Annotated in this window: 40 protein-coding genes and 1 other RNA gene (1 of these 41 running past the window's edge); 12 read left to right on the top strand and 29 right to left on the bottom strand. The window is 42.8% G+C overall.

Going from position 1 to position 57,671, the window contains the following annotated elements:
• A protein-coding gene (locus IH597_10660; protein MBE0662916.1) for a hypothetical protein crosses the window boundary here: on the bottom strand, positions 1-886 show its 5' portion. The gene continues 53 nt to the left of window position 1, outside the view; 886 of the gene's 939 nt are visible here — the first part of the coding sequence; it begins with the start codon at positions 884-886; its stop codon lies beyond the left edge, outside the window.
• Positions 887-1,091: 205 nt separating this feature from the next.
• Between IH597_10660 and IH597_10655 the strand changes: the two genes are divergently transcribed.
• Positions 1,092-1,787 carry a response regulator transcription factor gene (locus IH597_10655; protein ID MBE0662915.1) on the top strand — a complete coding sequence of 232 codons (696 nt, stop codon included), beginning with the start codon at positions 1,092-1,094 and terminating at the stop codon, positions 1,785-1,787.
• Between the two features lie 4 nt (positions 1,788-1,791).
• Here IH597_10655 and aroE read toward each other — a convergent pair whose 3' ends face one another.
• From aroE to IH597_10640, 3 genes are read right to left on the bottom strand one after another with little or no spacing between them, the layout of a single operon-like run.
• Positions 1,792-2,541, bottom strand: a complete 750-nt coding sequence (aroE, locus tag IH597_10650) for a shikimate dehydrogenase (protein MBE0662914.1) — start codon at positions 2,539-2,541, stop codon at positions 1,792-1,794.
• An 11-nt stretch (positions 2,542-2,552) separates the two neighbouring features.
• Positions 2,553-3,482 carry a DUF368 domain-containing protein gene (locus IH597_10645; GenBank protein ID MBE0662913.1) on the bottom strand — a complete coding sequence of 310 codons (930 nt, stop codon included), beginning with the start codon at positions 3,480-3,482 and terminating at the stop codon, positions 2,553-2,555.
• A 4-nt stretch (positions 3,483-3,486) separates the two neighbouring features.
• Positions 3,487-4,923: a tetratricopeptide repeat protein gene (locus IH597_10640; protein ID MBE0662912.1), complete on the bottom strand. Its 1,437-nt coding sequence runs from the start codon at positions 4,921-4,923 to the stop codon at positions 3,487-3,489.
• Positions 4,924-5,297: 374 nt separating this feature from the next.
• Between IH597_10640 and IH597_10635 the strand changes: the two genes are divergently transcribed.
• The 9 genes from IH597_10635 to IH597_10595 all read left to right on the top strand — a co-directional run bounded on the left by IH597_10635 (position 5,298) and on the right by IH597_10595 (position 15,426).
• The gene (locus IH597_10635) at positions 5,298-6,479 is read left to right on the top strand and encodes a DUF362 domain-containing protein (GenBank protein MBE0662911.1); all 1,182 of its coding nucleotides are present in this window, start codon (positions 5,298-5,300) and stop codon (positions 6,477-6,479) included.
• 116 nt (positions 6,480-6,595) lie between these two features.
• Positions 6,596-7,444, top strand: coding sequence for a hypothetical protein (locus IH597_10630; protein MBE0662910.1), 849 nt, complete (start codon positions 6,596-6,598; stop codon positions 7,442-7,444).
• A 197-nt stretch (positions 7,445-7,641) separates the two neighbouring features.
• Positions 7,642-8,733, top strand: a complete 1,092-nt coding sequence (locus IH597_10625; protein ID MBE0662909.1) for a DUF2027 domain-containing protein — start codon at positions 7,642-7,644, stop codon at positions 8,731-8,733.
• 182 nt (positions 8,734-8,915) lie between these two features.
• Positions 8,916-10,187, top strand: coding sequence for a DUF2130 domain-containing protein (locus IH597_10620; protein MBE0662908.1), 1,272 nt, complete (start codon positions 8,916-8,918; stop codon positions 10,185-10,187).
• 178 nt (positions 10,188-10,365) lie between these two features.
• The gene (locus IH597_10615; protein MBE0662907.1) at positions 10,366-11,286 is read left to right on the top strand and encodes an ATP-binding cassette domain-containing protein; all 921 of its coding nucleotides are present in this window, start codon (positions 10,366-10,368) and stop codon (positions 11,284-11,286) included.
• Positions 11,287-11,288: 2 nt separating this feature from the next.
• Positions 11,289-12,473, top strand: coding sequence for an ABC transporter permease (locus IH597_10610; protein ID MBE0662906.1), 1,185 nt, complete (start codon positions 11,289-11,291; stop codon positions 12,471-12,473).
• A gap of 310 nt (positions 12,474-12,783) precedes the next feature.
• The gene (locus IH597_10605) at positions 12,784-13,509 is read left to right on the top strand and encodes an SH3-like domain-containing protein (GenBank protein MBE0662905.1); all 726 of its coding nucleotides are present in this window, start codon (positions 12,784-12,786) and stop codon (positions 13,507-13,509) included.
• A gap of 136 nt (positions 13,510-13,645) precedes the next feature.
• A complete protein-coding gene (locus IH597_10600) occupies positions 13,646-14,026 on the top strand; it encodes a VOC family protein (GenBank protein MBE0662904.1) in 381 nt (126 codons plus the stop codon).
• 176 nt (positions 14,027-14,202) lie between these two features.
• On the top strand, positions 14,203-15,426 hold the full coding sequence (locus IH597_10595) for a serpin family protein (GenBank protein MBE0662903.1): 1,224 nt from the start codon (positions 14,203-14,205) through the stop codon (positions 15,424-15,426).
• Positions 15,427-15,748: 322 nt separating this feature from the next.
• Here the strand turns inward: IH597_10595 and IH597_10590 are convergent, their stop codons facing one another.
• Positions 15,749-16,279, bottom strand: a complete 531-nt coding sequence (locus IH597_10590; protein MBE0662902.1) for a hypothetical protein — start codon at positions 16,277-16,279, stop codon at positions 15,749-15,751.
• A gap of 71 nt (positions 16,280-16,350) precedes the next feature.
• Here IH597_10590 and rnpB point away from each other — a divergent pair.
• Positions 16,351-16,771: RNase P RNA component class A (gene rnpB / locus IH597_10585), an RNA gene on the top strand.
• Between the two features lie 68 nt (positions 16,772-16,839).
• Here rnpB and IH597_10580 read toward each other — a convergent pair.
• The 24 genes from IH597_10580 to IH597_10465 all read right to left on the bottom strand — a co-directional run bounded on the left by IH597_10580 (position 16,840) and on the right by IH597_10465 (position 56,748).
• On the bottom strand, positions 16,840-17,379 hold the full coding sequence (locus IH597_10580; protein MBE0662901.1) for a Spy/CpxP family protein refolding chaperone: 540 nt from the start codon (positions 17,377-17,379) through the stop codon (positions 16,840-16,842).
• Positions 17,380-17,417: 38 nt separating this feature from the next.
• Entirely contained in the window at positions 17,418-17,972 is a 555-nt protein-coding gene (locus IH597_10575; GenBank protein MBE0662900.1) for a periplasmic heavy metal sensor, read from the bottom strand.
• A gap of 2 nt (positions 17,973-17,974) precedes the next feature.
• Positions 17,975-18,436 carry a hypothetical protein gene (locus IH597_10570; protein MBE0662899.1) on the bottom strand — a complete coding sequence of 154 codons (462 nt, stop codon included), beginning with the start codon at positions 18,434-18,436 and terminating at the stop codon, positions 17,975-17,977.
• Positions 18,437-18,485: 49 nt separating this feature from the next.
• A complete protein-coding gene (locus tag IH597_10565; protein MBE0662898.1) occupies positions 18,486-19,040 on the bottom strand; it encodes an RNA polymerase sigma factor in 555 nt (184 codons plus the stop codon).
• A gap of 180 nt (positions 19,041-19,220) precedes the next feature.
• Positions 19,221-21,917, bottom strand: a complete 2,697-nt coding sequence (locus IH597_10560) for a hypothetical protein (protein ID MBE0662897.1) — start codon at positions 21,915-21,917, stop codon at positions 19,221-19,223.
• A 92-nt stretch (positions 21,918-22,009) separates the two neighbouring features.
• A complete protein-coding gene (locus IH597_10555) occupies positions 22,010-23,824 on the bottom strand; it encodes a T9SS type A sorting domain-containing protein (GenBank protein ID MBE0662896.1) in 1,815 nt (604 codons plus the stop codon).
• A 71-nt stretch (positions 23,825-23,895) separates the two neighbouring features.
• Positions 23,896-24,828, bottom strand: a complete 933-nt coding sequence (locus IH597_10550; GenBank protein MBE0662895.1) for a glycosyl hydrolase — start codon at positions 24,826-24,828, stop codon at positions 23,896-23,898.
• The gene (locus IH597_10545) at positions 24,800-25,735 is read right to left on the bottom strand and encodes a glycosyl hydrolase (protein MBE0662894.1); all 936 of its coding nucleotides are present in this window, start codon (positions 25,733-25,735) and stop codon (positions 24,800-24,802) included. The genes IH597_10550 and IH597_10545 overlap by 29 nt, the downstream gene beginning before the upstream one ends.
• A 35-nt stretch (positions 25,736-25,770) precedes the next feature.
• A complete protein-coding gene (locus tag IH597_10540; GenBank protein ID MBE0662893.1) occupies positions 25,771-27,201 on the bottom strand; it encodes an MFS transporter in 1,431 nt (476 codons plus the stop codon).
• A 34-nt stretch (positions 27,202-27,235) separates the two neighbouring features.
• Positions 27,236-28,738, bottom strand: coding sequence for a glycoside hydrolase family 30 protein (locus IH597_10535; GenBank protein MBE0662892.1), 1,503 nt, complete (start codon positions 28,736-28,738; stop codon positions 27,236-27,238).
• 6 nt (positions 28,739-28,744) lie between these two features.
• Entirely contained in the window at positions 28,745-29,971 is a 1,227-nt protein-coding gene (locus tag IH597_10530; GenBank protein MBE0662891.1) for a glycosyl hydrolase family 17, read from the bottom strand.
• 124 nt (positions 29,972-30,095) lie between these two features.
• Complete coding sequence (locus IH597_10525) at positions 30,096-30,929, bottom strand: glycoside hydrolase family 16 protein (protein MBE0662890.1); 834 nt, start codon at positions 30,927-30,929, stop codon at positions 30,096-30,098.
• Between the two features lie 38 nt (positions 30,930-30,967).
• Positions 30,968-32,830 (bottom strand): glycosyl hydrolase family 16, encoded by a 1,863-nt coding sequence (locus IH597_10520; protein ID MBE0662889.1) that lies wholly within the window; start codon positions 32,828-32,830, stop codon positions 30,968-30,970.
• Positions 32,831-32,844: 14 nt separating this feature from the next.
• Positions 32,845-35,979: a glycosidase gene (locus IH597_10515; protein MBE0662888.1), complete on the bottom strand. Its 3,135-nt coding sequence runs from the start codon at positions 35,977-35,979 to the stop codon at positions 32,845-32,847.
• A 292-nt stretch (positions 35,980-36,271) separates the two neighbouring features.
• Positions 36,272-37,624 (bottom strand): MFS transporter, encoded by a 1,353-nt coding sequence (locus IH597_10510; GenBank protein MBE0662887.1) that lies wholly within the window; start codon positions 37,622-37,624, stop codon positions 36,272-36,274.
• 69 nt (positions 37,625-37,693) lie between these two features.
• Positions 37,694-41,149 (bottom strand): hypothetical protein, encoded by a 3,456-nt coding sequence (locus IH597_10505; protein ID MBE0662886.1) that lies wholly within the window; start codon positions 41,147-41,149, stop codon positions 37,694-37,696.
• A gap of 270 nt (positions 41,150-41,419) precedes the next feature.
• Positions 41,420-42,736, bottom strand: coding sequence for a DUF4434 domain-containing protein (locus IH597_10500; GenBank protein MBE0662885.1), 1,317 nt, complete (start codon positions 42,734-42,736; stop codon positions 41,420-41,422).
• 54 nt (positions 42,737-42,790) lie between these two features.
• The gene (locus IH597_10495) at positions 42,791-44,353 is read right to left on the bottom strand and encodes a sugar porter family MFS transporter (GenBank protein MBE0662884.1); all 1,563 of its coding nucleotides are present in this window, start codon (positions 44,351-44,353) and stop codon (positions 42,791-42,793) included.
• 132 nt (positions 44,354-44,485) lie between these two features.
• Positions 44,486-45,814 carry a family 16 glycosylhydrolase gene (locus tag IH597_10490; GenBank protein ID MBE0662883.1) on the bottom strand — a complete coding sequence of 443 codons (1,329 nt, stop codon included), beginning with the start codon at positions 45,812-45,814 and terminating at the stop codon, positions 44,486-44,488.
• A gap of 169 nt (positions 45,815-45,983) precedes the next feature.
• Entirely contained in the window at positions 45,984-46,919 is a 936-nt protein-coding gene (locus tag IH597_10485; GenBank protein ID MBE0662882.1) for a hypothetical protein, read from the bottom strand.
• A gap of 13 nt (positions 46,920-46,932) precedes the next feature.
• Positions 46,933-49,014 carry a hypothetical protein gene (locus IH597_10480; GenBank protein MBE0662881.1) on the bottom strand — a complete coding sequence of 694 codons (2,082 nt, stop codon included), beginning with the start codon at positions 49,012-49,014 and terminating at the stop codon, positions 46,933-46,935.
• 19 nt (positions 49,015-49,033) lie between these two features.
• The gene (locus tag IH597_10475; protein ID MBE0662880.1) at positions 49,034-50,515 is read right to left on the bottom strand and encodes a RagB/SusD family nutrient uptake outer membrane protein; all 1,482 of its coding nucleotides are present in this window, start codon (positions 50,513-50,515) and stop codon (positions 49,034-49,036) included.
• A gap of 10 nt (positions 50,516-50,525) precedes the next feature.
• On the bottom strand, positions 50,526-53,567 hold the full coding sequence (locus tag IH597_10470; GenBank protein ID MBE0662879.1) for a TonB-dependent receptor: 3,042 nt from the start codon (positions 53,565-53,567) through the stop codon (positions 50,526-50,528).
• 286 nt (positions 53,568-53,853) lie between these two features.
• On the bottom strand, positions 53,854-56,748 hold the full coding sequence (locus IH597_10465) for a hypothetical protein (protein MBE0662878.1): 2,895 nt from the start codon (positions 56,746-56,748) through the stop codon (positions 53,854-53,856).
• Positions 56,749-57,058: 310 nt separating this feature from the next.
• Between IH597_10465 and IH597_10460 the strand changes: the two genes are divergently transcribed.
• Positions 57,059-57,671: MotA/TolQ/ExbB proton channel family protein (locus IH597_10460; GenBank protein MBE0662877.1), on the top strand; the 613-nt coding region annotated here is incomplete at its 3' end.

The raw sequence follows: 57,671 nt of genomic DNA, 5'->3' as shown, positions 1-57,671 counted from the left end.
GTTTTGGGTCATCATCATTTGTTAACTTCAAACTAACCTGCAGATGAAGATTATAGATATTCAACTCGGTTTCCTTGGATTTGATCATGCCTATTTTTAAAATGTCGGAATTAATGATGCCTTCTCTTCGCGACGAATCCCTGCCAAAAATCTTGTCATCACTCGTTTCAAGAAGACTCTTATCATAATCATCAAGACTGAACTCATGGATATTGGCAATATCATCTATTGTCATTACCTGGAGGTTTTCCATTCCCTCGATATTTGTGGTGAACCACATATGCGTGTACTGGTCAATGAGGCAGCGGTTTAGGCTGTCTTTGGCAAGTATCCGGGCATTGTTGATGATGGCGCGGCCAAAAAAGTTATCGGCGTATTTATAAATTTTATCGTAGGTGATGGCATAGCGGATGCTAATTCCACCAATGATTTTTCTTAATCGCGGAAAAAAATGAAACGCATTATAAACCCTTAGTACCACGGCGAAATTGCAGGCAAACAGGAGGGCGTGCATGGGATTATCGAAAATGATGAAACCACCATCGCCCGTGCTGATGAAATTCTGCTCAATAATATCACGGGAATATTTTTGAAATATGAACGGATGATGTTCAAGACAAAGCTCAATGGTGGTGTGCAGCATTTTCTTGAAAAGGAAAGGAATCAGGGTTTGTTCGAACTCTCCGTAAGAGCTGTATTGATAGATATCAATGCCCAACACTGATTTGTTGGTAATTTTCCTGACTTCAACATACTCTTTCAGGTGCTTGTAGAGTTCGCATTCCTGGGGTATAATATTGGTTTTTTCAAAGATGACCCGTTGGTCATATTTATGTAAAATGCTTCTGATTTCGTTGTGATCCAGAACTTTGATAGGTTTTGACATGTCAATTATTCAGCTATTGTTTAACGCTGCAAAGGTAGGATTTCCTTTGACTCTCTGAAATTGTAACCCACTAGTGCTTTTTAGCTATCGGCTTCGAACCGTATTAATGTCTTTACCGAACCGGAAATGACTACAATTATTTAATATTCGCTTTACAGGCACTTAATAATGAGCAGTTATTTTTGGCGACAAAATAATTACCCAAATGGAAAACAATAATTATTCTATTTTACTGGTTGATGACGAACCTGATATTGTTGAATTTTTAGGCTATAACCTGCGCCGCGATGGATTTACGGTTCATACATGCAACAATGGTAAGGATGCCATAGATTCAGCCATTGAGCATTTGCCTCATTTAATCATACTCGACATTATGATGCCTGGCATTGATGGAATTGAAGCCTGTCGTGCGATCCGATCCGTTGACTCGTTGAAACATACCATCATCACTTTTCTCACCGCCCGTGGAGAGGATTATAAACAAATTGAAGGTTTTGATGCAGGCGCCGATGATTATATCAGGAAGCCCATAAGTCCCAGGGTGCTTGTTGCAAGGATTAAAGCCTTGCTGAAGCGCTTTGAGCAGAGCCAAAAATCAGATAAACGCCTCATCATTCATTTGAATGATTTGATGATGGACAGGGAGCGTTTTGTGGTTGAAAAAACCGGCAAAAACATCAGCATGTCGCGCAAAGAGTTTGATTTGCTTTTTATGCTTACATCCCGCCCCGATAAGGTTTTTACCCGAGATGAAATTTTTGAGCAGGTTTGGGGCAACGATGTGATTGTTGGCGAGCGCACTATTGATGTACACATTCACAAGATCCGCGAGAAAATTGGTATTGATGCGATCCGAACCATCAAAGGTGTTGGCTATTGTTATACGCTTGCTTCCTAATGCTTTACCGGCACCAGATTTCCCAGGCTTTTTCGGCCTGCACTTGCAACATTTCAAAGCCGTTTTTAGTGATAGCGCCTTGTTTCAATCCTTCCTTCAGGAAAATAGTTTCTTCCGGATTGTAAACCATATCAAACAAGAGGTGGTGCGAACTCAGGAAATGATAGGGCAGTGGCGGGAAAGTGTCAGCATCAGGCGCCATTCCCATTGGTGTTGCATTGACGATTATCGTATATTTTTCAAAAAGATCTTCGCTGAGTTCATGATAACCAAGCTGATGGTTTAGTTCCGGGTTTCTGGAAACCATGACAAAATCAATTCCCAGCTTCTCAAAAACCCATGCCGCAGCTTTGGCTGCTCCGCCGGTTCCCAAAATCATTGCCGAACGATGGTGTGGCCTGAGCAGCGGTGCAATGGATTGCTCAAACCCATGCACATCGGTATTGTAGCCTAGCAATATTGTTTGGTTTACTTTATGTTCAATCCTGATAGTGTTTACAGCATTGATCTCTCTCGCCACCGGATCAAGGCTGTCAAGCAATGTGATTATGGAAGTTTTGTGTGGTATAGTCACATTCAGTCCGGCGAGGTTTGGATAAGTTTTCAGCAAGCCGACGATGGCTACGGCTTTTTCAATCGGGAATACCTGGTAGCTGGCATCAGTTATGTTTTCACTTTCAAACTTATTTTCAAAGTATTTTTTTGACCACGAATGCCCCAGCGGGTAGCCGATAAGTCCAAACAAGCGGTTCACAAATACAGAGATTAGTTTGATTTTTTCCGGGCAGCCAGTTCAATCAGCCAAATGCTGGCAATCCCGGCAATGATAAGCAAAATGGCAATAAACACTTCTGTTGAAAAACTCTCAGGAAGTACCGGCTGATATCTAGCTATCACCGGTTCGTTGTCTTTTAACAGCACTTCACCCATTGGGTTCATTGCCATTATTTTTTCTTTCCATGGCCAGATAATTATGAGCGAACCAAGTATAAAACCAGTCAGCAATGCAATGGTTTGGTTCCGGAACTTGCGGAAAACCCATGAAAGTAAATGCGAGAACCCAATGAGCCCAACCACCATGCCAATGGCAACAGGAAACAGAATATCTATTCGGACTTCGTTGATGGCTTCGATGAAAATAAGGTGGTAATTTCCCATCAAAATCAGTACAAATGAACCTGAAAGGCCGGGAAGTACCATGCTACAAATACCAGCAACACCGCAAAGGATCAGGTAAAAGAAATTCTCATTGCCCACTGCCGGGTTCAGGAATGAAATTCCAATGGCAATAACAGCGCCAGCGATAAAACTTATTACCACGGCGGTATTCCATTTTTCAATAGTTTGCCCTACGAAATACACTGAAGCCAAGATCAGACCGAAAAAGTATGACCAGATATACACGGGATATTTTGTAAAAAGGAAATCGAATATGCGCGCCAGGCTTATCAGGGCTAACAGAATGCCAAGTCCGAGCGCAAGCAGAAAATAAAGATCAGTATGCTGTACAAATTGTTTGATTTTACCACTAAAAAGGAGCTTTACAGCCGTGATATTAAAAGACTTGATGGCATTGATCAGGCGTTCAAAGATGCCGGTAATCAGTGCGATTGTTCCTCCTGAAACGCCGGGTATCACATTGGCTGCACCCATACCAATGCCTTTCAGGAAAATGGTTACATACTCTCTCATCAGGGATTTATTGCTGGCGTTTGCGTTGTTTTTTCACAACCAGTGACTTCATAGCTTCAATCATGTTCAATACCTCGGGGATTTCAAGCATTGCCGGTGCATACCTGTCAATTTCTGAGCGCATTTCATAATCCAGCAGCAACGCTTTTTCCAGTGTACGAATAGATTCTTTAATCCATCCGCCATTGAAGCGGTAAGCAGCCAGGCGGTACATAAGTAGAGTATCTTTTGGATAGGCCCTGATCGCTTTATTGAGAACTGCCAGGGCGCTGTCAATATCTTTATTTACTGCAAGCAGTTCCGCATAATCGAGCCACGCATCCGAATTGTTATAATCGCTATGGATCACCTTTTCAAACGCGGCAACAGCATCGGCATAGCGGTTGGCTTTGGAGAACAATTCTGCCAGCACATACAGGAATTCCATGTTGTCTTTTTCCAGTGCAACGGCTTTCTCCACGCTACGGATGGCGTTTTGAACCTGGCCCAGTTCATCATAGGCAATACCCATTTCCAGCCAGGCATCCGGAAGGTTCGGATCAACTTCAAGGGCTTTCATATAGCTGTCAATGGCTTCGGGAAAACGTGAAAGTTTCTGATAGCATTCGCCCAGGTAATAATAGGTGGTAGCTTCCGGATCTTCAAATATAAATGTTTGCCTGTAAGCTTCAATGGCTTCACGGTACATGCCCATGTTGGCGTAGGAATTGGCCTTGTTGAAATAAGCCGAGGCAAAACTTTCGTCAATTGCGATCACAAAATCATAGGCTTCAATGGCTTTTTCGTAAAGCTCAAGAGAGTTGTAGGTAAGCCCAAGGTTAAACCAGGTTGTTACAGAGTAAGGGTTTTTATCGAGAAAGCTGTTAAAAAACACTACAGCATCATCATATTTGTTTGAGAACTCATAGCAAAACGATATTTCGTAGATTGCTGCTTCGTTTTCGGGATTAATATGCAGGGCTTTTTTAAGGTAGTCAATGGCCTTGTCATAATGTCCCTGGTTTTCGAACTCAAAGGCGATGTTCATGCACACTTCTCCTGGATCATCTGCTTCTTCCAGTGCTTTATCGAACTCCTCTATGGCTTTACCAAACATCTTTTTCTGGCTGAAGATGATGCCCCTGGTCATATAAACATCAATATTGTTTGGATCGAGACTTTCCACTTCTTCAAGCACTTTCATGGCCTGATCGTGTTGGTCTTCAGAGATAAGCAATTGTGCCTGCCTGAGCTTAATGCCGGCAGAACTGGGATGCTGGACAGCGGCAAAATTCAATGCCTGTTTTGAGCGGGCTTTATCGTTGAGCTGAAAATAATGGTCAATAATATCTTCGAGTTCTTCGAGGTCGAAAAAAAAATAGGAGCCTTCATCAATCATCTTCTCAAACTGGCGCACCAGTTCAAGAACTTCATCAAAATCAAAATCATCAAATTCTTCGTGCATATGCTGTATTCTCTCCTCAAATAATGCTGCAAATTTAGTAAAAAAGGGCGGGCAGCGCTTTCGCTTTATAAATATCTTCTGAATTATTGCGCTCCGAAAGGGGTTAAAATAGAAATACACTGTTGCTTGCCTGCGTTTGCCCAAACTCTTGCAGATCATTATGTAGCTAAGATTAACAAAAGTTGAAAAGTTAAAAAATACCAGAAAGAAGAATGAGAATAAATCAAAAATTGTAATTTTGACAAACCCCTGAACCTGGAAAAGCGGCAGTTGGCAGTGGCAGCCTAATATTAAGTTAAATCTCTCTTAACACGGAACTTTTAACCTTGAACCCGAAACCTTGAACCCGAATCCTCACATAACCCCCTTCCACCATGAGTAAAAAACACAACCCCACCGGCCTCGACCGCCGCAATTTCTTCAAACTGGCTGCTGCCGGAAGTCTGGGCGCATTAATGGCTCCATCGCCTCTCAAGAACGTGCTGGCGCAAGCGCAAGCCAATGAAAAACCCGCTACCAATATTGCCGAAGCGTTAAAATTCCCCAAAACGGAAAATTCTATGCCCGGCAGGTTTCCCGGCAGGGTCGTACAAGTTCTTAATGAAAAATCGGTGGTTAACGAAAAACCTGTGAAATCAGTAGTCTACGAAATGCTTTCCGAATCCATGCTGCAACTTACCGGTGCTGCCACCCTCGCTGAGGCCTGGGTGATGTTTGTGCAACCGCATGAAAAGATCGGTTTGAAACTCAATCCTATTGGTGGCAAGCTTTTATCTACGAGCCATGAAGTAGTTGAGAGTGTGATCGAACAAATGCTCGAAGCCGGAATTCCTAAAGAAAACATTGTGCTGTGGGACAGGCGCGAATTCCAACTTCATGAAGCTGGGTTCACACCGGAAGCATATCCCGGAATCGCCATCACCGGAACCGAAAAGAAGGATGCGGACGGTTCGTACTATAACAAGGAAGGCAAGCTATACAGCGAGGAAATGATTGACCGCGACTGGTATTATTTTGCTGAAGTGGAGGGCGAATACGACGATTACACTTTGCCATACATGGTAAATGGAGGTAAGTATTCTTATTTCACGAAAATCTGCACCCAGGAATTGGACAAGATCATTAACATACCTATTTTGAAAAATGCAGGCGCATCTATCACGTTGTGTCTCAAGAACCTGGGCTATGGCGTGATCACAAACACTGGCCGTCTGCATGCACAACTTTGGGGAGAAACCAGCGCCGAAGTCTGCTGCTTTCCACCGGTTCGGGATAAAGTGGTGCTAAACATTGTGGATGGGTTACGCGGTTGCTACCAGGGCGGACCAGGCGCAAACCCTCAGTTTATTTGCAATTACAATACACTTCTTGTAGGAACCGACCCGGTTGCAGTGGATCGCATCGGCTATGGAATTGTTTTGCAGAAACGAATTGAGGAAGGAATACAGCAGGAGGACACCCCACGCGGGCGTGCTTTCATGGAATATGCAGCGGAACTTGGGCTTGGCGAAGCAAATCAGGAGAATATCGAACTGAAGAAAGTTGTTTTAGGGTGAATATTCAAAATTTAAAATTCCAGATTCAATATTAATGCAACGAAAGAACTGGCAATCTTGAATCAAGAATCTGGAATCTTGAATTTGGTGGAATTTTGAATCAAAAAATCAATTTTATGAAACTGACATTATTAATCATTTTAAGTGTCTTTTTTACGGTGGTTTACGCGCAGGAAGCACCGATACTAACTGATAATTCTTTGGCTGGCATCGAAAATATCACAACCCGGAATTTTGATCAAAATGGATTGTGGGGCTATATCAATGGTGGTGCCGATCTTTATCTTGAGTATGGGTTCAAACAGCTGGCCGTGCAGGATATCAGGCTGGAAGGTTCGGAATTTAAAGCCGACATTTATCGCATGGTTTCCGCCGAAGCGGCTTTCGGGATTTTCAGCGTTTCACGTTTTCGTTGCATGGCTGCGGGTTTGCATTACTATCACGATTGCCTCACACCCTATCAGTATATTGCTGCGAAAGGCAACTATTACATTTCGGTTTCCAATACGAGCGGAGAACCTTTAGATCAGGAAAAAACCCTCAAAATCGGGAAAGCCTTTCTTAACAAAATTGACCATGTGGTGCTTCAGCGCCCAGGTATTTTTGAGAATAAGATCTTAAACGAAAGCAGGGATGGCCTAAAAATGGTGCATGGACCCCTGGGCCTGCAAAACGGCTTCATCCATTGGGATCGCCTTTTTACAGGCTTTGATAATTATGAGGCATGGATTTTACCGGTTGCCAGTCCCGAAAACAAGTTCACAATGGCATGGATCAGGTTTGATGATGAGAACCAACTGCAACGGTTCGTAGAAAAAAATGCATTGGTTTTAGCAGAGGTTTCTGGCTTTACAGGTTCGGACGAAAAATTTACTACATTCCGCACTGAAGATGGCGCTTTATTGCTTTTTGAAGGACCGTTGACAAAAGCCACCCTGGATCAATTAACCGATACATTGAACTAACTCCCATGCCCTGGAGTTAGCACTTCAGTGGCTTCAATCTTGGTTTTCCCACATCAGTAAGAGTATTGGTCTGATCACTTATTTCAAATTAATCCCCCGGATTGGTGTAATTTTGCAGAGCCAATCAGCACGTTTGCAATGGTTGCAAAAGCAACCGCCAATTATGCGTGCATCAATGGCATCTAAAATAATTGATCATGAAATTTCAACCCGGAGATAAAGTCAGGTTCCTCAACAGCAGTGGAGGAGGAATTGTTACAAAGATCATCAGTCCGCAAATGGTCAGCGTGGCCATTGAAGAAGGTTTTGATATCCCAACACTCACCAGCGATTTGCTAAAAATTGAAACCCAGGATAGCGGATCGCGCATTTTCGATAAAAATTACAGAGTGGTGATGGAGGCCAGGGAATCAGAGGACTCTGTACACTATGGTAAAACACCGCAACCAGAAGAAGAAGTTTTTGAGAGAATATTCCAGCTTAGAAAAACAAAGGGCTCGGACTCGGAAACCATATGGCTTGCGTTTCGCCCGCAAGACCAGAAATGGCTGATCACAGGCACACTTGATGTTTGCTTGCTGAACCCAACGGATTATGACGTTTTCTATTCCTTTATGCTCCTGCAAGCCGATATGCAGTGGAAAGGAATGGATTATGATGTGCTTCCGCCGGAATCGGGCATTACGGTGGCAACGATCACCCGCGATGAACTAAATGTATGGCTCGAAGGCAGCGTGCAAATGCTTTTCCAAAAAGAGCTGCAGCCCCGGCTGGTGATGCCTGTAAACGCCTCCTTTAGGTTAAAACCATCGCGGTTCCAGAAAGAAGACAATTACATTTCCAATGCTTTCGTAAGTGAAAAAGCCTTGCTGGTGAACCTCACGATGGTGAAAGGCGTTGAATCCACACCCGAGAGCCTTGAAGGCAGCGATTTATTATTTGATTCCCGGGTAAAAACCGAAAAACCAAAGGCATTGATTGACAAACACCGCATTGCGGCCTTTGAAGCTGAAGTTGACCTTCATATCTCCGCCTTGCAGGATAATTATACGAAGCTTGCTAACCACGAAATCCTGAAAATCCAGACCGATTACTTTACCAAATGCCTCGAAAGCGCCCTGGAATCCCAGTATCGCAAAGTAATTTTTATACATGGCATTGGCAACGGCACACTCCGCAACACCCTTCTTGAAATGCTTAAGCAATATACTGAACTCAAAGTACAGAATGCCTCCTTCAAAAATTATGGCTATGGGGCGATTGAGGTAGTGAATGAGAAGCCGGAATAGTATGTTATAACACGGGCCAAATCATTACAAGCAATTTATTTTTATATTAGCGAGGCGAAAAAACCGTACCATGAATTATGGTTATCCAATTCTCAGGATTTTGCATAGCCGTACCTGTGGGTTTGGTTGTAAACGAGTTAGCACTCATTCTAAAACGACACGACACAATCAAAATATAAGATATGAACGAAATAATTTGCCCTCATTGCAAGAAAGCATTTAAAGTAGACGAAGCTGGTTTTGCTGACATACTTAAACAAGTTCGTGACCACCAGTTTGAAGAAGAAATTCTTAACCGACTTGCATTGGCAGAAAAAGAAAAGGAAAGTGCTGTAAAATTAGCGGAAGCAATTATTAAAAATGCCTTTCAAGAAAAACTTTCTAAAAAAGACCAAGAATTAGCCGACCTCAAAGCCAAAAAGGAAATTGAGTTGTCGCAGAAATTATCTCAAAAGGAAAATGAACTGTTGCAACTTAAAGCCAAAATTGACAATGCAGAAGTTGAGAAAAAATTAGCCGTTACTGAAGCTACCAAAATAATTGAAAAGGAACGTGACGAGTTAGCTAATTCTCTAAAAATGAAGGAGACAGAAAAAGAACTACTTAAAAAGTCTTTAACCGAACAATATCTGTCAGAACTGAAAGAGAAGGATGCAATAATCAAACATAAAGACGAAGAAATTGCACTTAGAAAGGATATGAAGTTAAAACTATCAACAAAAATGATAGGTGAAACGCTTGAACAACATTGTGAGACAGAATTCAATAAACTTCGTGCGACTGCTTTTCAAAAGGCTTATTTCGAAAAGGACAACGACTCAAAGACAGGAAGTAAAGGGGATTTTATTTATAGAGAAAATGACGATGCAGGAAATGAAATCATTTCAATAATGTTTGAAATGAAAAACGAAGGAGACGAAACTGCAACAAAGAAAAGGAATGAAGATTTTTTAAAAGAACTTGACAGAGATAGAAACGAAAAAAAATGTGAATATGCAGTTCTTGTTTCTCTTCTAGAAGCTGACAGTGAGTATTATAATTCTGGAATTGTTGACGTTTCGCATAAATATTCAAAAATGTATGTTGTTCGACCTCAATTTTTTATTCCAATTATTACACTACTTCGTAACGCAGCTATGAACTCCGTACAATACAAAGCGGAACTTGCCTTGGTAAGAAATCAAAATGTGGACATTACCAATTTTGAAGAGAAAATAAATACATTCAAAGAAGGGTTTGCAAGAAATTACGAATTGGCAAGTCGGAAATTTAAAACTGCTATTGAAGAAATAGATAAAACTATTGACCATTTGCAAAAGACAAAAGACGCATTATTATCCTCTGACAATAATCTTCGACTTGCAAAGCAAAAAGCCGAAGATTTAACTATTAAGAAATTGACCCACGAAAACCCGACAATGAAAGCGAAATTTAACGAACTGAATAACCAATGAATATAGACAGAAAAACGAGTGATAACACGGGTTTTTCGTCAGGCGGGGTGACGTGGCAACTTATAGCTTTGTGCTTCGTATCAAGTTTAGTGCTGGTTTACAGCTTGTGCTCCGAAACCCGCCCGAAAGCAAAGCCCGAAACCGTTCATGCTGAGAGAATCAAAAATTGATTGACAAAATGCAAAACACAGTTCTAAAAGTAAAATCAATAAGCAAAAATTTCTCAAAGGTTAAAGCAGTTAAAAACATCTCGTTTTCGGTAGAACAAGGAGATATTTTTGCTTTTCTGGGTCCGAACGGAGCAGGGAAAACAACAACCTTACGAATTTTACTTGACATCATTAAAGCAGATGATGGCCACATAGAGTGGAATATTAAAGGGAGTTCCAATCACTCAATTCATGCCAGTCAGATTGGATATCTTCCTGAAGAACGAGGACTTTATCCTGATATTCCAATTTTAAAATCATTGGTTTATCTTGCCTCAATCAGGGGCATGGATAAGACAGAAGCGAAAAAAGCTGCTTTGGAATGGTTAGAAAGACTTGAACTTGCAGATAGGGCAAAGGAAAAGTTGCAGGTGCTTTCAAAGGGGAATCAGCAGAAAATACAATTTGTAGCTTCTATTCTTCACAAGCCTGCTTTCGCCATTCTTGATGAACCATTCTCCGGCTTAGACCCCTTGAACCAGGAAATTTTCATTGAATTTATCAGGGAAATTAATAAACAGGGAACCACAATTTTACTAAGCGCTCATCAGATGCAATTGGTAGAAAAGACTGCTCATAAAATATTTCTTATCAATAAGGGCGAAGAATTATATAATGGGAGCTTAACCGGAATTTACGAAACCTATGGAAACAGGCACATTATCGAATTACATTATAAATCAGGTTTAACTGAAAATTCGTTGAAATATATTGGCGGAGTGGAAAGTATTGAAATCATTGATAATGCTTTAGTTAGAATGACTTTTGAACAAGACGCTGATATGAAAACTATATTATCTGATTTGTCAAAACTGGAGGGTATTTTTGATGTTTCCAGTCACAAACCCTCATTGCACGATATTTTTCTTAACCTTGTAAAAAGTCATTAATAATGAGTTACATAAAGCAGGTTATTACCGTTACCCGCTGGGAATATGGTCGTTTCTTTAAACCAAAAAATGAGGCAATTGGTATTGTTGTAATGCTGATTGTATCAACTGTATTTTACTTTGGCAGCAAGTACGCCTTTTCTGACAAAAGTCCGGAAATTGAAATTTTTGTGCATAATGATACTAACGGAACTTTGACGGAAGTTCTAAAAAAGGATTTTGATATACAGCATCTGCCTTCTGAACAGAAAGATAGCATTATAAGGGAAACAGGTGTTAATAAAAATTGGGTTTTGATTGACATAAATGAAGATGCATTAGCCTTACACGCATACAAAAACAACAGGGACATCAAAAAGGTTAAAAGCTCTATTGATATTTATCACAAGCAGAACGAAATGCAGAAGCTGGGATTAAGTCCCGGGCAGCTTTCTTTGGTCTTATCGTCTGCACCAATTGAAGAAACCTATATCTACACCGACAATTCGAGAAACAGGGTCATTCTTGCCTGGTTTTTTGCCGGCTTGATGATAATGGCAGTTTTTTTAAGTTTCGCTTATCAGTTTACAGCAATTACAGGTGAGAAACAATTAAAAATTACCGAGCAGATTGTATCAGCCATAAGTCCACAGGTTTGGATGGACGGGAAAATATTAGGCATTACTTTAACAGGTATATCCTCAATGATTACTTATTCGTTTTTAAGCATTATTGGAGGAGTTCTTTTCTTCCAGTTTTCAGGTTTGCCAATTTCCGCAATACTCGATTATTTATATTTTCCTTCAATAGCCTTGTATTTACCTTTTGCCTTGATTGGTGTGTTAATCTGGAATGCCATACTTGCTGCTATAGCCTCAATAATTACCGACCCCAATAATTCCGGCAAAAGCTCGATGATGATGCTTCCAATTGTCTTTGTAATAGCCTCTTTTTTAGTAATACGCGATCCTGATAGCGGCATGTCAGTATTTCTATCGTGGTTCCCACTAACTTCTGCCACCTCAATGCCAATGCGGTGGGCAATTACAGAAGTCGGTATGTGGCAATTATCAGGTTCATTTATGCTATTACTGTTGACTTTTTATTCTCTGCGAAAAATAGCAGCCAAAATATTCAGAGTTTCAATTTTAATGACAGGGAAAGAACCAGGCTGGGCAGAAGTATATAAATTTATGAAAATGAAATAAAAAGCACGAAACGCTAATAAAGTGTATATGTCATAAGGGTTTTAGTGGGTATTCAAGCGTAATAGCCCGCTTAAACTGTGTAGCGGTATGATAGGAAACTACCATGCAATCTGCCACTACTCATATAATTTACCGCTGCCAGTAAGCGTAAGCTTAGCCATCTTTTCTGATTTTAAACTTTAGTGATTTTCGGAGTACTTATACTTTCCTGGCTCGCAATTACAAAAACAAACCAGAATTATCTCTTACTCCCGGAAAACAAAATATTTCCGGGCTTGTTAATCTTATATTCATCTTAAAACCAAAAACTATGAAATTCATTCTGATATCAACAATCGTTTCTTTATTCCTCTTCTCGTGTCAGGGCAACAGCGGCAATGCAAAGTCTGAGGCCGGCATGGACAACCAAAAGGTAAAGGTGTTGGATGTGGTTCAAACCAGCGCATACACCTACCTGTATGTAAACAATAACACCGCTGATTACTGGATAGCCGTCAGATCAATGGAAGCCCGGGAAGGGGAGGAGTACCATATTGCAGGATTATTGGAAATGGATAATTTCTACAGCAAGGAACTTGAAAGGAATTTTGAGAAAATCTGGTTTGTAAGTGAAATCAGCAAAAACCCAATTTCATTGCGCAATGGTGGGAGCGAAATGGGTGGTCCTATGTCGGATCAAAAAGATAAGGCAGCTAAGGACACGAAAATTGACATCAATCTTCCCAACCATGAAGGCAGCGTTAAAATTGCCGAATTGTATGCGAACCGTGAGAAATACGGCAGCAAAGATGTAAAACTAGTTGGTGAAGTAACCCGCTTCAACTCCGGGATTCTGAGCCGTAACTGGATACACATTCAGGATGGTTCTGACCACAATGGCAATTTCGATCTCACCGCTACAACCGCAGATTTTGTGAATGTCGGCGATCAGGTGATCGTGGAAGGCAAGCTCACGCTGGATAAGGATTTCGGATCAGGCTACTTTTATAGCCTTATTATTGAGGAAGCCAGGGTGAGTAAACTTCTGACAAACTGATTGGATCTCTGATTTTAATTCCTTTTTGAAGCTTCCTGATTTCGGAAGGAATTTTAGTGCTGCTATACTTAATGCGAATTTGTGTTATTTTGCCTGAATAATTACAAAATATTCTGATCACTAAAATTCTTTCATTATGCAATCCCTGACTCCCAACATTTTTGTAACTGATATCAAACAAACCATTGCATTTTACGAGCAACTGGGCTTTGAAGTTGTAATGACTGTGCCAGAAGAAGGCGATTACGTCTGGGTCATGATGTCCAGCGGCAGTGTTTCTTTTATGTTCCAGACTTTTGAAAGCCTTGGAAGCGAACTGCCCGAAATCAGCCGGCAAAACGGCGGCTCACTAATTTTTTATATCAAGATTGAAAATATCAGAAGTTTCTTTGAAAACATCAAAAACAAGGTAACAGTACTGAAAGGCCTTGAAAAAACATTCTATGGCGCCACCGAATTCTCTATCCTAGATAATAACGCTTACGTGCTCACCTTCGCCGAAAACGAAAACGGATAACTGCGTCTTGCACTCATGCACCGATTTACAACTTCACTCTATCACTGCATAACTGCATTACTGTATAACTGTATCACAACTAAATCCGTGCAAATCTGCTTAACCCGCGTAATCCGCGTTCCATTCACACTGGCTCGTTTTTTGCATTATCCCAGCACAATCAAAATCCAATTACCATGAAACATATTATTTTATCAGCGCTTTTGTTCTCGTTCATATCCTGTGGCAAAAGCGAAGAAGTTAAGCTTGAACCCAAAGAAATCAAGCTGTCAGTTGAACAGGTTCAGATTGTTGACGGTGGAAACCGTTTCGGTTTCGATTTATTCCGTGAAATTCTGAACCGCGAAAACCCTGCCGAAAATGTTTTCATTTCGCCTCTGAGTGTGCACATGGCGCTGGCCATGGCCTGGAATGGGGCTGATGGTCCTACCCGCGACCAGATGACCGAAACCATGTATTTTCCTCATGTTTCCGAACCCAAAATCAATGAAGGCTTTCAGCGGCTCATGGCCGATTTGCTTTCGGTTGACGAAAAAGTGAAAATGGAAATTGCCAATTCAGTCTGGTATCGCGAAGGATTTCAGGTAAAAGACAGCTTTTTGAGCGTGAATCGCGATTATTTCAACGCTGAAGTCAGCGAACTTGATTTTGCCAATCCGAAATCCAAAGACATTATCAATACCTGGGTTGCCGACAAAACCCACGACAAAATCAAACAGATTGTTGATGAAATCACCTCAACCCATGTGATGTTCCTGATCAATGCCATTTATTTCAAAGGAATGTGGGAAAAAGAGTTCGAACCAAAAGATACCCGCAACCGTGCATTCAGCCTTGCCGGAGGGGATCAGAAAGAGGTCATGACCATGGAAATGAGTTCCGGTTTTGCGTATGCTGAACGCGAAGGTTATCATGTAATTGAGTTACCTTATGGCCGTGGTAATTTCAGCATGCTGGTGTTTCTCCCTGATAACGGTTCAGACGTAAATACGCTGCTCGAAAACCTGGATATTGAAGAATGGAATGCATTGCCTTCGGAAATGAGTTTTCAACCTGAAATTGATCTGCGTTTGCCTCGTTTTGGCTTCTCATTCGAAACCGAACTGAAAGATCCGCTGATGAGTTTAGGCATCAATGATGCTTTCATTGACGGACTTGCTGATTTCAGCGGAATCACTGACCAGGAGATTTTTATATCTCGCGTACGACATAAATCGTTTGTTGAAGTGAACGAAGAAGGAACCGAAGCGGCTGCAGTAACATCAATTGAATTCAGGGAAACAAGCATCCGCGAACCTTTAAGATTTTATGTGGATCGTCCCTTCGTGTTCGCACTGAAAGAAAAATTTACCAACTCAATGCTGTTTATCGGCAAGGTAATGGATCCGGGGGGTGAGTAGGCAGGAGGCAGTTGCAGTAGGCAGTAGCAAGAACCTAGAGCCAATACCAAGAGCCAAGAGTCAAGAAACAAGAGACTGGAGTAATAGTCGAAAGGACAAGTAACCAGTAATGCGAAACCAGCAACCAGTAACAAGAACCCCAAACGATCATAAGTTTTTGAAGGGATGCAATCCCCGAGGCACGAGGGGATGGCATCCCTGATTGCTTAAATCCACTTTTCTATGAGTTTTGAATTTGAACCTAGGAATTTGAACCCTTGAACCTGAAACCTGGAACCTTGAACCCGGAACGTCAAACGCCGAACGCCAAACGATCTTAGGGTTACTTCGATTCGCCAACGAAGTAATCATCCTTCTCGGCAAAGAGGATGTTAAAAGTGGTGAGACTGCCGTAAATACGGGTGATGTATTGCTGAATGTTCACTTTCTCATCATCGGTAAGATCTGAGCTGTTTACCCGTTGTTCCATTACACGTAACCTATCGCGAACCATCACAATTTTGTGGAAAAAAGCTTCGATGGGTATTTCCTTGCTTTGCAGGTTGCGATCACCAGGTTGGAGTATCATTTTGCCACCTTGCCAGCGGCTGCCAAGCGGAACAATTTCCTGGATGTCGGTAATGCGGCGAAGCAGTTTTGCAAACACCCGCTCCACTTTTTCGAAGCTGATATAATCAATATCGCCGCCGGCAAAATCAAGTACTTCCAACCCTTTAAAGGTTTTCATGATGGTTTTTGTGCCGTAATCCAGAAATGTGATTTCGTATGAATCGGTATAAGCCTGAATTACCACGCCTTTGCCAAATTCAGGGTGGCTTACCCGCGATCCAATGCCTAATGAAATATCTTCCATGTGCTTATAATTTATGTAGGTAGCAAAAATATCATAAATCCATGAAATTCATGGTATCTTTGCAAACTGAATAAGTAATTCGTTCTATCGCTTTCCGCCAAAGCGGGAAGAGGAAAGTCGGGGCAGCACAGAGCACCATACTTCCTAACCGGAAGGTTCCATTCTGGTGGAGTGGAAACAGCAAGTGCCACAGAAAATAACTGCCGACGCCGGAGTTTTAGATGAGGCCCGCCTTCGCTAAAGCTACGGCGGGCGATGGTGAAAACGTGAGGTAAGAGCTCACGCCTCGGTGTGGCGACACACTGCGGGGGTAAACCTTATGGGCTGAAAGACCAAATACATCAGGGATTCCGCTACGGCGGATGAAGGGCTGCTCGCCCGGGCCTGAGGGGTAGGTCGTAAGAGCCTCCCGGCAACGGCAGGCCTAGATAAATGATAGAATTTCCGCCTTCGGGCGGATAACAGAATCCCGCTTATAGAATTGCTATCCACTAAATAAATAAGCCCGGCGCGAAAGTGCCGGGCTTATTTTGTTTAACCAACCAAAATCAAACAGAGAATTATTTTCTATAGGGACAATCAGCTCTGTATCCACGGCCTTTTCCTCTGGGTTCGCCCATATCAGCAGAGGCAAACCCTCTTCTTACAGGGCCACGCGAATCAAATAGTATCTTTTGTTCTTCCGTAAGCAGTTTTCTGATTTCCTGATGCGTAGCCGCCTGATTTTTATGCATGCCGCCACGTAAAACTGCCATTTCATCAATGGTATTATTGATGGCGTTCATATCAGGCTGATCGGCTGTTTTAAGTGTACGCAACTGCGCTTGCTTTTCACCGAGCTGGTTTCGCAACTCCTGGTTTTCTTTTATGTTTTTGAGCCTGAGGGCATCCATCTTTTCCGATTGTTCCTCTGTGAGGCCGGGAAGATTGATGCAAAAGCCCTGATTCTGTGCTGCCCGATCTGGCATTTCTTCAAATGCCCTGCACGCACCTTGTCCGCGATATCCTCTGCCACGTTGCGCAAATGCGTCAGTAGTGAAGAGTATTACAATTGCCAGTACGATTGCCGGCAGCAATTTGCTTAAATTCTGTGTTTTCATTTTTGTTGCATTTAAGTTATTAATAATTATTTATTCATCTATTCGCAGGTATCATGTGGAGCCATCTTCCTGTGACGGTGCTGCCACTTTTGCTGATGGCCAAAGCGTGGCGGAAATATCCACTGTTGTATCATTTCGGCCATTTTATCGTATTGTTCAGGTGCAGTGACAGCTTTTATTGCAAGCATATGGCGTATTGTTTCTTTCCGAAGATCAGCATGTAGTTGTCCGGTTTCAGTGGCAAGCCTGTCTAATTTTTCGTGATCCGGATTTTCATGATCCAGTTCTTCAAATATTTGCTGTTGGTTTTCGCTCAGCTTGTTTAAAATTCCTGACGAAGCTTCACGAAATTCATCCCTCAACTCTTTTAATTGAATGTTTTGCTCAGGAGTACACCCCATTTTTTCCCGCCATGTGCCATAGCCTTTTTCAGACTCTTTTTTCTCAGAGAACTCTATTAAATCCGGACTGGGATTTTTGTGGTTATCATCACTGTAGCGTTGCCACAACATGGTTCCCAGAATTGCTATGGTGATTACCAGCAGTGAAGCCAATGCCCATATCCATACTTCCTTGTTTGTGAATATTTTCATGCTTAATTGTCTCCGTTGGTTAAGAAAAATTCTTCAAATGATCCATCGTAGATATCTTCTGCTACAAGATCGTAATATACGCCTGCATCAATTTCATCCTCACCGAAAGACAACTGTGGCGACAATTCGGTTCCGATGAGAATACCGACCCACAGAGCGATTGCCAGGGAAGCAGCAACAGGTAGAATTCTGATAAGATGAAAAACCGGCTTCAACTCAAATATTCCGCTTTTTCTTTTGGTTCGAAGGTTGATAAATTGCTGTTCCACTCTGCCGGCAAACCACGGATCAATCTTAAGCAATTTGTCTGTTTCTATAACAGCGAGCGTTTGAAGGATTTCCTGGTACATGTGACTGCATTTTTCGCAATGTACCAGATGCGCATTTGCAACCGATGCCAGCTCAGGACTGAGATTTCCCTCTGCCAGGAAGATCAGGTTTTGTCTGGTTTTGTTACAGTTCATGTGCGGTTAATTTAGATGTTAGACAATGAGGTTTCATGAAACTTGCGTTTTATATTTGTTGTTTTTCAATGGCTTTGATCAATGTTGACTGCAGATTTGTTTTTGCCCGGTGAATCAGGGACTCAACAGCTGATAAGGAAACATCCATTACTTCAGCAATTTCCTTGTAAGGAAGATTGCTGAACTTATGTAAGGTGAATGCGGTTTTCTGTTTCGCAGGTAAGGTATCAATGGCATTGTGCAACATTTTGGCGCGGGCTGTGTATTCAGCTTCTTTTTCCAAAGGTTTGGTAAAATCTGGTTCTGACAGGTTTTTTATGCTGGCCTCGCCGCCAAATAATTTCTCAATCGGGAAAAATAAACCCCTGTTTTTTTGTTTGCGCAGGTAATTCAGCGATTTGTTTACTGCTATCCTGTATAACCAGGTTGAGATGGACGCATCCTGTCTGAAGCGGTGAATGGATTTGTACACTTCAATGAAAACTTCCTGGGCTATATCGTGTGCATCATCACTATTGTGTAAAAAATTGTAACACGTTGAGACCACCGTTTGCTGGTGTTGTTCCACCAGCAAGCGGAAAGCTGCCTGGCTGTTTCGCATCAATCCATCAATCAGTTCGTGGTCGTTCATTGATCAGGCTGAGTTAGCACAATACCATTTTTGACACTTGATGAACAGCAAACTTGCATAAGTACTGCAACAAATCAAGTCCTTAAAAATAATAATTTCTTCGCCAATGAGGTTAACATGATGAAACCTGATTTCTCAAATCCAGAAGTATATTCAAATTGCACTGAGAAAATCATACAAATCTTCTTCGGGCTTTAGATTGAGTTTCTTTCTCAGGCGCGAACGGCTGATGTATGAACTCGATGGCTGGATGTTCAGGATATCAGCAATTTCCTTTGAATTCAGCCCAACCCGCAAGTATGCGCATAAACGCAGATCATTGTTTGAAAGCGTTGGGAATTGGTCTTTCAGCTTTTTGAAAAACTCCTGATGCAACTCATCCATTTGAATTTCGAAGGTTTTGTCATCAATTTTAAGATAGGCATCAAGCATTCTCCTTGCCTCACCAAATCTCAATCTGGATACAGCCGGGTCGCTATCATGGATAAGATCAAATTTTTCTTTTAGCAAGAGCAACAAGCGATTTTTATCCTCACTGTCTTTTGCTTTATTTGCCAGTTCGACTGTTTTGTGCCGCAACTGCTGTTTTATCTTATCATATTCAGCTTTCAGGAACTCCTGCTCAAGCAACAGGACTTTCTCGCTATGCTTTTGGGCTTGCTGTCGCAATGAACTTTGCTCCTTAAGCAGTAAATGTTTCTTTTGTTTTTTCAGGGCAATTATTTGCCAGCGGCGGATAAAATACACCGTCAGCAGAAACAACAAAAAATACGTTGCGTATACATACCATGAACGATACCAGGGGGGATCAATACGGATTGTCATGGTATTTGTTCCTATAATCCTTCCATTTATCGTTGCGTTCACAAAAATAATAAACTCACCTTCTTTCAATCCAATAAATTCCGCTGTATTTGTTGCTGACCAATCACTCCACTCTCCTGATTCGTTTAATTTGTGCTGATACAACACATCATCCTGGTTTGGAACAATATATTCGATCCTGAAATTATTGAGTCTATAGGGCAATCTTGCATCCGCGTAAAGTGCCACCCTCTCATCATTATTGAATGCTTCGGCTTTTCTGAAAACCAAATTGAATTTTGCAGAATCCTTGTCTTCAGCGTAAAGTAAGTGTTTTAGTGCGAACCCATTATAAACCGGATAAAAGTCATAATCGGGTTGTAAAGAAACAGCCTGATATATCCCTGACAACACGTTTTCGGTCATTGGAAAAGATATCGTCTCTGGTTTCTGAATGAACTTTTCATTTCCGGCAATGTAAGAGTATTGGTAAGTATCAGTAAATACCTGTATCCCGTTTTCGTCCTGAATGAGCCAAGGATCATTTCCAAAAAAAATACTATCAGGAAAAATCAGCCTTTCGGCAGGATGTAAATTATTATCAAGTACTGCCCTGATTATTCCAAAGTTTGGGATGTTGACCCACAAAACATTTTCCATTTCAATGATCAACTGATTGCATGAACCCAGGATTAAATCCATTTTTTTAAGGAAAATCCATTCGCTGCCGGATTTCCTGAAAATTGATATACCATTATAATTGCCTGTTAACAGATAGTCTTTGTATTGTAAAATGGTCCATACTCCTGAGTGTTGATCAAATTTTTCAAACTTTCCATTTTTGAGCACGAACAAACCATTATCATGGCCCATGAACAAAGTGTTATCAATTTTTTCCAGAGCCCAAACCTGGCCTTCGGTGCCGGGAAAAAGATCGAAATGACTAAACTCCTTATCGTTGTTCAGATCATCCCATCCGGTGCTGTATAATCCCTGGTTGGTTCCCAGGTAAAATACTCCATCCATTACCTGGGCTGTGTAACCGGTTCCAAAATCCCCCCGATAATCGTAAAAAAAGGTGATGTCATTTTTCAAGAAAAGCGAAGTAACTCCATAATCGGTTCCAACCCACAATTTTCCTGATGGACTATAATGCAAACACAAAATTGTATTGCTTAGCAGGCCTTTATATCTGTTTATATGATGGATGATGTTTCCATCCAAATCAGTGATGAACAGGCCTTTCAGTACTGTGCCATATGCCAGATGGGATTCATTGACAGGTTCAAAGCTAAAAACGTTTGCCGCTTTCAGGGTTTCTGATAAGGTGCTTTTTATTTGACTGAGCTGGCCGGAGGAATAAAAATACAAACCGGCATTTTTCGAGACTATCACAACCTCATTGTTTCTATGATAGATACCTGAAATTTCAAATGCTTTATCCTCAGGATAGCTGAACAGGTGTTTTAATGAGGTTTTATCATAGAGATATAATCCGTTTTTTGCATCCGCCAGATAAAAGGAATTACTCACAACAAAACTACCTGTAAACTTATTTGGCGCAGTTATTCGGGTTAGCTGCTGGTTTGTATATACATAAATACTCTGCGACGAAATAAAGATGATCTTATCATCAATGGAATGAACATCCCAAAACTCCTCGCTGATATCCTGAACATCTTTCCTGAACGGGTACAGGGAGGTGTATTCAAAGGCCTGAAATTTGTTCTTCGTCCAGACTCCAAAATCGAGATCTGAGCCGGTATAAATAAGCGAATCGCTAGGCACCAGAACCGATCGGGTAAAACCATCGCTGCCTTTGAAGCTGTTCCATGTTTTCCCGTCGAACTCAAGCAAGCCTTTATCGGCAGCCATATAAATCATGCTATTAGGAGCGGAACGAATATCCCAGATTTTCCCCTGGTTCTGATATTGTGATGGTGTGAAATTTTTAAGCAGCGGCACACCCTTTTCCGGGAACGTTTTCGCATAAGACATAAGCGTTCCGGAAATTAATACAATGAGATATAGTATCTGCTTTTTCAATTTGGGGCGCTTGTTCCTGGTTCAATCATGCGAAAGTAAAAAAATGAGCCGTCGGTAAAACAGACGGCTCATTAAGTTTATAAGTTTTTAATTTAGTTTACAACTAACTTTTGTGTTTGAATTTCACCATCTTTGCTGAGAATTCTTAAGATATATACTCCCTGTGTAAGTCTATCTGTCTCAATAACAGAAGCGCTGGCTGAAATCAGCACCCTGCCGCTCAGATCAAGTACTTCAAACTGTTCGTCTTCAGAACCGAGATAAACCTGTTCGCCTAGTTTAACAGGATTTGGATAAATATTAATACGGTTGGGGAGACGTAAATCACTGATACCTACCACCTGGTTGAATGTTATGTTATCGAAATAAATAACATTGTCCTGGATTCTTCCTGCCATATCAAAATCAGGGAAGACAACAATCTGATCATACATACCTTCGGAAGCCGGAGGATTCGGAAAACTGGAAAAATCAAAACTAAGCTCTTCCCATTGGTTGGTCAGGGTGTTGGCTATTTTGATTTCGGGTTGTGCCCAACCGGTGGCAGCTACCAACTTGATTCCTACATCGCTGATTACAGGTTTCCATACCATAATCTTGATAATGGAATTCGTGTTATTCAGCACAAATGGTCCGAGGTCGCTATCTCCATGGGCCGATTCAACGCCCGCCCAGGGATTTCCTGCTTGCAAAGCCGTAAATTTCGCAACTGTGGCAGAAGTATTGTTTCCTGTCTGATCCGGATTTGGAATGATTTGCAATGGTGGATTGGTGTTGTTTTCAAAAACTGTCCATGTCCAATTGGCTCCATATCCACCGGATTCAAAATCAATAGGATTCCTTGGAGTGACTCCGGGCCCTGAACCGGATTTGTAAAAGTAGAGATTGTCAAGGTAAATGGTTTGCGAACCATTTCCACCAGCAAATTTAAGTTGGATGAGATCGGCCATGTCTACATTCGTAAATGCCGATAAGGGAATGTCGTAACTCACCCATTGACTTGGTGTAATGGGCAATACATAAGCAGTTTCAACAGGTCCGGTGCTGATGCAGTAGATTTCAACAAGTGTCGCATCTGCTGTCCACATATCAAGGTGTAGAGTTTCCATTGCTGTTACATCTAACGCATTGGCAAACTGGGTACCCTGGTAGTTGAAATTAGCATATTTCATAGTTTCATTACCTTGGATCAGGGGGAAACTTACAATTGTTGATTGCCCCCAGCCTGGATTAAAATCGGTTCCGGAAACATTGGTGTATGCATGGCTGAAAATTGAAATCACATCACCGGGATCACGAGCCGGAGGTGTTGGGGCTGCAACGGTTGGTTCATCAGGTGAAGTTCCGGCTGGATTAAATGAAATGTTATCGAAATAACATACATTGTCCTGGGTTCTGCCCGATAAATCAAAATCCGGGAATATTACGATCTGATCATATTGTCCCTCTGAGCCAGGAGGATTTGGATAAGCAGAAAAATTAAAGGTAAGCTCTTCCCACTGGTTAACCAATGTGTTGGCAACTTTTATTTCTGGTTGAGCCCATCCGGAGGCTGCAACCAACTTGATTCCAACATCGCTGATTACAGGTTTCCAAACCATGATCTTGATAAGGGAATTTGTAGCGTCCAACACAAATGGGCCAAGATCGTCATTGCCATGTGCTGATTCGCAACCCGCCCAGGGTTGTCCAATTTGCAATGCAGTAAATTTGGCAACTGTTGCCGAAGTGTTAATTCCGGCTGGATTTGGATTTGCAATGATTTCAACCGGAGGATTGGTGGCGTTTTCAAAAACAGTCCATGTCCAATCGGCTCCCTGACCACCCGGTTCGAAATTGATGGGTGCATTTTGAGCGAAACTTACTGATGCAGATAGCATCAAAAAAATAATTGTAAACTTTTTCATAATGATTGAATTAGTAGTTAATAAATATTTGAATTTTTTGCCTACTCCTTTCAATAGACATTTTATTGTTTTTATATTGGAAGCAAATGCTTGATAGCTAGTTTTTGTGTTCGGTCAATTTTAAACAAACCCCAATGTTTTTCAGGCTCCAGGGGTTCAGGAGAACCTTTCCATGTTTCATCGAAGGCTTCAAAGAAAAAGGTTGGGATACCTTCTTTCTCCGTCCAATCCATCAACATTTCAAAGTACATCTTCTGGTATTCTTCATTAACATTTTCGGGATGGATGCCTCTTCCGTTTGAACTGGTTGCCCAACCTGCCTCAGTAATCACCACCGGTTTATCGGGGTACTTTTTTACTACTGAGTAATAATTTTCCTTTGTGTAATCCAGTGCATCATTAATGTGCTTGTATTCCCAAACCGGATAAGTATGTATAGAAATGAAATCTACTTCTGCTGCTACTTTTCCAAGTTTTACGAGCCAGGCAACATAATTCTCACAAAATGTAACAGGCTGCTGAATTTTTCCTTTTACTTGTTTTACAAAATTAAGAACTTTTCTTTCTGGAACGAAATGGTCAGTCCACTCCACACATGCCTCATTTCCGACTGACGCAGAAAAAATTAAATCCGGGTATTGATTTGCGAGTTCAATCAGCCTGTTGATGCTGTTTTGGTTGTGAACCCTGTTTAATTCCAGTCGTTCCTCTGAATAGACGCCGCCATTCCAGGGGCAATTAAAGTTGTTCATTTCAGCGCCAATATAGGCTCCCAACATCAGCCGGAAATCCAGCTTTTCTTTGTTGATCACATCCAGTACAGTTTCAGCATGCTGATCGCAGTCAAAAAGGCGTAAATACTTCCAGTGCCCATGAAGGAGTAACAAATCTTCCTTTACTTGCTCATAGGACGGATAAATTCCGCCAGGATGCTGGCCCTGCCTGAAACCTGAATAACAAATTGCCCTTCCGGGATCAATTTTCAATTTTTGAAAAGCTTTCATTGGCATATTTTAATTTCTCATAGCGATCCCAAACTCCCCAATAAGCGCCAACCTCTCCTTCATTTCCAATTTTCCACGATTCATCAAATGAGGAAAAATAGAACACTTCAATATTTTCATCAATCGCCCATAACTGGGTGTTGATGAAATATTTAATGGCATTCAGTTGAGTTGGGATTGAACTACCAAGGCTCTCACCTTTACTTGGCCAACCTGTTTCGGTGATGATGACCTTTTTGCCTTTTCCGGCCAGTGTAGCTTGATGAAACATTTGCCTCATGTGCTCCAACGAATATTTGAAATCGGTACCTTCCCAGAAAGGATAGCAATTGCTTAAAATCACATCGCAGGCATCGGCCAAAGCTGGACGCTGGGCAAATTCATAGTAAGCATCAACATAACCTACCGGGATTTCGGGGATTTCTTTTTTTACCCTATGGATGTAATCCAGCAATTCTTCTTCTGATAGATCATGCCGGTACAGCACTTCATTGCCAACAGCGGCTATATCAACAAAACCATCTTTGGCCAGTTGAATCAGATTCTCGATTTCCTGTTGGTTTTTATCCTCTTCTTTTCCCAGCCAGGCGCCTACCAGTGTTTTGATCCCAAATTCTTTGGCAATCCTGGGAATCTTTTCATTTCCCTCGATGCATGAGAATGAACGGATCCACTTGGTGTAGGGCTGCAGAATTTTCATCCTGCGTCTTATCTGTTCTTCCGGGATTATATCTCCGGGTTTCTGGCCGTCTTCGTAAAGACTGAAGCAGAAGCCATGCACACCACCGTAAAGGATCTCAAGGAATAAATCCCTGACCTCATCACCGGTTTTATCATCAAAAAAGCTTTCTTTCGGAATCAACCCGGATTCCCTGAATTTCAAATACCTTTCTGCTCTGTACGACATATTCGTTAATTGTTGAATTTATGATTATCTAAGTATTACAACTCTCCTCTTCTTTTCACCAACTCATCTTTGATACCTCTTGCCTTTTCTTCGGTCATATCATATTTCCACATTACTATAATGGCAAGCCCGGCGGTGAATGCCGGAACAATAATATCAGCGAGTCTGAGGTTGGTGATGGTATCGGCTGTTTGTTGTGCAGCATTTTGGTCAAAGCCAACCAGCTTGAGAACCAGACCACCCAATACAAGTGCCAGGCCCTGGCCCAACTTCACCATCCACCAGTAAATAGCACCAAATGTTCCTTCTTTTCTTGGCATTCCATTAGTAAGCTCATCCAGATCGCAAACATCTGCGGTCATGCTCATCATCAGGGTAAAAAGGCCGCCAATACCAAACACCATCAAAGGAATGGGCATGAAGATCATCCATGGGTTTTCAGGATTGAAGCCCCACCATTTCAGGGCATAACCTACCATCGAGATGGCTGTTGAAATTATAAATGCATTTCTTTTACCCCAGCGGTTCGACATCCATGTGATAAGCGGGATGATCAAAAAGGCAGTTGTTACAGCGCTGATTGTTGAGAACCATGCCGGCCATGTTCCTGCCAGGCCGTAATCGCCCTTGAACATATAAAAAACAATGATGAAGTAGCTGAATGATGCCACCATCTGGAATCCGTTGAAGACCAAAAATGTTGCTCCGCAAAGCTTCACAAAAGGAGCATTCCTGAACACCTGCTTCATTCCCTTCAACAAGCCCTTGAAATTCCGGGCAATATTTTTTAAGGTAAGATCGTCGCGGTTTGTCAGGTTGGCCTGGTCAATTTCTTTGCAGAATAAAGCCGGCATTAAACCGAGGATCATGCAGGCGGCTCCGACAATGACCGAAAGCCTTCGTACACCTATTGCCTGGGTTTCAAATAAATCAGGATTAGCGATCAATACCCAAAACCAGGGAACGATCATCCAGGCTACTTGCCCAAGGGTTTGTGAAAAACCCATCAAACGGGTTCTTTCATTGTAATCAAAGGTCATTTCATAGCCCAATCCAATGAGCGGGGTGGAAAACATGGTGTTGCCAATCAGGTATATCATTGAAAAAATCAGGAAATACCAGAAATTGTATAGCTGTGAATTGTCCGGATAGAGTTGCCATAAAACGGCAAACAAAATACCGCTGAGAATAGCTCCGATAAAAATATATGGTTTCCTGCGACCAAATCTCGATTTGGTATTATCCGAAATATAGCCCATGATAGGGTCAGTAATGGCATCAAAAAATCGCGGCAAACCGCCAAGCAAACCGGCCAGGAAGGGATCCATTCCAAAGGCCGTTAGCAAAAAGAAAGCGAAAACGCCTAAAGAACCTGGTAGTAAGTTGTTGACTAAGTGGCCAGCCCCAAAGGCGGCTTTTTGTCCCAATGGGACTTTGTCTTTTAAGGGTGTAGCGTAAGCTGACATGGCTAGTAGTTTTCGTGAGTAAATAATGGCTGGTTTATTTTTGTGATCCCGGAATTAAAATAGTTTGAACTGCTTTTCCGCTGATGGCAAAATCCATTGATTTTTCCTGCAGCGATAGTTTAATTCCTTTTTCTTCTTCGTTAGGATTAAAAATGACGACCGCAATACTGCCATCAGGATTCTGAGCGGCAGTTACCATCAGGTCTTCATCCGGATTTTCGAACCCAATCCTGACGGCGCCTGGTCTTATAAACCTGCTGAAATGTGCCAGTGTGTAATACAAGGGCGTGAAATACACTTCATCCTGATCAGGGTCCACAATCACAGGGGCTACGCACCAATTGTTGGCCCAATTGGGGCCACCCTGCCTGTTAAGTACCATGTTCCAGTCAACCCAGCCATCAACCCAATTGTTGAGGCATCCGATTATATCGCGGGCATACCTGAATACAGGTACATACTTTGGGTGGCGGTATTTGTGTTGTTCCGGTGCCCAGTCCCAGCCCCAGTCGGTAGCTTCTTTGGACCAGTACCAGGCATCGTCCTGCCATTTGGGAACTTCAGCATCCACACAAGCTTCGGTGTTTATCAGGTGTTTGTCAGGAGCTTTTTGATGAGCATACTGCAGCGCATCAGGAAAGAAATCATAAGTACTGGCATACCAATGTACGGCAGTGCCATCGTAGAAATCCCGTGCTATTTCATCGTCATACATCACATCCACCCACTTTATCATTTCATCATCGCGGTTCTGATCGAAACCGAAGATCTTTACCTCTTGCCCGTCAGCCCTGAGTTTTGGGCCTAAATGGTTTATCACAAAATCATTTTGCTCCTGAGGTGTAAAATGCATGCTTTCCCAATTGCTGTCGTTGCCCAGGGGTTCGTTCTCAACCGTAATAGCCCAGATTTCAATGCCTTGTGTGCGGTAGGCATCAAGGTATTTGGAGAAAAACAAAGCCCAGGTGTCGTAATATTCAGGTAGTAATTTCCCACCCTTCCAGTCTTTGTTATCCTTCATCCAGGGCGGGGCAGACCAGGGTGATGAAATAATTTTGAACCCATCTTTTGAAATGGCCATGGCATCTTTGATCATGGGAATGATGTCGTCCATATCTTCCTCAATGGAGAAATGTTTTAGTTCCATATCATTTTCCACCGATGCATAAGAATAGTTGCCTAATGAAAAATCGCTTGAGTTCATATGGGTTCGGGTAAGCGAATACCTGGCGCCCGATTCGCCAAAATAGGCTTCAAGGATTATGTTGCGGTTTTCTAGACTCAACTGATTGAGCAGGTAGGCGGAAGCTTCAGTAAAGGAACCGCCAAATCCGGTGATGGTCTGGAATTTTTCGTCAGGTAATAGCGAGATTTCAGCTTTCGCTTCTGTTTCCGGGAATTCGGTCATTTTGGTGAGTTTGTTCCCGCTTTCGGAAGTTTCAAAAATATCTGCGTCCATTTTTTTCTGGCTCATACAACTGCTTATCAGGATTAGTAAGAGAAAAAGTACTGCCGGGATTTTAAAGTTTATTTTCATCGTGTTTTAGTTTTGTGTTTTGCGCGCCTGAATTTCTATGTCGGTTGGTGGAACCTTCACGGTTTTCATCATCGCTTGCTTGTCGCCGTTAAATGTTTTGGTGATGGGCTGCCCATCGCGGGTCAAACCTTCGAATATTCCGGCATCTACCAAATCCCACAAAGCATATTTTGCTTGTGCCTGCAGGTTGATCAGCCCAAAATGATTTTCCGAACCCAGGGGATTGGCGGCATCCTTCCATTGTTCGTCAAAACCAATGAAATAGAAACAAGTAATACCCGCTTTATCCGTCCATTCGCGTGTGAGCTGGTGATACAGAGCTGATTTATACTCATCTGTTGCCCGGGAACCTTCATCGCCATAATGCTCATTGGATTGTGTTGACCAGCCGGTTTCGCCGATATGCACCGGTTTGTTTATGCCAAGACTTTGCATATAGTCCACTACACTTTGGTATTGAGTTTTAGCGTAATCATGCGCACGCTGCATGGCTGCATGGGTTTTTTCCAGATCCGGAAGATTTTCTTCTTCGTCCCGCACTCCCCAGAAATCAGGATTGTAATGCGTATCGTGCATGGGATAGGTGTGCATGGAGATAAAGTCCACCGCCTTGATGAGTTCTTTGAGGTCTTCATTATGGTACTCGCTGCCGCCACCGCCCCAGGATGCAAAATTGTCGGAGCTTGTGATCCACAGAGTTTCCGGCAAGTCGCCAGCTTTTTTCAGTTCCTGCAAATGATTCACCCATTTCAGTATGATACCGGGTTCAACATAATAATTCCAGGCCCAGTGCACCATGGCCTCGTTGCCTACCGCAATGATTTTAACGATGTCAGGATATTTCTTTGCCAACTCAACAGCGCGGGCAATTTCGCCGGCATTCTCTTCGCTTTCTTCATGACGGATACGATCCGGCAGATCGGTAAAGGCGTTTTTGCAATCAATCCAGACGCCCAGCATCAGATACATCTCAAATTCAGGGTCTTGCTGCTTAAGTTGGCTGATTGCATCCAGCAGATTGGCTGTTTCATCATAATACACATTATAGGTTCGCAAAAGCTTAATTCCCAGCGCTGACAAAATTTTCATGTCTTCTTTTAGCTGAGGAATAGTGGGCTGAATGTCCCTGGTGATCTCACGATAACCACCATAAGAAATTGCCTGGTACCCGGGATTACCTAATATCTCAGCTGCCGTTTTACCTGTGTGATCCGGGCTTTGAGTGCAGGAGATCACCAGCAGAGCTGCTAATAGTGAAATCAGAAAGGGTAAAATTCTTTTCATATTGTATTTCTCGTTTTGTTGGTTCGTCCGGAATAAGTAATAACATAAATTGATTACAGTTGCTTTGACACTGTCAGCTTGCTTTTTTATAAACTCTTACATAATCAATTATCATTTTTTGCGGGAAAGGTGTTTGTGGAAGCGGAAATCCAACATAATTACCTCCAACTGCCACATTCAGGAGAATAAAGAAAGGCTGGTCATACACCCATTCACCTGGTACATCATCTGGTGTGATGCGTTGATACAAATAATCATTTACGAAAAAGTCTATTTTATTTTCATCCCATTCAATGGCGAAAATGTTGAAGTCGGTATCAAAGCGAGCATTGTTCAACGTGTAATTCTTTGTTACCGGATTCCCACCTGAATATCCAGGACCGTGAATAGTACCATGAACGATATGAGGCTGCTGCCCCCTGAGTTCCATGATGTCTATTTCACCACATTGGGGCCAGCCAACGGTTTCAATGTTGTTGCCAAGCATCCAGAATGCAGGCCACAAACCAGGGCCATAGGGGGTTTTCAACCTGGCTTCAAAACGGCCATATTGTTGCGAAAACAAACCTTGTGTTTTAATTCTGGCCGATGTAAAACTGTTGCCACTTTTTATTGCTGTGATTACAAGTTTGCCTTCACCATCAAGCGATACGTTGGCCGGATCGTTGGTATAATTCTGCAATTCCTGGTTCCCCCAGCCATCTTGCCCGGTTCCCAGATCAAAACCCCATTTAGAGGCATCGGGCAATTCTCCGGCAGTGCCGTTAAAATCATCGCTCCAAACGAGTTCCCACTTGCGTTCGTCCAGTTTCTGAAAATCGTCGCGTTCGCAGCTTGGGAATGCAAGAAATGAAAGGAGCAGTAGATAACTGAATTGCATTTTCCTGAATTTATTTATCGTATTCATATCTTCTATTTTAAATTTACAACTTAGAGCCTGACATTTTAATTCTTACGGAAATAAATATTGTCTAACCAGATGTCGCCGTTACCGTCGAACTTAAGTTGAATTACATCACTCAAATTGACTGGTGCGAAGGCTGACATTGGAATATCAATACTTGCCCAGCCTGTGGTTGGAACCGTTAATGAAAATTCTTTTTCCACTGGCCCCGGGCTGATGAGCCACACTTTAAGTAGCGTGGAATTAGCCGTCCAGAAATCCAGATGTAAAAAATTCATCGCTGAAACATTCTGACTGCTTCCCAATTGAATTCCCTGGTAATTGAGGCCGGCAAATTTTAATGTGTTGTTTCCCTGAATTTGTACTTCAGAAACTACTGTTAGTTGACCCCAATCGGGATAATCCGTTCCGGGAAGGACCTCGTAAGAATCACTATAAATTGCAATCACATTGGCAGCAGGATGTGTGGGTGTGGGCGCCTGGGTCTCAGGTTCTTCAAGCGGGGGAGGCGGAGTGCCGTCGTTGTAGAACAGGATATTATCAGCATAGAAGTTCGAAATATTGCCACTTTCATTCACAAAGATGATTTGCATGAGGGCTGCTCTGCTATTCAACCCGGCAATGTCCTCGAATGGCATGTCAATTCTTACCCATTGCTGCGACATTGAAACTGGAATGTCCTTAAAGAAAGCACCCGTTCCGCCACCCGCATCATCTACTATCTCAAATTTCATTTTTGCATTTGCCGATAGTTGGTTCGGTATAAAGATGTCCATGTACAAATGTGTCATAGAAGTAGCATCAATTGTAGGAGCGCTAAACTCGATACCTACAAAATTGAAATCGGTGTAATGGAGGATATGGTCACCGCCTACTTCAAAGTCAGCAGAAAGTGTAGTTTGGTATGGTGCCCAATAACCATTGTAGTATTCCACCGGTACGTTAGGATAAATATCACTGAATATTGAAATAACATTTGAAGGATCTAAAGTGGGAACCGGAGCATTTTCAAAAGCGCCTTCCGATTGAACCATGAGCGAACCTTCGGCAATAACATCCCTAACACTTGCTGTGATTTCAGCATTTCCGGGGCCTCCGGTAACCATTACTCTCCCTGTTGCATCAACCTTTGCAATGGTTGTATCGGAAGATGTGAACTCAAAATATGCTGGTGTAATATTCACTGCCTGGTTTATCCCGTTTGGCAAATTAAAAATTGAAGTCAGGCCACCAATTGCTTTTTCGACTCCAATAAAAGCAGTCTCGGTCTGATCCTCACCATTCAGAATGGTAAACTGAGGATGCGCAATGGTTCCAGGATTTTCGAATTTCAACTCATCAATCCAGAAAGAAAAACCTTTGCCCTCAATAGGAGCAACAGAGTAGAAAAACATGCCTCGCTCATTTGTGAGCCGTGAGGGATCAGGAACTGGAATGTAATATTTCTGCCAGGCGGTACTTATGGCCAGGTCCGAAATCGAAGTCTGATATTTTGACGCTCCGAGATCGTTCCCAAAACCAACAACATTAAGTATGGCTGATTGTGAAGCTTTGGCCCAGAATGTCAAGGCAGTGAAGCCTGACAAATCCCTGCCCGATTCCGTAAAAAACACTCCGCCGGCGTATAATCCATTGGGGTCGTTGGCATTGGGCACATCAAATCTCATAGAAGCGGAAGAATTGTTGTAGGTTACTTTGTTGTCAACATCAAAAGCTGTGGGAATCGAGCCTCCAAAAGCTGCATAATTCAAGCCTGCGCTGAAATCGTCAATAAACACCAACGGATTGGTAGAATTGGTAACCGGAGATAAATCTTCGAGATCGCGCTCGCAGCCCATCAAAAGCAATGCAAGCATCCCAATGGGGATATAATTTAGAAAACGAATAAGAATATTTGTGTTCATATTGTTAAGATTTTTTATTTACCAATATTTATGATCACGTAAGTTCTGATTTCCCATTCGTTACCATTGTCAAAACCAATGGCCATAGGATCAGGAACCCGGTTTCCGGCAGCATCCACTGTCCAGGTTGGAGCATAGCGAGGGGAATATTTATCGAGTGTACGATAGGTTGCCCGGATACCGATGCTGGTTGCCGGCAGCGCGAACCAATCGGGTTTTCCCAATGAAGTTGAGATGTCAGCCATAAGTTGCAGCGGGAAAGTTAAATTATAATCGCGGTGATAATCATACGGACCCCAGTCGTTGATCCTGGCAAATGAAGTGAGTTTAATATTTTTAAAGATCATCCTTAAATCCACGCCATAACGGCTGATGGTGCGGTCGTCGCTACCGTTGGCCTGTGCATCGCCGGCATACAAATTGGCAATAAGCCCAAAATCTTTGGTTGGTTTGGAAACCAGCCTTGCGTGAACCTCCCACAAATCTTTTGCCGGTGGCGCACCCGGGAAAGCAAATGGTGTGCGCCCATCAGGCAGAATGCCGATGGCAGCATCCTGGGTAGTGGGCAAATGACGATATACGAAGCCCAGGCTAACAGCTAATTCTGCATCCTCGCTTTTATCGCTGTCCCAGTTATACATCCATGAACCGGGAGTCGGGTCGTAGGTAAATAGAATTTCAGCAGCCAGTTGTTCCCTGTTGGCTCTTACCACGAAGGGGTCATCAAGAATATTTCTTGGTCTTCCGGGAGATGCAACTGCTGCCGGAATTGGGCCTTCAATTGGCTTTTGCCATAGAAAATTTGGTCCAATCTGCAGATCACCAATCATGTAGGTGAATCCGGAAAGAACATTATACTGGTTGCCGCTGCCGCTATCTTTCAATCTCCATCCGGTAAAAGTAAGGGTTTGATCAACGCCGCCTTGCGCAACCAGCCCCATAATAGCAGATTGTCCGTACCAATTGAACCTGCCGCTGGCATAGCTAAGTTTGATTTTACCACCAAAATTATCTTCCGGCTTAATTTCATCTTTGTAAACACTATAGTTACCCTCTTCTCCTCTCACCACCTGAAATTCTCTTCCCTGGAGTGGCTGTCCTGCCCAGATACCTCCTAAATCAACTTCAAACTTTCCAAACTCTCTGTTCATATGCAGTGTCAGCCTCCTGGTTTTGGGTTGCGGGATCGCAAAAGAACTTTCAGTGAGTCCTAATTGATCGAGGTCTTCATGGAAAATACCGGTGAAAGTATTGTTTCCGAATTTCTTGTTATACTTGAGTAAAACTGCCGGGTTGGCTCCCCACCACAGTTGAGGGCCAAAAGCCAGGGTGAAATTTTTAAATTGCCTTTTGCCTTCCACCTCCATACCAAAAGGTGCGATACCGTTATAAATGTCAATCTGAGGGCCATAATTGGCTTCGGGGTACAAGCCGAAGAAATCTCCTTCATAGCCCCAGTGATAATGACCGGTTCGATAAAAGCCTTTTGCATTAAACCATTTGTGGTTCCAATCGTAACTGGCCTGGTAAACCTGCACCCTGTTTAACGATTCTAAACTCACATTGCCATTATCTCCGCCTAATTCTACGCGTCGGCCTCGGTTTTCATAAAAAATCTCATCTATCGGGTTTTGTGCTACATTTCCCAATGCGTTTATCTCAACATTGGCACTGAAGTTGGGCGCCGGATTGGCCTGAACGCCGATAAAAAATGACTGCATGTGATCAAAACCCAGCTGATCGGGATATTTATTACTGCCAGGGATGGGATCATCAGGAGTGGTAATTAAACTGCCACCTGTGTTAAAAGTTGTTAGTTCTGCACCCAACCGGCTAAGGCTGATTTTTTTAAGCTTTTCGCCTTCGAGGGCTGCCTTATCCCCCCTGGCTTTTAAAGCGGCATCAACAATGCGAATGCCATCAAAATGTTGCTGAATGGTTCTTAATGAAGTACCCGATGCATATGGATCAAACTGATGGACCTCTTTTAAGGAATAATATGAAGCCCTGGGAAATAATTGATAGAATCCCGCTTCATCAGTGGGCCCTTTGGCGCAAATACCAAACCACTCCTCATTCATGTTGTTTTCGCCTGGAGCGTAGTCGAACAAATATCCGCCATTTGCCCAGGAAGCATTGGTGTTATGTACATCCAGGTCCTTGGTCTGGCCATATTTCCACCAACCATCACTGAATTGAAAAGTAAAGCCACCAATTGAATTACCCGCTTTTCCGAGGCCGGCAGCGTTTTCATAAATCTCTCTCCAGTTGGCTACATTATAAATTGCTTGTTCACGCTGGGCTTCCTCCTTAGTGATGGCATTGAATGCATCCGAACCAAACTCAGTTAATAATAGTGGTTTATCATAATCTCTTTTGGCCTTATCGAATAAATCAGTAAATGAAATACCGCGATAAACATTGATCCCGAAAATATCCACATCCTTACATTCCTCAGCGATAATATCAAGGAATAGCAGGTCGCCGTTACACAACGATACCGGATGGTTCGGATCAATGGATTTCATTGCTAATGAAGCCTCATTGAATAATTTGTACATGTGGCGGGCTCTGTGGGTAGATTCCCTGTCTTTCATAGGAATATCTTCCGTTTCAGCGCCTCCCCAGAAAAGCCCGTAGTTGTTTTCATTGCCCAACAGATACAACAGCAAACCAGGAGTATCTTTGTATTCCTCTGCCAGTTCTTTTACCTCCCTTAACAGAAGTTCTCTTGCCCTTGGGTCAGAATATTCCGTATTTCCAACCCAGGCTCCATCCAGTGTGAGCCCGTATCGTCCAAATGAATGGTTGAGCATGGTATGGATACCATAGGTTTCGTAAATGTAAGTGATCCATTTGGGCTGGATGCCTGTGTAAACGCGAATGGTGTTCACACCCATGTTTTGTAGCAATGACATTTCATCATCAAGCGCCTTTTTTATGAAATCGTCAGGCTGATTCCACAAACTATAAGCGTAATTGGTTCCAATCGGGAAATAGTCCCAGTTCATACCATTTACCATGAAAGCCTCCCCATTAACATGGAGCCTCCATCCATCTGCTTTTTTTTCCACATCCACCCTGCCAGCTTGCCCAAAAAGGGAAATGGAGAAGCTCAGGATAATTTGCAACAGGACGATTTGTTTCATAAGAATATATGTTAAGTTAATAGTGCATCAGACCCAGGCTCAAAGTGTAGAGCAAATGTATATAAGAGATTGGCTAAACCACTTATATACATTTTATGTACTGAGGAAAGACAATTAACTGCTGGCTATAAAAACTATCTGCAACTATTTAATTATCAGTGTTATTTTAATTCTTTTTTCGCCTGACTAGTATAACTGAGCCTGTTGCTGTATATATTATATTAATAGACTATGTTTTGTAATTCTTAAAACTATTTCTATTTAAACCATCAATACTGTAAAAACTACATCTTTATGATTCTTCCCTTCGTTTTTCCAAATCATTTTGCATCAGCATGCAGGTTTTATGATCAATTGCATAGAAGTAAAGAAGTATGGCGCAGGACATATAAAGAACCCCCGGGAAAACTGATATCATCAGTTTTATTCCGTTGAGCGAAGTTGCAGTCTGCTCAATATTCGGCACAAACCTGAAAAGTGCAAGCATCCATCCTGCAAGTGCGCCGCCAATTCCCCACCCTGCTTTCTGGGCAAAAGTGGCAGCCGAGAACACAAGCCCGGTGGCACGTCGGCCAAATTTCCATTCAGAAAAGTCGGCGGTATCGGCAAGCATGGTCCATAGCAAAGGCACCGCAGGTGCGTAAGTGAATTTAGCGAGGATGTTTAGAATGTAAATGCTGTAAATGTTGTTGTTACCTGGGATGTAAAGCAGGATGAAAAACAAACCTGATATCAGCGAACTGGCAACATATACGTTTCGTTTTCCGAACCGCTTTGCTAAAGGTTTTGACAATGGTATACCAAGGATCAGAGCAATGGTTCCTATTATATTGAACAGTTGTACGCTTTCCTCTTTGCCGATATAGTATTTGAAGTAATAGGCAATGGAAAGGTTTTGCATAGCAAACATGATAAAAGAAATGATGCCCACAAAAAACAGAATCACCCATGGTCGGTTCCGAAACAAATTGCGGATGTCTTCCTTCAGATTTTTCTGTTGAGTCGGAGGCGGTTTCACCCTTTCGCGGGTGGTTTTAAATGTGATCATGAATAGTATAAAACTGATTACCGCAAAAAGTATCAGGGTGTATTGATAACCTTTGGCATTATCGCCTTTGCCAAAATAATTGGCAAGGTAAAGCGCTGTACCTGTCACGATAAACTGCCCGATAAAGGCAAAAATAAATCGGTAAGAATTCAGTCCCGCCCGTTCATAGGAATCGGCGGTCATCACAGCGCCCAGGGAGGAGTAGGGCAGGTTGATGGCTGTGAAAACGGTCATCAGCAGGAAGTATGTAACTCCTGCATAAATTACTTTTCCGGTTGGGCCAAAATCCGGTGTAGTAAATGTGAGAACCGCCAACACGCTGTATGGCAGTGCCATCCAAAGCAGGTAGGGCCTGAATTTCCCCCAACGGGTGTTGGTGCGATCGGCAATTACACCCATCAACGGATCGCTGATCATATCCCAAACACGGGCTATCAGCATAATGGTGCCGGCTGCTGCTGCAGAAATCCCGAAAGTATCGGTATAAAAAATCAATATCCAGAAACCCACCATGTCCCACACAAAATGCGAGGCGGTATCGCCCAGGCCATACCCTACTTTTTCCTTAATAGATAGTTTTGTGACGATTTTATTCATGGATCTCTGTGTTTATCGTTTTTGGCATGGGTAGAGACGCCATGCATGGCGTCTCTACGCTGATGCAACTTAAACCGAAACCAACAACCGGTCAATTTCACCATTTCGGCTAAAAATCAGGGTGCTGATCCGGTGGTTCAATACCCGTCCGGGGATTTCCTCGGTGCTTCCATCAGCATAATAAACACTGATCTTTTTCTTGCCGCTGAAATCCAGTATAATGGGTGTCAGGCAGAATGTAAATCCCATTTGTCCTTTTTCGAGTGATATCTGCCTTGGTTCACCCGTTATTGAAATAAACTCAAACACCTGGCTCTCTTTAAGAATTTCGTCTTCGTTTACCAAAGCCGGTTCGAACACAATATTGCCGTTAACAACCGTAATTGCCATTTCACCAAACCTTGCAATTACATCTTCCTTTACCTGGCCTGTCAGACCCGGTTGTTTGGCACCTGCATTGGCAGGCGTATGGGAGTGAGCGTCGGTAGGGAAAGCGCCATACAATTCAGGATTTTTGTAAAGCCCGATCCCTGCTTTGATCTCATAATAGTGCTCCTTTAATTGACCGGTAATAGCTGAAGGGGCGCCTTCGGCCACCGCCTTGAAGAAACATTCTTGCGTGGCCAGCAGCAGTTTTGAAACCATGTGCCAGTATATAGAACCCAGGCCTTCGTACCCGAAAAAGGTTCCTGAACGCCCGGTAAACGACTGATGGTCGAATACTTCTTCATAAATAGAAAGTATGGTATCCTTTTCTTCCTCAACAATCTGGCTGTAGCTTCCAACCTTTAGTTCGCCCAGGGCTTTTTCCAGCATGTCAGCATTTCGGAATGCGCTGTTAAAATGATACTCACCCAGAGCATCCTGCTGAATGATAGTAGTGTTTTTATCGGCAAGTAATTTTTTCAGCAAAGTTGATTTTTCGACCAATTCTTCGGGAACCCAGTTTTTCTCTGTAAAGCCTGGTAAAATCCTGTCGGGATAAAGCATGTAGCTGTACTGATCTTGCCTGTACATACTGCTTTTTTTCAGGGCATGAAGCAACTCCAGGCTTTCCTCGCTGCTTAGGTAACCCGAACTCAGCACTGCTACCTGTCCTTCAAGCATCTCATATAGGTGACGGATCCGTATGCCATCAGGCTTCAAAGCAATCAGGTTGTAAGCATGATACAACGCATCTTTTCGCTTATTAGCCCTGATGGAGTGATCAATGTACTTCAGGCAAAGCTTGAAAAATGCAACCAGGTTTTTCACCTGTAGCTGGCGTTTTACGCCTGAGAATGAATATTTATAAATTTCGTCGCGGTATTTGGCATGTGCTTTACCAAGAAAATCGGCAAAACGGAGCCGGTCAGCATCGGACATTCTACACTTGAGCAATGCAGCATTTTCATCCAGGAATTTGTGAATGCTTTCAAGCAAAGTGGCCACTTCTTCCGAAATTCTCACGCTACTGAAAGAGACGCCGCTGAACTTATTATCCCAGAAATGCAGGAATCTGCGCATGTAATACAAAGTAACCATAGAGGTTCCATTGCCTACCAGGGCGTTGTTGGCGTCGTTCCATTCGGGACGCTGTGTGTTGAGCCAAATACCGGCTTCCGGAATAAAGTTGCTGAGTTTAGAAAGCAGGGCAACGAGGATTTTCTCTGTCAGGTTCACTTTGTAAATTTGTTCATCCTCTTTGCTTTTGAGCATGCAGGCATCGGCGCCAAGGTAGGCAGCCTCTGTTTTGATTTTCTTATCCAATTCAAAATCGAAAACAACGGTGTCCTTTGGGTTCAGTACAATATCTTCATAAGATTTGATGCGGTATGGCACATTGGCGTAGGTATAAATATTGCTGGTAAGCAGGTGTTCGATTTTGCCGGGATGGAAGTTGAAAGAAAGTTCAAGCAATTTTTGCAGGTAAATGATCTGGTGGTCACCCCAGTAACCGATATACGCCCAGGGGTCATTGGGTTCGGGAACTTCCCAATCCATGCCGTCGCGCATGATGCGGTAAGGGTTGTAGCCGTCAATGGTTGAGGAATTGACGAATTTGGAGATAATGCCTTCGGTAAATTCAGGAAATGAATGGCAGAGAGCTTCCCAATTCTGGAAGATGTCACGCCAGTTGCCTTCGTAATAATATTTTACCGAACCGTCAGGGTTTTTGGTTTCGATGGAGAACCTGTTCCATGGCCTGCTGGGATCGCCATGTCGGCGACTGAAGGTCAGGGGCAGGTATTCGCCGGTGATTCGAATCAGGTCGGAATCGTTGGTTTTTTCTGTGTGGCCAATCAGATCAGCATAAGAAATGTTGGCTGGGAGTTTGTCGAGCCAATGCTGGTATTCTTTACTCAGCAAGCGGTTGATCTGCCATAGGTAGCGCTTGAAATCTGCCTTATCAATCATGTAATTATTGACAAAAACTCCACCCCTCATAATGTTGAAGAGCGTATTGGTGTAATGCCGGGCAGAGCACATTTCGGTGTTGGTTACCTGGAATCCATCTGAAAGGGATACCATGCGCCTGAGGTTTTCAGAGCCTTTTTCAATGTCGGCCAAGATGAGTTCAACCGGATTTTTAGTGTTGATAATGAACTGGTTCAGGTTCACAACATCGGTAGTACTCTGGTTAATTTCGGCGATGGTGAGCCATTTTTGTTTGTCATCTACTTTTAGGTTGAGCCGGGAATTGATAAAGTATGCTCCACGCGTTGCCCGGATATTTTCTTCAGTTTCTACAGCTTCACCCTGCAAAAATTTACTCAGCTGCTGATCTGAAATCAGGATATTGACCTTTTCTCCCAGGCCGGTTGACCAGACTGTAGTGGCAAAAAGGGCCTCGCTGGGTTCGGCACGGTCAACCGGGATAGCGCTGAGCATGAAAAGGCCCAGTGTGCTGTCTTCGGCTTTTTCATTCTTTTTGTAAGCATCCGCCAGGTTGCTGAATTCATTCTGAAAATGATATCCCACCCCGTAAGGAAGTATGTTCAATAAACCATCCAGCACATCAACAGTAAGTGGTTTGCCGGAGTTATTGATGAGGGTGGATTCTTTGACAAACCCGTATTTTTCGCTATTGTACCAGCCATATCTGAAACAGAGTCCAAGTGCAGAGTTGATCTCTTCGAAGATGATCTTGTTCCCATAAATATTTTTATAGATGTTGCGCGTGGCGTTGTAAAACCTCAGCGAATCATCAGTAAATGGTTCCCATAAAAATGTGTTACCTTCTTGTCTTACTAAGAAATATGAACGGCTGCCGGTTTTGCCTTTGTAGTCATGGATTTTGTCAACGGTATAATACGGAAACAGCGCATGCTCAGGGTTTTTGCGACCCGCTGTGAGTGAACCGTTGCTTGATATAAACATCCAATGGTCAGAATCGCTCACGATGCTGATAAAGAAATCGGGCATTTCCTGGTAGTTTTTTATCTGATAGAACTTTTCACCATCCATTTCTAAAAACTGACCCGAAACTCCTGACTTTTCAGTGATGATCTCATTGTTTCCGAGGAATATGGTTTGCTTTTTCATTTTTGTTAAAAGATTGAAAATTTGTGCTGGTTCTTATATACTGGTTCTACGTTATTGTCAGTGTCTTTATTAAACCACTGGCAAATTTTGTAACGAACTTGCGAATAACCCGATAGCAAAGCTAACTACCTATTTACTGCTAAACCAAATTTTCATATACGTCAAGGCTGCAGCATTACGATTTTTATACTACATCAAAAGCACATCAAACAAGCAATAAATGCTTGTATATCTGCTTATTGAAGGTGCTTAATGGCTGTTAAGTTGAACCTATGGCTTCACACAAAAAGGAATGTTGGCCGTTGCTGCGTTATTGTGCCCGTCGAAAACATAGACAAAAAGGCGATACTCGCTAGGTGTTGCAGGTGCAGTAATGGAGATTGTATTTTCCTTAGTATCCTGGCCAAAAATGGTTTCAGGCCGTGGTTCAAAATCGCCTCCATCGCTATGATTTTCACGAGGTACTTCGGCAAGCATCTCCCAACGGTAAGTGAGATTGTCGCCATCAGGATCGGTAGCATACACTTTGGCTTCAATTTGCTCTGAAGCAGTGAGATAAATATTGTCGTAAGCTGTTTGGCCATTTAACAGAAATTGTTGTAGTTGTGGCGCCCGATTTTCAGGCCATTCCCCGGTCCAAACATACTGCATAACATCCACTGATTCGGTTTTTTCGCCGCTTTCAAGGAACATGCCGTACCATGTGGGAGTGCGTTCCTGTTTCTGGCCCCATAAGAACACCGTTGAGCCTATGCAATGGTATGCATCGGAGGCGATTACTTTTTCATAACGTTCTTTGTAAGCCTTTGCCTTTACATGACTGTTTTCCTCGATGGGCTGTCCCCAGGCCGTGAGGGGAACTTCCCAATGGCCTGTTGCACCCCATTCGGTAACGGCATAAGCGCCCTGGTATCCGCTTTCGGCGATATAATCGGGAAGGTTAACAATGCTGCCATATAGTTGAATACTGAGAAAATCAAGTGAAGGGCAACTTTCAACCACAGCCCGGACATCATTTGCCCTGGCTCCCGCCAACATGGTTGTGGTGAGATGATTGGGATCCAACTCCTTGATCATTTCTGAAATCTCGTTCACGGCATCCCACACTTTTTGATTGGTGTAATGCAGGTTTAGTTCGTTTCCGATGCCCCATGCCAGCAAAGCGGGATGGTCCTTATACTTTAGTACCTCTTTCTTCACAGTTTCGAATTGTAGTTTTACAGCTTCCTTATCATCGTAGTCAAAACCATGCCTTTCCTTTGCTATATCAAGACCCATCAGCACCATTAATCCATTTGTTTGGGCTTCGTCCAGAATCTGTTGCCCGGTAAACCTATCGCTGCCAGTGCTCCATGTTCTGATCGTGTTTCCTCCATGACTGGCAACAGAATTAATATTATATCCTGATGAACCTGCCCCATTAATATAGAATGGCTCACCATCTACATAAACCTGGTAACCAAAAGATTCTTTTATCAGCTCAACTTTTACCGGAGCATTTTCTGTTGTTCCGGGTTCGCCATTGTAACAAGCAAACAATCCGGTAAGCGAGATAAAAAATATCAATAATTTAAATTCTATTTTCATCATTGCGTTTTTTGTGTTCTTCGTTTTCACTTGCACAACTTCTGAATCAGATTTTCACTTTTTTATCAAAATTCCCTCCAGCTCCTCAAGAGATTTATTTTTGGTTTCCGGAAGCGTGATAGCAATAATCACCAGTCCCACAGCGGCAAAAAGCCCGTAAATGAGGAAAGTGACCGAACTGCCAAAGGTGGCCAGTTCCCAGGGAAATACCAGTTGCACCAGGAAACTCACGCCTGAATTAATAAACCCGACAAAAGAAATAGCAATCCCACGAATATAATTAGGGAATATCTCAGAGAACAGCACCCACATAACGGGTCCCAATGAAATGGCAAAAGAGGCCACAAAGCCAATGATTCCTAACAAAATCAATAATGCATTCATTTGCGTAGCTGCTGCCATCAGGTCGGCTTCCACGCTTTTTGCTTCTTCCGGGCCAAAAGCCTGTCTGATCGCCTGTTTAAAAACTACATCAGTGTTAAAGGTTTTGCCTGCAAGAGTTTCAACATTTACACGGTCAATTTGGGCGGGTAAATTTTCAATGGATTCCTGGCTTAAAGAATAAGTAGCCTGATGAAAGCCCCACGACAATACAAACATGCTGATGGCTATGCCCGTTAATCCAACAATTAAGAGTATTTTTCGTCCGAACCGGTCAATAAACATGATGGCCAGGATAGTGAAGACAACATTGGTAAGCCCAACCAAAATAGCTTGTGAAAAAGATGCATCAGCACCAATTCCGGATTGCTCAAAAATCATCGGAGCATAAAAAAACACGGAATTAATTCCTGTTATTTGCTGTAGTACAGCCACAACAACACCGATAATTAATACGATACGAATGGCCGGTTTAAACAATGCTGACAATGGTACCTTCTTTTTTGGAGTTGCGGCAATAAAACTTGCTTTTACTGCTTCCAGATCTTTGAGTGCCTGATCCGCAGTGCTAACTTTTTTTAAAACATTCAACGCTTCACCTTCTCTGCCTCTCATAAGTAGCCAGCGCGGACTGCGGGGTACAATGAACAAAAAGCCGAAATACATCACGGCAGGCAGGGTTTCAAGGCCTAGCATCCAACGCCATTGATACTGGTCAATGCCCAAGGATTTTGCCCAGGCCAGATCACTCTGGCTCAGACGCAGGATCAGGTAATTGGTAAAAAATGCTATTGAAATGCCGAGCACAATGTTCAACTGATTCAATGATACGAGGCGGCCACGCAATTTCGGGGGTGCAATTTCAGCGATGTACATGGGTGCAATAATCAAAGCGGCGCCTACGCCAAATCCACCAATCATACGGGCAATGACAAGTGATATAAAATCAGGAGCCAATGCAGAAGCCAATGCTGAAAAAGCAAAAAATACCGCTGCCCACCTCAAAACATACCTTCGCCCATAAGTATTGCTTAGTGGGCCGGAAATCATCATAGCCAAAGTAGCTGTAAGAGTAAGAGAGCTTACAGCCCATCCCAATTGCAGTTTGCTCAGATTGAATTCTGGTTCAATAAACCGGATAACACCAGATATAACCGATGCATCAAATCCCATGAGGAAGCCGCCCAATGCCACAATAAGGGATATCTTAACTGTATATTTTTGCTCTTTGCTCATCTTGTTTTGTTATATCCGCAGGCAAGAAGATTGCTGTGACAATTCACTTGCCCCACTCAGTTAATGATATTTGATTAACATCAAGCTAATTACATTGGCGTGGTTTTTTGAATGGCCGCTGAATTGATTCAATTATTCCTGATAAACGCGTATCCAGTCCACCTGCATGGTTTGCGGAAATACTGTGGTTTCATCCGGCGATCCCGGCCAGTTTCCTCCCACAGCTATATTCAAGATCATAAAAAAGTTGTTTTTAAATGCATTAAAACCAGCAGGGCTTATATCTGCAGTAAAATATTCAATATCGCCAACATAGGCTCGTATTCCCTGAGAATTCCACCTTATACCGAAAATGTGGAAATTATCTGCAAAGATCCCGGAAGGCAGGGTGTGTGAAAGACCATAGTTAGCATGCTGACCATTGTTATTCCAGTGAATAGTAGCATGGCATGTATTTTCGCGATTTGCACCACCCACCATCTCCATGATGTCAATTTCGCCGCAAGTTGGCCAGCCTACCTGGTTAAAATTGGCACCCAGCATCCAGAAAGCCGGCCAGATACCCTGCCCGTAGGGAAGTTTAATACGGGCCTCTATTCTACCATACTTTACATCAAATTTGCCTTGTGTGGTGAGTCGTGCTGATGTGTAATTTCTACCGCCAAACTGTTCTTCCCGGGCAGTAATGGTTAGAACACCATCTCCCACATAGGCATTGTTTTCCCTATCAGTATAGTATTGCAGTTCATTGTTGCCCCATCCGGTGCCTCCAATCTCAGAATTCCATTTTGCCGGGTCAGGCAAGCCAGTGTAGTTGAATTCTTCAGCCCAGATCAGGTTAGGATCGTAGTTTGGGTCGTCCGATGCAATTGTTACAGATTTGGTAGTGGAAAATTCAATATTGTTGAGAAAAATCACCAAACTGATGTTGAAATTGCCTGCATAAGGGAAATAGGCTGTGTGTTCAGTCTGGTTCTGAAATTCTAAACCCCGGTATCTCCACTCAAAAGAATTGTATTGACCAAGTGTAGTATTTTTGAGCAGTACATAATTTGGATTGGCTGGATCAACGATCGCGGTAAAGTCAACCATCAGTTCATCTTTAGCGATGCTGATTTTTTTTGTGACCGATCTGCTTGTGCCAGAAAAGTTTGTGAGCTGAAGGGTTACATCGTAACTTCCGGCAAGCGAGTAAAAAGTCTCAGGATGAATATTTTTATCAGTGATAGTATCAATGACGCCATTACCGAAGTTCCATACCATCCAGTAATACTCGCCAGTGGATTTATTTGTGAACCTGATTAGGTTTTCGCTCAGAGGTTCAAAACTGAAATCTGCTTTAAAGTCAGGCTCATCATTTTTCTTACAACTGATAATGCTGAGCAATAAGAGGGCAATCAGCATTGCTGGAGTGAGCCGGCACACGACATTGCCTATTATGGTTTCGGCTTTTTGTTTCATGTTTGGAGCTTTAAAGTCAATTAAATCATTAAAGCGTGGTTTTTCAGGTTTGTGTTTGTAAGGAAGTTGCAGCCAGGATAAAGTTTATCCTGCCTGCAACGCTTACGTTTTGTTAACCAAATTTAATGATTATGAGAAACCATTTTAATATCACTTATAGATTTGCTAACTATTCGGGTTTAACACTAGTAAAGGTGTGGTACCAGGAGAAGGTATCGTCCTCTTTGATTCTTACCCTCAATATGTTTTCGGTAACTTCAATTATATCATATTCGCTTGAACCAACCCACCAGCACATGAAGCCATCATTAGAGAATGTCATCGTGGTACCTCGATATTGCCCTACTTCTGCTGCCAGTGATGAGGATGGAGACAAGGCGATATTTTTAACTCCATAAATTGAAGTAGCTACCGTTTCATCATGACAAACATCGCCTTCAACACCGATTTTCCCTGCATAGGTTCCGGGTACAAAGGCAGGTCCGGTAGTTTGCTCAAAGCTCATTCCCATTTCGGTTTTTGTAAACACAAATTCTGCCGTGTACATACAGGCTTTATCAGGATCGTTGGGTTGAATGCTCCACCAGGCTGCATAGGTAAACTCTTGGTTACCATTGTCTTCTGATGTCGGTCCCAAACCAGTATGGCCGGGCTGATCGGATGCCCAATACCAGGTTTTGGAACTTCCACCGGTAAGAAACTCAACAGCCTGCGGATCCTCGAAAGTGCTCAACACTTCCAGTTGGGTAGATTTGCTCGATAATATTCCACCGGTTCCAACAGCCTGAACAGTAACGTTGTATGCGGTTATTCCGGTGATGGAGAATCGCTTTGTTACTTTCCCGCTACCCGTGATTACTTTACTTGAACCATCTCCAAAATCAAAAGTGTAGGTGATGGCGTTTGAAGCAGTGGCTGTGAAATTCACAAAACCTGTTCCGTCTCCGAATGGATTCTCTGCATCAGCTCCCACGATTTGGTGAGTGATGGTAAGATTTGTCGGAGCCACCAATTCACCCATATCGTATTGATCTTCCCGGCAGCTACTAAAAACCATAAGCAAGCCTGCCATTGCAATGAATAAAAATTGACTTAATCTTTTCATGGTGTATTGTTTTTTAATTTTTTACAAGTTTATATCTCCACCATCCACCACCAATGCTGATGTCAACAATCATCACTGTGTTGTCTTCCGACAATTCGATGATATACGTGATGGTTTCGGGTGCATCTCCCGGGATGGTTAATTCCCCCCCGTTGAAAACTTTGGGAAGTCCGAGATATGCTCCAACTCCGTTGAGTGTAACTGTTCCTTCTGCTTCATCATAAACATAAGTGGCACTGGTTGATCCGTCATGAGGGGCAACGGGTGTGTTGCATCCCTCAGGAGATGCTCCCTGCCATGGTTCAATCCAGGTCTGATCACCTAAAATATTGCTGAATGAGCCATTAGCGCCAAAAACATAAAGGTCGTCGAAATAGCAGGCTCTCTCAGTAACACCGGCAGTGCTAATTGACCACCAGGAAATATCGCCCTGATTGGGTCCAACGCCAAGTGATCCGGCTTCGGCGGCCATCTGCCAGGTTCCGGTGAGAGGAGTAATAATCCCACCATCTTCTTTTATAAGCTTAAACCTCCACCATCCGCCACCGATACTTATGTCGAGAATCATGGTTGAACCATCATCTGATAAATCAACAATGTAAGTAATGGATTCCGGGGCATCATTGGGATTGGTAAGCTCGCCACCGTTGAAAACCTTTGGGAGTCCCAAGTAGGCTCCCTTGCCATTGAGGGTGATGGTTTCTGCAGCAGCATTATATACGTATGTTGCTGCTACCGATCCATCGTGAGGAGCAACAGGAGCGTGGCATCCCTGAGGGGTCACTCCCTGCCAATCTTCAACCCAGGTTTCAGCACCTAAAACATTGCTGAAGGTTCCATTGGCAGCAAATACATAAAGGTCGTCGAAATAGCAGGCTCTTTCACTTACACCGGCATCATCAATAGCCCACCATGAGATATCACCCTGGTTTGGACCAACGCCCATTGAACCGGCTTCAGGCGCCATTTTCCATGTACCTGTTATTCCGGTACCTGGCACTGCTGCTGTTAATCGTACATCATCGAAATAATAGGTTGAACCATCTCCAACATTGCCAAAATCGAAGAAGAAAACTATTTTTTGATATTCCTGGCTTACATCGATTGCCGAGAAGTCGAATTGCAACTCTTCCCACTCATTGCTGACTGTTGTGGTTGCATCCACCTCGTGTGCTATGTTACCATCATTCAAGTTTTCTACTTTCAGTTTTACAACAGCACCAATTTTAGGCGACCATACCTTTATTCTGAAAAGTTTAGTGTTCGAGAAGTTAATCGGATTTCCAAGTGTCAGCAAGCTTCCGGCCCAGACTTCTGCACCTGCGCTTTTTGCAGCCTGCGCAACTTTTGCACTGGTATTTAAACCGCTTGGGTCAGGATTATCAATAACAGTGGACACGTTTCCACCAAAATCAACAAACGCATAGTTTACTGTAAATGATTCGAAGCCAATAGGCAGATTTACAGGATCGCTGGCAGCCGAAATGGTTATCACCTGTGTGTACTCTGTGGTAGCTGATCCACCGCTTTTGGCAACCACTTTGATTTCATAGTCACCAGGCTCATCATAATGATTTGAAGCAACTTCGCCCGGCAATACAGTAACAGGCACTTCATCAATGGTGTCACCAAAGTATATGTCCATAACTGTAGCATAAGTAGCAGTTGCAGAAACATTGATGATTCGTGGATTCACACCATCAACCTGGATGGAAACCACAAGATTCTCCGGCGCTTTAAACGAAATATTCAGTTCTGCCTGGTAGGCGGAAGTAAGACCCGTTAATCCAATACCTGCGATCTCAATTGCATAAACACCCTCAGCATAAGTGTGTGTTATCTTATCGTTCATCTCATACTTCGTCGGGGTTTCACCTGCAACGTCGCCAAACTTTACCATATAACCGGTAACTCCTTCAGCCTGGGGCATCATGGTTACAAAACCTGAATTATCCTGTTTGATATCGAAAACAACAGAAGTAATACTTGGCGCATTTACATTATCCAGTTTGTCTATGTTGTCAATTTCCTTTTCACAGGCTAAGCCGGCAAAGAGGGCAACAGCTATCAATAATAAATTTTTCAGCTTGTTCATTTTAATCTAATTTTTTTGATTAGTAACCAGGATTTTGTTGCCAGTTCCCATTTGAAAAGTTTATCTCTTCAATTGGCACGGGAAACAACTCATTTTTACCGGTGGCAAACCCATTAATTTCCTGGGCGGCTTTTCCGGTACGTACAAGGTCGAAGAAGCGATGTCCTTCTCCCATCAGTTCTACATGGCGTTCGTGCCAGATGGCATCGGTAAGTGCATTACCGGTTAAAGTAACGTCATGGTTACTGTTTCCAAATCCCCTGCGCCGAACCTGGTTGAGATATTCCTGTGCCCTGCCGTCGCTGATACCACCCCGGTTGAGAGCTTCGGCAGCCAACAGCAGAACGTCTGCGTATCGGATAGCCCTGTAATTGTTGGGATTGGTAAGGTTGAGATCGTTTTGCGCCTCGGGTGTTCTCTTACGGGGCAAATATTTGCGGTTAAAGTAGCCGGTATGGGCATTTCCTGTTGTGTAAGTAGCGCCCATGGTATCGACCCACGCTACGATATCGAGAATGGTGGCTCCTTTTCTCAGGTCACCGGGCTCGAAGGCGTCAACGGCTTTCTGTACAGGCACATTGAAACTGAAACCAGGAGAAAATATTGGACCTTCATATCCACGCACTCCCTGGAAACCAACAGCTACATTTCCTTCACTGCACTGCAGGCAATCAAATCCTGCACCCTCAACATCGGTGTATTGAACTTCAAATACTGATTCGGAACCATTTTCACCGGGCATTTCCCAGATATCAAAAAAGTTTGGTACAAGTGAGTATTTGCCATCAAGAATCACTTCTTCGAGCACTGTGGCGGCATCAGCAAATTTATCCTGGTACAGATAAGCCTTGCCAAGTAGCGATTTTGCAGCACCTTTGCTTGTTCTTCCGATCTGTACCGGGTTTGCCGGCAGCACCGAGGCAGCAAAGATCAGGTCGGCCTCAATCTGGGCATACACTTCGCTTAGCGGCGCGCGTGGAATGCTAGTTTCGTCGCCTAGTTTGAAGCGCTCATCAATTTTTAATGGTACAGGTCCGAACCATTTCACCAGTTCAAAATAATAGTAGGCACGAAGGAAGCGCACCTCGCCAATCATTTGCTCTTTACCTTCGAAATCAATTTTATCCTGAAATTCCATGAAATAATTTGCACGCTGAACACCTGCAAACATCCAATTCCAAATATCCTTAAGGTTGCTATTGGTGGATGTATGTATCATGTCTCCAACCTGTTGCCAGCCAATTACATCAGTGGGGCTTTCGCCGCCGCAAGCTGAATTATCGGAAGCAATCTCGCCCAGTATTACATTGGGGTAGGTAGCCTGCAATAAATCGTAGGTGGCTACCAAAGCCATATAATAGTCGTCAGGGGCGTTAAAAAAGTTCTCGGAATCAACGGAATACTGCGGGGATATTTTTACAAAATCATCAGAACATGAAAATAATAATGTAAGAGTAAATAGCCCGCCTAAAACTGTTTTGTTGAATAAATTCTTTATCATGACTTTCTGATTATATGTTTACATTAAACCCAAGAATATAAGTGCGTGAAGCGGGATAGAATCCATTATCAAAGCCTGAGCCAATAGGCACACCGCTTGATGCTGCCGGATCATACCCTCTGTATTTTGTAAGGGTAAACAAATTGTTGATGGCAAAAAAGAATCGAACTTCCTGTATTCCAATTCTGGAATTCACCTTTTCAGGAAGACTATAACCAAGCACCATTCGCTGCAATCTTACATAAGAGCCGTCTTCCACATAGAAATCGGAGAAAATATTATTGGCAGTAGCGGCTGTGGTTACCCTGGGAACGTCATTGCTGGTGCCCGGACCTGTCCATCTGTCAAGGATATAGCTCATCCGGTTAACATTAGGCTGCGTGCGCTCATAGTTTCTTACGATATCATTACCGATGCTTGCAAAAGTGTAAGCAGTAAAGTCGAAGTCTTTGTACCTAAGTGTTATATTAAGACCCATGAGGCTTGATGGAATTGGATTTCCAATCATGGTTCTGTCGTCGGAATTGATGGCTCCGTCCTTGTTGGTATCAACAAACCTTATATCACCCGGCTGTGCGATAGCGCCGAGGGCAATCTGCGAAGGGTGAGCGTCAATTTCTTCCTGGGTTTGGAAAATGCCATCGGTCTGATAACCATAAAAATAACCTATCGGGAATCCAACCTGCATACGGGCTGGCAAAGGCTGACCAACACCAAAACTACCACCATCTACAAACCCGGTTCCGTTATTCACTTTCAGCACTTCATTATCCAGGATAGTGAGATTGTAATTTACCTGGTAGCTGAAATCGGAGCCCATCATGCCGCGGTAACCTACTGCGAACTCAAATCCTTGGTTGCGCACAGTTCCGGCGTTGGCTGTTGGAGCTGCTGCACCAGGGGCAAATGTGCCCAAAATGCCTGAAACAGGAATGTTTGGTATCAGCAGATCTTGGGTAGTCTTTACAAAGTAATCGGCAGTCAGTTCAATCCGGTCGTTAAAGAAATTCATATCTACACCTAAATCAAATTGTTCTGATTGCTCCCATTTAATACTCGGGTTGGAAAGCGGGCCAATTGCCCTGCCATTAACAATTTGATTGTCCAGAATGTAAGTACCTTCGCCATCCAGTGTTGAGATAAAACGGTAATCTCCAATTTTGTCTGAACCCAGGAATCCATAACTCAGCCTCAGCTTGAGGAGGTTCATATTATTGAATCTTTCCATAAAATTTTCTTCCGATACAATCCAACCGAGAGTGGCCGATGGGAAGTATGCCACAGCGTTGTCAGGGCCGAATTTTGTTGAAGCATCACGCCTGACAATCACAGATGCAAGATATTTGTCGTGATAGCTGTAAAGACCGCGTGCAAAATAGGAAAGCCTTCGCTGATCATAAGTATATGATCCGGCAGATTTAACATCAACCAATCCGTTGGCCAGGCTGATATCAGCAAAATCCCATGAATTGTTGGGAACATCCCAGCCGGTAGCGCTCAGGTTGTCACCGTAGGATTTAAAAACCGTGGTTCCCACAGTGCCGGTAAAGCTGTGCACATTGTTAACTATATTGTCATAAGTAACAAACGCATCAAATGTGTAATCGTTGAAGTTGTCGCGGCTCTGAAAAACACTGCTGCGGCTAACGTCAAAAACTTTTCCACCATAATCTAACTGCTTGGAAAAGGACTTGTTTTTTGCCGTTGTAGTATTGAACCCGACACGTGCGGTGGCTGTGAAATGTTTAGCAAAGCTTGCATCCAGTCCAACGTTTCCGTTCCATTTGTTCAGGTCATAATCGTTGAAAGTGTTGGCCACCTGCTGCAAGGGATTTATAATTTCAATACCAAGATTCGACGGAGCCAGGAAAAAATCTCCATCAGGTTTGTAGATCGGCACTGTAGAGGGCATGTTTACAGCATTAAACAAAACAGAACCAAGCCCAAATTCATTGAATGATTTACGATTGATATAGGTGTATGTCAACGAAGTGTTCATTTTCAGCCACTTGGCAAGATCAGCACCCATTGCCATTCGGGCAGTATTCCTCTCAAAACCGGATTTGTCGGCACCAATGATACCTTCCTGTCGAAGGTCTGATGCACTGAAGGAGTAATTCATATTGCCCGAACCACCATAAACACTGATGTTGTTATCCATGATAGGAGCTGTTTCAAACAACTTTCCTTGCCAGTCGGTTCCTTTACCAAGTCCCGAAATATTTGGGAATGGAAGTGCCTGGCCATTGGCTGCGTAACTCTCATTAAGTATTACTGCATATTCGGTGGCATTGAGCACCGGAAGCTCTCGTGTGGTTTCCTGCATTCCGAACGAACTATTGACATCCACCCTGGTTGGCATGTCTCTTTTGCCGCTCTTTGTAGTAATCAGAATGATACCGTTTGCACCTACAGTGCCATAAATAGCAGCCTGGGCGTCTTTTAGTACGGTCATCGTTTCGATGTCGTTGGGATTAAGGGTATTCAGATCGCCCTGATAACCGTCAATGATCACAACAGGGGAAGCATCGCCATTAGTAGAGATCCCTCTGATTCTGATATCGAGGCCTGCACCCGGTGCACCTGATTGAGGAGTAACTTGCACACCTGTTATAGTTCCTTGCAGCGCTTCCTCGATCTTAACAGGGTTTAGCCTTCCGATGGTGTTAGACCCTACTGTCGAAACCGAACCGGTGACATCACGTTTCTTAACAGCACCATACCCGATAACCACTAACTCATCAAGACCCATTGATTCGTATTCAAGGTCTACATTCATCATTGCCTGGCCGGTGTATTCCACCTCCATGGTTGTCATTCCTACAAAAGAAAAAACAATTGTAGAGCCCAGAGGCACATTGCTCAGTGTAAATGCACCGTCAATGTTTGTTGATGTTCCCGTAAACGTTCCTTTAATCAATACAGTTACGCCGGGAATTGGCATTCCATCATTCGCAGATTTCACAACACCACTAAGGCTTTGCTGTTGTGCGCTGAGAGATGTTACTATGATCATCATAATGATCACAAAACTTGTAAATTGTTTAATCATAAGGCTTTTTTTGAAGTTTAGCTTTTGTTTTGCACGTCAAATGTATTTCACCAATGCGTTGTAATAAAATATTTACCTTTCTCATAACATCATCATCCTGCTAGCAGCGCTACATCAATAATACATCAGCAGTGACGCCGACGCCTGTTTAACAGTCACATATAAACGGTGAAAGCTAATTCTACGGGTCGCATATTCAACACTTCTATTACTTCGTAAGCTAAGATCCAGAAACAGTCGGTTTTGAGAAAACTGCATGGGTTCTGAATCCAAATTTACTTGACCATCAATATGAGATTATAAAATCTGTAAGGTTGGTGTCGTGATCCAATTGGAGTTTTTTTCTGAGTCTGTAGCGGCTGATCTCAACTCCTCTTAGCGAAATATTCATCAGGTTAGCGATTTCCTTGCTTGAAATGTTCAGGCGCAGGTAAGCACACAGTTTTAACTCGCGGGGTGTTAATTCAGGAAAGTTTTCTTTGAGGCGGGAGAGAAATTCTTCATGCACATTTTCAAAATGGCTCTCAAAAACTTCCCATTGCTTTTCGGTATCAATGCTGCGGTTAATTCTCCTGGTAATGGCGTTTAAACTGTCGGAAACGGGGTGTTTTCCAAGTTCACGGGCTAATTTTCTGAGGTCGTTCTTTAAGGCTACGAGCGATTTGCTTTTCTGAATGATCTGCATGGTTGTATTTGCAAGCTCTTTATCTTTTTGTTTTTTTTCAGAACGCAATTTTTCATTACGCAATTCCATAAGCTCTTTCTCAGCCGTGAGTGATTCAATCTGCAGTTGTTTTTGGAGTTCGGCAAATTTATGTTTCTGCTCTTCTTCAAAAGCTACCTTAACAGCCTCAATGCGATAACGGATATATTTTGCGATCAACACTATAATTAGTAATGCAAAAATGACGTAGGCAAAATATGCATAGCGGCTCAGGTACCAGGGTGGTCTGATCCGAAACTTCAGGCTTGCTTCAGTGCTTTCAACACCAAAAAGATTAATAGCTTTCACCCGCAAGGTATAGTCGCCATGATGAAGGTTGGTGAATTGCCTTGTGCTGAGATTTTGCCATTCAACCCACTCCTGGTCAAAATCTTCGAGCTTAATTAAAAATATCAAACTGCCCGGATTGGTAAAATCATTGGCGGCAAACTCAAACTGAAGGTTGTTGAAACGGTAAGGAAGGTCAGCGTAAAAATTCTCAGATGAGGCAGACCCGCGGAAAAGTACCGAATCAACGCCTGAAAGGATTTCCATCTTACGGATAAAGGCATTAAAAGACTGCTGATAATTTGAAAAAATACCGGGAGTGTAATGTGCGAATCCGTTTTGGGTCGCAAAAAACACATGGGTTTCGTCATAGGGATAAACAAACTGAAACCATTTGATAAACTCTCCTTTCATTTCCCTGAAAGGAATCTCAACTTCTGTAAAGTTTCCATCCTCCCTCAACCTGAAGACTCCGGCATTTTGGGTTGTAAAATACCATACATTGCCTTGACTGTCTTCTTTGAGAATATTCATATCGGTTCGCTTCAGGCGATTCTTGAAGAAAGGATCGGGTACAAAACTTTCCGATTCTTCGTCAAATTTGTACAAATCAATTCCGGTAGTAAAAACCACACGATCAAATACTTCAAAAACGCTGATGTCTTTATCGGAAGGGAAACCATTCCGGCTATTATAAAAATCTACCTGTACAATGCTGTCCCAACTTTCGTTGAAACGGGCGCGAAACACTCCCTTGTATCCATGACTGATCCACAGGCTCCGGCTATCCGCATTGGCCATATACCTCGACGATTCTTTAAACCCTTTTATCTGAACCCCTTTTGACCACTTACCACCAATTCTTTCAAATTTTACCAATGAAGTGTAGGTTCCGCAAATTACAATGTCATTATGCTCATCAGGTTGAAGAAACGTCCAGCCACCCTGAACACCCGAAAGCATTTCGGCTTTGGTTCCATCAATTATAAATATGCCTGAATTATGACCACAAAACAAAGTGCCGTCAATCACCTGCAACGACCAAACTTGTCCTTGTGTGCCACTTACCAGATTAAATTTCTGATCAACTCCACCCTCTTTGAGCATTTCCCAATTTTGATAAAACACACCCCGGTTTGTTCCCAGGTAAAGCAGTCCGTTGTGAATCACCGCAGAGTAACCGGCGCTTAAGTTGTTGTAGGTTGACACATAAGTTAGTGGGGAATTAATGGCTACATAATCAATTCCGTTATCCAGCCCCAGCCAGAGATTGGCATATTGATCAGCACGCACACTGAGTATCGTATTGTTTTGAAGTCCCTTTTCAACATTGATGTGCTGAAGCAGATTGCCGTCGGTATCACAAATTATAAGGCCATCTTGTATGCTGCCAAAAGCATAGGCAGCATCACCCAGCGTTGTCCCAAAATACACCTGTTTTTCCTGTAGCAATCTGGACGCCGGATTTTCCCACAGGATCAGACTGCTGCCATTATAAACATACATTCCCTCTTCGGCAGTAGAAATTAAAATCTTGTCTTGTAACGGCAGCATCACCCATATAAGCTTTCCCGTTAAAGCCTCAGTCCCTCTTAATCTGACAAGCTTATCATCCACCAGTTTATGTAAACCCTTCATTTGATCGTTTACATAAAGCTCACCGTTTATCACAAATGAAAAATGAAGCATTTCAGGCGCTTCTACAACGATTAAGCTATCATTGCGATAGATCATTATCTGGAGGAAGGTTTGGAAGATGATGCTGTTTTGCACTTCATGAATCTTCCAGATTTCATCAAAATCACGATATTTTTCGGGCAGAAGCTGGTGGAGGGGAGTGAAAACAAGTTGGCCGGAGGAGTTAGCCTCGAAGTACCCGAACTCATTGTGTCCTCCGGCATAAACACGGCCATCGCTTGTAGCTTTCACACTTCTAACCACAGATTTTGCCGGCAATGGAAAAGTACGCCATGTTAATCCGTCGAATTCAAGTACACCGTCATTATTGGCAAAATAAGTCAGGCCGTTTGCGCCTATGTCAATCATCCAGGTTTGGGTGCCAATCTTAATGACTGAGGTCTCGTAATTTCTGATTTTTGGTGACCCTATACTCTTGACTTCAGCCTGCAAATACTCAACCGGCGTCAGAAAAAATAGTAGTAATATGAGTATATTCTGAAGCTGGATCACAGAAGTCTGTCTTAAAATGTAAAAATATTATGGTTGGTAAAATTAACAAAATCTTAATATTGACAATCTATTGCGTGCAAAATAGACGTTTACGGTCAATACTTCAACAGAGAATAATAAAAAACCTGCTTTTTAGTTATCAGTATTAACATTCAATTGTGTATAACAAGCATCGGTTTACTGAATCTACCTTTTTTTGTTTAACTAATTTTACGCCGTTAAAAACAATCCTATGACTGGCACGCTATTATTTACATTGCTTCAGATTCCTTCGAACACAACAGGAGACCCCCGCACTGCCCTGGGCTTAATGGAAACCCCGGATGAAATTAAACTTTCAGTTTTTGAACTTGCCCTCAAAGGTGGCTGGATCATGCTGCCTATTGTTCTCTTTTCACTGATTGCCATTTACATCTTCATTGAAAGGTTTATTGTGATCCGAAGGGCTTCGAAAGAGGAACATAATTTCATGAACAATATCCGCGATTTCATGCATGATGGACGTATTGAGTCAGCGCTCACACTTGCGCGTAACAATGATTCTCCAATTGCACGAATGATTGAAAAAGGCATACTGCGGCTCGGAAAACCATTAAATGACATCAACGCTGCCATTGAAAACGTTGGCAAACTTGAGATCGCAAAACTGGAAAAGAACATTGCAGGTTTGGCTACCGTAGCAGGAGTTGCTCCAATGCTTGGTTTTTTGGGAACCGTTATGGGCATGGTACGGGCATTTTACGATATGTCAATGGCTGGCAACAATATTGATATTTCGTTGCTCTCATCGGGCATATACCAGGCCATGGTAACTACAGTTGCCGGGCTTATTGTTGGAATCATTGCCTTTGTATGTTACAATATCCTGGTTGCAAGAATCGAAAAAATAGTATTTATGCTCGAAGCCAGGGCAACAGAATTTA

The sequence above is a fragment of the Bacteroidales bacterium genome, assembly GCA_014860575.1.
Classification (GTDB): domain Bacteria; phylum Bacteroidota; class Bacteroidia; order Bacteroidales; family JAAYJT01; genus JAAYJT01.
The sequence above is the reverse complement of the archived record's forward strand: the minus strand, read 5'-3'. Positions and strand labels throughout refer to the sequence as shown.

What these genes read in the sequence shown, in the direction of transcription:
- IH597_10655 (MBE0662915.1), top strand. Translation starts at nt 1,092, where the DNA reads ATGGAAAACAATAATTATTCTATTTTACTGGTTGATGACGAACCTGAT.
- IH597_10640 (MBE0662912.1), bottom strand. Translation starts at nt 4,923, where the DNA reads ATGCACGAAGAATTTGATGATTTTGATTTTGATGAAGTTCTTGAACTG.
- IH597_10635 (MBE0662911.1), top strand. Translation starts at nt 5,298, where the DNA reads ATGAGTAAAAAACACAACCCCACCGGCCTCGACCGCCGCAATTTCTTC.
- IH597_10630 (MBE0662910.1), top strand. Translation starts at nt 6,596, where the DNA reads ATGAAACTGACATTATTAATCATTTTAAGTGTCTTTTTTACGGTGGTT.
- IH597_10625 (MBE0662909.1), top strand. Translation starts at nt 7,642, where the DNA reads ATGAAATTTCAACCCGGAGATAAAGTCAGGTTCCTCAACAGCAGTGGA.
- IH597_10620 (MBE0662908.1), top strand. Translation starts at nt 8,916, where the DNA reads ATGAACGAAATAATTTGCCCTCATTGCAAGAAAGCATTTAAAGTAGAC.
- IH597_10615 (MBE0662907.1), top strand. Translation starts at nt 10,366, where the DNA reads ATGCAAAACACAGTTCTAAAAGTAAAATCAATAAGCAAAAATTTCTCA.
- IH597_10610 (MBE0662906.1), top strand. Translation starts at nt 11,289, where the DNA reads ATGAGTTACATAAAGCAGGTTATTACCGTTACCCGCTGGGAATATGGT.
- IH597_10605 (MBE0662905.1), top strand. Translation starts at nt 12,784, where the DNA reads ATGAAATTCATTCTGATATCAACAATCGTTTCTTTATTCCTCTTCTCG.
- IH597_10600 (MBE0662904.1), top strand. Translation starts at nt 13,646, where the DNA reads ATGCAATCCCTGACTCCCAACATTTTTGTAACTGATATCAAACAAACC.
- IH597_10595 (MBE0662903.1), top strand. Translation starts at nt 14,203, where the DNA reads ATGAAACATATTATTTTATCAGCGCTTTTGTTCTCGTTCATATCCTGT.
- IH597_10590 (MBE0662902.1), bottom strand. Translation starts at nt 16,279, where the DNA reads ATGGAAGATATTTCATTAGGCATTGGATCGCGGGTAAGCCACCCTGAA.
- IH597_10580 (MBE0662901.1), bottom strand. Translation starts at nt 17,379, where the DNA reads ATGAAAACACAGAATTTAAGCAAATTGCTGCCGGCAATCGTACTGGCA.
- IH597_10575 (MBE0662900.1), bottom strand. Translation starts at nt 17,972, where the DNA reads ATGAAAATATTCACAAACAAGGAAGTATGGATATGGGCATTGGCTTCA.
- IH597_10570 (MBE0662899.1), bottom strand. Translation starts at nt 18,436, where the DNA reads ATGAACTGTAACAAAACCAGACAAAACCTGATCTTCCTGGCAGAGGGA.
- IH597_10555 (MBE0662896.1), bottom strand. Translation starts at nt 23,824, where the DNA reads ATGAAAAAGTTTACAATTATTTTTTTGATGCTATCTGCATCAGTAAGT.
- IH597_10550 (MBE0662895.1), bottom strand. Translation starts at nt 24,828, where the DNA reads ATGAAAGCTTTTCAAAAATTGAAAATTGATCCCGGAAGGGCAATTTGT.
- IH597_10545 (MBE0662894.1), bottom strand. Translation starts at nt 25,735, where the DNA reads ATGTCGTACAGAGCAGAAAGGTATTTGAAATTCAGGGAATCCGGGTTG.
- IH597_10540 (MBE0662893.1), bottom strand. Translation starts at nt 27,201, where the DNA reads ATGTCAGCTTACGCTACACCCTTAAAAGACAAAGTCCCATTGGGACAA.
- IH597_10535 (MBE0662892.1), bottom strand. Translation starts at nt 28,738, where the DNA reads ATGAAAATAAACTTTAAAATCCCGGCAGTACTTTTTCTCTTACTAATC.
- IH597_10525 (MBE0662890.1), bottom strand. Translation starts at nt 30,929, where the DNA reads ATGAATACGATAAATAAATTCAGGAAAATGCAATTCAGTTATCTACTG.
- IH597_10520 (MBE0662889.1), bottom strand. Translation starts at nt 32,830, where the DNA reads ATGAACACAAATATTCTTATTCGTTTTCTAAATTATATCCCCATTGGG.
- IH597_10515 (MBE0662888.1), bottom strand. Translation starts at nt 35,979, where the DNA reads ATGAAACAAATCGTCCTGTTGCAAATTATCCTGAGCTTCTCCATTTCC.
- IH597_10510 (MBE0662887.1), bottom strand. Translation starts at nt 37,624, where the DNA reads ATGAATAAAATCGTCACAAAACTATCTATTAAGGAAAAAGTAGGGTAT.
- IH597_10505 (MBE0662886.1), bottom strand. Translation starts at nt 41,149, where the DNA reads ATGAAAAAGCAAACCATATTCCTCGGAAACAATGAGATCATCACTGAA.
- IH597_10500 (MBE0662885.1), bottom strand. Translation starts at nt 42,736, where the DNA reads ATGAAAATAGAATTTAAATTATTGATATTTTTTATCTCGCTTACCGGA.
- IH597_10495 (MBE0662884.1), bottom strand. Translation starts at nt 44,353, where the DNA reads ATGAGCAAAGAGCAAAAATATACAGTTAAGATATCCCTTATTGTGGCA.
- IH597_10490 (MBE0662883.1), bottom strand. Translation starts at nt 45,814, where the DNA reads ATGAAACAAAAAGCCGAAACCATAATAGGCAATGTCGTGTGCCGGCTC.
- IH597_10485 (MBE0662882.1), bottom strand. Translation starts at nt 46,919, where the DNA reads ATGAAAAGATTAAGTCAATTTTTATTCATTGCAATGGCAGGCTTGCTT.
- IH597_10480 (MBE0662881.1), bottom strand. Translation starts at nt 49,014, where the DNA reads ATGAACAAGCTGAAAAATTTATTATTGATAGCTGTTGCCCTCTTTGCC.
- IH597_10475 (MBE0662880.1), bottom strand. Translation starts at nt 50,515, where the DNA reads ATGATAAAGAATTTATTCAACAAAACAGTTTTAGGCGGGCTATTTACT.
- IH597_10470 (MBE0662879.1), bottom strand. Translation starts at nt 53,567, where the DNA reads ATGATTAAACAATTTACAAGTTTTGTGATCATTATGATGATCATAGTA.